The following is a 57,671-nucleotide window of genomic DNA, read 5'->3' as shown; positions in this document are numbered from 1 at the left end:
AAACTATTTTGCAAATTTCGTTAGATTCTGTTGGTTGGACGCTATATCATTACTCGTAAAAATAGCCGACAGTTCCTCATTATGATAAATCTTAACAACACGCTTTTGCTCGGTCATCGCGGTGCACGCGGTGAAGCAGTCGAAAACACCTTGGCAGGTTTTGAGCATGCACAGCATTTACAAGCACGGGGTTTAGCGGGGGTTGAGTTTGATGTTCAGCTAAGTGCTGATGGACAACTGGTTGTGTTCCATGACGATAACTTAGAACGCATGTGTGGTCAGCAATCGCATATCGACCAGTTAACGCTCGCTGAGATTAAACGCTATCGGCAGTATGGATATCCAGTCATGACTTTAGCGTGCGCTTATGATGTACTGACCAATTTTCGCTATATAGAGCTTGAGATAAAAACCCATGAGCGTACCAATTATAGGCAGTTGTTTAACGCACTAGCACGCAACCTCATTGACACGCCACTTGCCAGCTTACCTATTGTCCTTACTAGCTTTGATGTCGAGCTGCATACTCGCTTGCAACGTCATCCGCTATTGATGCATACCCCACGCGGCTTGCTTATTCGCACACCTGACGCCTTGGCAACGGCGCCCAATACCGCATTGCAACTGGGCTGTAGTCGACTGGGTATCCACTACCCGCTCCTAACCCAGTCCGTCATTAAAAACAGCCATCGTTATGGTTTACCTGTTAGTGCGTGGACGGTCAACGACATCGATACCATTAAATCACTAATAATGTGGCAGGTTGATGTGATTATTACGGATTTTCCGACCCACCTATTGGTACACTAACGGTCCGACACCCCTCTTGAAAAAACCTCACACCCCCTACATATCTGTCGTGCTACTTACACTTTTACGCTATGCCTGATAAGTCACCGGTTATTTACAGCAATGAATACCATAATCGATACAAGTTATTGTTATTTAGCAATATTTTTATAGTGTATAAGTGTTCACTTTACTTGGTTTTTAAGGTACTATGGTGTCTTAAATTAATACCGTTAGGGATATTATATGATTGCAAAAAAAGCACTTGGCTTACCGCTTAAAGGCTTACGTTTCGCTATCAAATCTGGCGACACGCTTGTAAAAACTGCCAGCACTCAAGTAACGCGTTTTAAAACTCGTTTTGACGAAAAAAAGGCGCAAGCTGCTTTTGATGAGCAACCTGTAGCAAAACGCAACTATGCGACAGATTCTGCACAAACTGACGTTTCTACAGAAGAGCAAAGCATTGATATGCGTGAGTTTGAGTTCACAAAAGCGCCGATCAACTGGATTCCAGCGACTATCTTGGTAGCTACACCAATTGCTGCCGCCATTATTACGCCATGGTATTTATTTACGCATGACCTGAGCGCGCCTGTTTGGGGCGTATTTGGTGCCTTTATGGTATGGACGGGCATGAGCATCACAACCGGTTACCATCGTCTATTGGCGCATCGTGCTTATAAAGCGCATCCAATTGTCAAAAACTTCTTGTTGCTTGGCTCAACCCTAGCGGTGCAAGGCTCTGCGTTTGACTGGGTGTCTGGCCATCGTACTCACCATCGCCATGTAGACGATCGTTTGGATGATCCATATTCAGCAAAACGCGGTTTTTGGTTCAGCCATATTGGTTGGATGCTACGCAACTACCCTAGCGGCAAGTTTGACTATAAAAACATTCCTGACTTGACCAAAGACAGAACGTTACAGATTCAGCATAAATACTACGGTCTATGGGTCGTTGCCTTGAACGTTGGTATGGTCGCTGCTATTGGTTGGTTATTGGGTGATGTCTGGGGTACGCTGGTTATAGCTGGTTTGCTACGCTTAGTATTGACGCATCACTTTACGTTCTTTATCAACTCGTTATGCCACATGTTTGGTAGCCGTCCTTATACGGATACTAATACAGCCCGTGATAACTTCTTCTTGGCCATATTTACATGGGGTGAGGGTTATCATAACTATCATCACTTCTTCCAATACGATTATCGTAATGGCGTGAAATGGTGGCAGTATGATCCAACCAAATGGTTGATTGTAGGTTTATCGAAGCTGGGTCTGACAACAGATCTACGTACAGTAGATGACACGACCATCAAGCATGCTGAAGTGCAAATGCAGTTTAAGGCAGCACAACAAAAAATTGATACAGCAACCGTTGGCGGCATTGATCTACCTCATGCAATGAAGAGCTTCCAAGATCGTATTAAGTTTGAATTTGATGCGTTCACCCAGACAGTAGAAGAATGGCAGGCACTAAAAGCCAAGACTATTGAGATGAAAAAGACAGAGTTTGCAGATCGCTTGCATGAAGCTGAAGATATACTGAAAAATGACTATGCCAAGATTGAACAAAAAATCCTTGAGCATAATAGCAATTTAAAGACGGCATTTCGCTCTATTGGTCATAACGCCAAAGCGGCTTAAACGTTAACAGTAATCTGACTTTTCTATTTTGACTTTTTTCCTTCCCTTTATCTGTAATAGATAGAGGGATTTTTTTATCTAACGTTTATTCATAGCACTTATTTATGAGGTTTATAAAATCCAACAGGATTCATTAGACAGTCTTGAGAGGCGCAGATTACAAGAGATGGACAGAGTGAAACGCTGCAATGGTAAGGCTATGCTATAGTAAGCAAGTCACTCAAATAAGTCACTTAATTTATAATTCGATTATATCATTCGATGGGAAAGCCTTGCATGCGCTATCAAAACACCTACGTCAATCTAGACACACGTCTTTATCATAAACAGCCTCCTACGCCACTAGACAATCCACGGATTGGTCACTTCAATATGCAGGTGGCACAGCAATTGGGCTGGGCAGACGATGAAGACTTAATGGCACGCTGGGTTGAGATACTCGGTGGTCAATACCTGCCAGCAGATTTTGAACCGTTAGCCATGGCTTATGCGGGTCATCAGTTCGGGCAATGGGCTGGTCAATTGGGTGATGGGCGCGGCTTACTCATGGCACAAGTGCTCGGTAATAACGACCAACCACAAGACTTACATCTTAAAGGTGCTGGCCTGACGCCCTACTCGCGGATGGGTGATGGACGCGCTGTACTACGCAGTACTATTCGTGAATATTTATGCGGTCATGCGCTTACGCAATTGGGTATTCCCTCCTCTAACGCTTTAGGATTTGTGGTCTCTGATACCAGAGTACGCCGTGAGCGCATAGAAGCTGGTGCGGCATTGATGCGCGTGGCTGACAGTCACATTCGCTTGGGTCATGTCGAGTGGATTGCCAGCTTCGCCCCTGATTTACTCAGTGAGTTTACTGACTATATGATTGACACTTACTATCCAAAGTGTCGCCAAAGCGAGACTCCAGTATTGGCGTTTTTGACCGCAGTGGTTGAGCGTACCGCGCGGATGATTGCCGACTGGCAGCTGATTGGCTTCGCCCATGGCGTGATGAATACAGATAACTTATCTATCACGGGCAGTACCTTGGACTTTGGGCCGTTTGGCTTTATGGAGCGCTTCAATCCTGCATGGATTAACAATCACTCAGACCATACTGGGCGTTACGCTTATCAGAATCAGCCCGCTATCGGACATTGGAATCTAAATACTTGGCTACCACATTTCATGCGCTTAGAGGGAGTAACACGTGAAACGCTGGCTGACTGTTTGGCATCTTACGAGGCGACCTTTATGCAGCACTATCAGCAGGGGCTATGCCGTAAACTTGGATTGCCGCATGCAAAAGAAAGCTTAATGTTGGCCTTTGAATGGCTCATTTTTCTCGAAGACAATTTACTCGACTATACCAATAGCTTCCGGGCATTATTGGCTCTCGTAGCGCCAAACGATTATCCTTATGAGCAGCAGCTACTGTCTACCATGGCGGCAGAGCTCAACGACGAAGCAAATAAAGTTTGGCAAGACTGGTCAGCACGTTATCTGGCGCAATTACAGCCCTTGTCTATGGAACAAGCGTTCAATGACATGCAAGCGAACAATCCTGCTTATGTATTGCGTAACAGCATGGCTCAGCGTGCCATTACCGCCGCTGAACAAGGTCAATTCGAGGAAGTTAATCGTGTATTCGAGCTACTTGCCAATCCTTATGATGTCCAAGCTATCGCTACCGATTTAGATAGTGCGCCGCCTGCACCTCACGCACCGCAAATGCCCATTAGCTGCTCGTCTTAATACATCTACTGTTCGATAGTATTTTAAAACATTGTAAAATTAAGGTTGATATTTGGCTCTGTTCTTTGGCATTATCAACCAGCTAAATAATGAATATCATTTTATTATATTGTTCGGACAATTCACGGCTATTGACTAGGCGCGAATTGTCAATAGTGCTAGAATAACTATTTTGCAAAATTGCTTTTTTCGCTGCAATCTAAGCGCCAATCATTACCTTTTTATCGATCATTACCTTTTTTAGTGTAACTGTGCCCTCTTCTTATCATATCTCATGGTTTTTTGAGGGTTCGGCGTTAGTTTTTTATCACCATTTAATCTATTCCAATTTATTCCAACCATGGCAATTATTATGAATGACGATATCACTTTGAATACGGATAACCCTAATACGGAAAAAGAGCAGTTTGAACAAGCTGCCCTCCATTACCATGAGTTTCCAAGACCAGGTAAAATCTCAGTTACCCCTACCAAGCAATTGGCCAACCAACGCGATCTAGCACTTGCCTACTCTCCAGGTGTTGCTGTACCGTGTCTTGAAATTCAAAGAGATCCAGCGTTAGCAGCCAAATATACAGCGCGTAGCAACTTGGTCGGTGTCATCACCAATGGTACTGCCGTACTAGGTTTAGGTAATATCGGCCCGTTGGCATCAAAACCAGTGATGGAAGGTAAAGGGGTTCTGTTCAAAAAGTTTGCGGGTATTGATGTTTTTGATATTGAAATTGCCCAAAACGATCCAGACAAATTCATTGAAGCCGTCGCTTCTCTTGAGCCAACATTTGGCGGTATCAATCTAGAAGATATCAAAGCACCAGAATGTTTCAAAATCGAACGTGAATTGCGTAAGCGCATGAACATTCCCGTATTCCATGACGATCAACATGGCACCTCAATCATTGTTGCCGCTGCCATGCTAAACGCTCTGTTGATTACTGGCAAAAAAATTGAAGAGATTAAAATTGTTTGTTCAGGCGCGGGCGCAGCAGCCATTTCTTGCTTAGATATCATTTGCGCCCTTGGTGTTAATAAGAACAACATTATTGTTTCAGATTCACGCGGTATTATCAGTACTAGCCGTGAAAACCTTGACGAAACCAAACAGCGCTATGCTCGTGATATCACGGCCACTGCTATTGAAGAAGTCATGGATAATGTTGATATGTTCCTAGGCCTATCAATGCCAGGTACACTATCAGAAGATATGGTACGCCGTATGGCAAAAGACCCTATTGTCTTTGCACTTGCCAACCCAACACCTGAAATCATGCCAGAATTGGCTCATGCGGTACGTCCAGACGTCATCATGGCAACTGGTCGTTCAGACTATCCAAACCAAGTAAACAATGCGCTATGCTTCCCGTATATCTTCCGCGGTGCATTGGATGTTGGCGCAACGACCGTCAATGAAGAGATGAAAGTCGCCTGCGTAAAAGCAATCGCTGCAATGGCACATGTTGAAGCTACTCCAACTACCAGCGCTAGAAACATCGAAAAGATGCAGAGTTTTGGTCGTGACTACTTAATCCCAGGCCCTCTAGAGCCAAATCTAATCATTGAGATTGCCTCTGCTGTCGCCAAAGCAGCAATGGATTCAGGCGTTGCCACACTACCTATCGATGACATGCAAGCATATCGTCAGCGTCTGTCTGAGTTTGTTTATAACTCAGCGTTTGTGATGAAGCCAATCTTTGCTCGTGCCAAAGCTGATCCAAAACGTATTGTGTATTGTGAAGGTGAAGACAACAATATCTTGCTCGCTGTGCAAGTCGTCGTGGATGAGAAGCTAGCACAACCTATCTTGGTTGGTCGCCCTTCAGTTATTGAAACCAATATCAAAAAACTGGGCCTACGTCTAAAAGATGGCGAGAATATTACCATCGTCAACGTTGATGACGATCCTCGCTACAAAGACTACTGGCAGGGCTACTACGAGAAGAACAAACGCCGCGGTGTAAGCATTGAGCTTGCTCGTCGTGATGTTCGCCGTAAGACGACTCTGATTGGTTCTTTGCTAGTCGAAAATTGTGCGGCAGATGGCATGGTATGTGGTACATTTGGCCATTATCAATTGCATCTAAAATACGTTGAAAGCGTCATTGGTAAAAAAGAAGGTATGAACGACTTTTATGCGATGAATGCCGTATTGATGCAAGATCGTAATATCTTTATCGCTGATACCTATATCCACGAAGATCCAACGGCTGAACAGTTGGCTGAAATGACGGTCTTGGCAACTGATCAGTTACGTCGTTTTGGTATCACGCCACGTGTCGCGCTAGTTTCTCATGCTAACTTTGGTGCTTCAAATCGTGCCAGCGCTGTCAAAATGCGTAAGGTTCATGAGCTACTAACCAATATGAATGTCGACTTTGAATTCGAAGGCGAAATGCAAGGTGACGCCGCGCTGAATGAGCATATCCGTCTAAACGACATGCCATCAAGCCCGTTAAAAGGTGCAGCGAACTTGCTCATCTTACCAACACTTGATGCATCAAACATCGCTTTCAACCTGCTTAAAACCGCAACTGGCAGTGCTTCTATCGGCCCTATCCTATTAGGTACCAATAAGCCGGTGCATATTTTGACGCCATCAGCGACAGCACGTGGTATCGTCAACATGACTGCACTGACTGTTACTGAAGCTCAGGATTTAGAAAACGAAGCTCAGCGATAGTATGAGTGTGTTATTAACACCATCACTGTAATTTATTTATGGAGATGGTCTGCTATACTAAAACCAGTCAGTGCTTTATTAAAAGCGCTGACTGGTTTTTTTTGTCAATCACCCTTTCACTAGTGTCAATTAAGTCAATAAATAGGAACTATTATGCAAGTTTATCTCGTCGGCGGCGCAGTACGTGATCGATTGCTAGATCGTCCTATTAAAGACAAAGACTTCGTTGTCGTTGGCGCTACTGTAGCAGAGATGATTGCTGCTGGATTTCAACAAGTCGGCGCAGATTTCCCTGTGTTTTTGCATCCTACCAGTCATGAAGAGTATGCGCTAGCACGTACCGAACGCAAGCAAGGACGAGGCTATCAGGGCTTTAGTGTCCATGCCAGCCCTGAAGTGACGCTGTTGGAAGATTTGCAACGACGCGACTTAACCGTCAATGCCATGGCAATCGAAGTCACGAGCCTCACTGACGACACTCCTATCAGTGGCGAAGTAGTCGATTATTATGGTGGACTGAGTGACATAAAAAGCAAAACCCTACGCCATGTCTCCAGCGCTTTTAACGAAGACCCATTACGAGTGCTTAGAACGGCGCGCTTTTATGGGCGTTATTATGACTTAGGCTTTACGATTGCTGATGAGACCTTGGCATTAATGCGCCAGTTGGTCAGCTCGGGCGAACTGTCACATTTGAGTAGTGAGCGCATTTGGCAAGAATCGAGCCGCGCAATGATGCAGGTCTCTCCTCAGGTATACTGGCAGCAGCTGTTCGAAATAGATGCTTTAACAGAATACTTTGCGCCCTTACATCAAACGTGGAGCGCTAATGGTCACATACGAGAGACGGTACAGACCGCGCTGTATTTCGCGGGTCAAATGCAATTGAACTTATCACAACGCTGGGCGTTATTACTGTCCAGTCTTAATCCAGCGTTATTTGGTTTAACACCCAGTGAAACGATGCCTGCCACAAAAGCTATTACTGAAATAGGCAACGCCGCTAAAGTACCAAAAGCTCAAACTCAGTTTGCGACTTTATTCGTGCAGCAAGGCGAAAAATTAAAACGTATAAATGAGCTTAGCGCGAGTGAAAAAATAGACCTTATCCAATCCTGTAGCGCCCATAAAGAGCCTGATAAGCTCTCGCAACTGCTAGTGACCAGCCACGTGTTACAGCTCGCCTCTCAGCACCGTGAGATGATGCTATCCTTAGGCAGCTTCCATGCTATCGGTGTCAAAGATATCGAGTCAGACCTTAAAGGTCCAGCGATTGGTGCCGCATTGCGACAAGCCAGAATTGAACACTTACAAGCGCACGATATGTCTTTAATACCCTCTGAAAAGATGGCTTAAAAATCACTCTCAAATGTCTACTAAAACTTAACTATGAATCAAAAAATTAACACCTCTCTAGCAGAAAATACCGTTGCACCAGTGATGCTGGTGACTGGCAGCGCCAGGCGTATTGGTGCCGCTATTATTCGTGCCGCACACTATCAAGGCTACCGTGTCATTATCCATTGTCATCATAGTGAGCAAGAAGCCAATGCCCTAGCCGATGAGCTCAATGAAAATCGAGCCGATAGTGCCGTGGTAATCGTCGCTGATTTGGCAATCGTTAATGACAGCTCGGCTCTTAGCCAGTTTATTGAAAATATCATAGGAAGTTTTGGTCAGCTCGATGTGCTAGTACATAATGCTTCACGGTTTTATCCGAGTGCGCTTGGTAGTATCGAAAAAGCACAATGGGACGAATTGTTTTTGACCAATGCAAAAGCGCCCTTACTATTAAGCCAAGCATTATATCCGTATCTGAAAGTACGGCAAGGTTGCATCATTAGCCTACTCGATATCCATGCGCATAATAAGCCATTCAGCACTTATACCGTCTACAATATGGCAAAGGCTGCACATCGGATGATGGTACAATCTCTCGCACTCGATATGGCACCTGATGTGCGCGTCAATGGTGTTGCCCCTGGGGTAAATATTTTACCTGAGACTGATAGCGACCAAGCGCTTGATAATGAGCAACAACACAGCATTATCGACTCTATTCCTATGCAAAGAATAGGCAAACCAGCTGACATTGCCCATTGCGTGCTCTATTTGGCTGGCGCAAGTTATGTGACTGGCGAGATTATCGCGGTTGATGGCGGGCGTAGTTTGACGTTGGATGGTGGCAGTTATTAACAAGTCATCAAATACTCTGCACTACTTGTTAACTTTTACTTGAAAAATTCAAAAAATAAGGTATCATTGTCCGTCTAGCGTTAGGGCCCATAGCTCAGTTGGTTAGAGCAGAGGACTCATAATCCTTTGGTCGTAGGTTCAAGTCCTACTGGGCCCACCAAATCTATAGTGCAAAAAGAAATCAGGCTTGTTCGCAGCGATGCGGCAAGCCTTTTTTTATGGGTTTTGAACGATATAATATGTTCATGACACCATATAATAGAAAAGCCAAATGCTACCTCTAAGGGTAACATTTGGCTTTTTGTGTGGACTTTATAAAATTAGAAAGAGGTACGGCGATAGTTACGGTATGTCGGTAACCAAAAATTGGCTTTTAGTTGACGCTCTAAATTCTCTGCAGTGACAGGTAGTGCCAATTTATCTTCAATCGCTTGTTGTGCGACTGCATAGGCTATTTTTTCACTGATCTCTCTGATAACTCTAATTGGCGGTAATATAGCGCCTGGTGCCTTTTCGTGTTCCATAGATATATCTGCAAGTGCTTGGCTTGCAGCCATCAACATATTATCGCTGATGCCCGTTGCACGTGCGGCTAAAACACCCAAACCAATACCGGGGAAAATATAGCTGTTATTACACTGCGACACTTCAAAAGTTTGACCCTCATAAGTGGTATGAGGAAAAGGACTGCCGGTTGCAATAATTGCCTTACCCTTACTCCAATTAGTCACTTCTTGCGGCGTTGCTTCAACACGAGACGTTGGGTTTGAAAGTGGTAATACAATCGGATGTTCCGTATTAGCACATAGCGTTTCGATCACCTCTTGGGTGAACAAACCTTTTTGTCCACTGACGCCGAATAATACGGTTATTTTTGCTTGCTTCACCACTTGCGCTAAACCGAGTTTCTTACTTCTATCCCAGCTTGCAATAGCCGATTCTTTTTGTACTAACGGCTCTTGGAATTTTTGTAGCTCTGTCATGCCATCAGTAAGCAAGCCATAACGGTCAACCATAAATACTTGGCTGCGAGCCTGCTCTTCAGTCAATCCTTCACGCTGCATTTGGCGAATAATATGCTCAGCAATACCGCAACCAGCAGATCCTGCGCCTAAAAACGCAATATTCTGTTGGCTAAGCTTTTGACCTTTATTCAAGCACGCTGCAATCAAGGTACCGACTGAAACAGCAGCAGTGCCCTGAATGTCATCATTAAAGCAGCATAATTGGTCACGATATTTATTCAATAATGGTGTCGCATTCTCTTGGGCAAAATCTTCAAATTGTAACAATGCCTCAGGCCAACGACGTTTAACGGCTTGAATAAATAAATCTACAAACTCATTATATTCATCACCCGAGATGCGTGGATTTCTCCAACCCATGTACATAGGGTCGTCAAGCAACTGCTGATTATTGGTGCCCACATCTAATAAGATCGGTAGGCAATAAGCGGGGCTAATACCACCACAAGCCGTATATAACGACAATTTACCAATAGGAATACCCATACCGCCAATGCCTTGATCGCCTAGGCCTAATATACGTTCACCATCAGTGACAACGATTACCTTCACGTTTTGTTTGGTGGCATTTTGCAGCATGTCATCGATTTTATGACGCTCAGGATAAGAGACAAACAAACCACGTTTGCGGCGATAAATCTGAGAGAATTTTTCACATGCTTGGCCAACGGTTGGGGTATATATGAGCGGCATGACTTCTTCAATATGCTGCTCAATCAAATGATGAAATAAAGTTTCATTAGTATCTTGAATATTACGCAGATAAATATGCTTATCCATATCATTAGTGAATGAACGCAGTTGATGATAAGCGCGTAATGATTGCTCTTCAATCGTCTCAATGTTATGAGGCAGTAGGCCTGTTAAATTAAAGCTATCGCGCTCTTCTGATGAAAAAGCGCTACCCTTATTTAGTAAAGGGGTTTCTAATAATGCAGGGCCTGCAAAGGGAATATATAACGGACGTTTGGTTTGCATAATAAAATCTTCTTGTTAGAGGCGTATGAGTGAAAAAATTAATGGGTTAAATATTTTACTTATTCATTAAATTCACAGTCATTATTTACATTTATTGAGCGATGCTGAAAAAATCATGGCAGTAAACTTGGTCAACCAACCACTCGACGATAAGTGTATCATGACCAAGAAAATACAGAGCGATAATACGGAATTCAAAGTAGAATCGGTCAAAAGATAGCAGATAATAATGCTAATTCGATTGCAACTGCTCAGCAATTAGGAAAAGCGATGCAAAAGCTACCCAATTGGCAGAACAAAACCAATCAAGGCAAGCTTGTCGCCACAGAATCCTATTATACTGGAGTTGTGGCAGCTCTTGAAGGAATCAAGCAACTCAAACGCCAATTAAAAATAGCTGAAGAAGAACGAGAGATATTAAATAAAGAAGGATGAAGCGAGGCACCGCTTTGTCTCTACATAAGATGAAAGCTGTGCTCGCATTGGAATTCAGAAGGGTTTGGGCTTTAAAGCACCAAGGCAGATGTGGTTTGCTTGTTATCTCTCAATATATACAGTCAAAATACCCCAAAAACGCTACAATACTGCTGATATCAATTTTTTGTAGCCTCTGTCTGCACAGGCACAGCAAACAAGTAATATTGATATCATCAGTGCGTGATGTATCAATATTACTTTTCACTGACTATAATTTAGAAGTTATATTTGGCCATTATTTCAACTTGCTGACCTTTTTTTACCTGTGAAAGCGTTTTGTCGCTACGATCTCTCCACTCAATACCAATATCTAGATCTGGTAGATACTCATAGACAAGGTTGATACTTTTTACATTTACAGAAGTATCCGCCTCATCATCCACCATAATTTTACCATAGCGTATGTTGCTCATCAGTTTCTCTGTGAACTTGTGCCTGTAACCGACCGTGTAGCCCGTTTGCGAGACAAGCTTACCGTCTTCCGCATCGCAATCTAAATCGCCCGTCGTGCCAAGGGCTCTTCCCACACAGACGGTAGAATAGACACCCATTCCTTTACCGTTATACACGCTCGCATGTAGCGAGTCATTGCCCAGTTTTAGTTTACCTGCCAAAGAGACACCGACGCCTACATCCGAATCGTCTCCATTTTTGGTCTCACGCGCAGTGACCGCCACGTTATAGCTAAGATCAGATATATTATTTTTGTAGCTAACAACCATATCAGGCAGATTGGCTTCATCATAAACAGGGTCTTGAGCGGTAAAACGAAATTCTTTATGAGTATAGTGCACCGTCAAATCTGGACGAATATCAGCGCCACCACCAGAGATGGTGCCCAATCCCGTGCCCCGAAAGTCAAGCTGATCAGTCAAAAGTGGATAGACCGCTAAGAACTGACCATTCCACGTCTTACCGACGGTCAAATCATCGACCTGAACATAAGCATGGCGGAGCCGCAAGTCTGAACCACCATTTGCGGCATTACCATAAAAGTCGCCTTCAATAAAACCCGTTAGCTTTTTGTCCTCTACGTTCTTCGTGGTTTTAACATTAATCCGAGATTGTCGTCCACTTCCTTTGAACTCAGACTCCCCTTCATCGGGAGAATAAAATATGCCTTCCGCTTTAACATAACCACCGATGCTTAAAGTGGTATCTCCATTGGTGACAAGGTCTATCGCTTGTGCCTGTACGCATGCTCCAAGAACAGCCAAACCAAAAGACAACTTTTTGATATAAAGCATAACCTACACATTCCTTGTGTTGTTTTAAAATCCAGTTAAATTAATTGAAATCCCTTTAAATCTCTACTGCTACCGTGCTTTTAATACCATAACTATCAGCGCCACCTTTTTGTGTAAAACCCATGCAGCCTAATTTAGGGCGTGTCATCAATTAGCACATGGATACATTTAGTGGTCTTAAAATGATGACACGCCCTAGTTAAAACTTTCAAAAGCAGTAATCGCGGCTTTTTTGGTGTCATCGATGTTTTTCTTTTTTCCACTGGTTTTATCAAGATATACCAGCACGGACTCACCCTTAGCAACGATGGTATTTAACACCGTACTATAATAGGTATATTCATGAATCAAGCTGGCATTGCCAATTTTCTTAACTCGAACTCCAATCCATAAGGTATCGGGGTGAGTCACGGGTTTGAAGTATTGACAGGATGATGCTGCCATGACGGAAAAAGTATTTTCATTAAATAGATTCAATTGACTGTTATAGTAAATTCGAGCGTTTTGGGCATAAGTGTAATAGACCACATTATTGACGTGACCAAAAGCATCCATATCGCCCCACGCTACTTGTTGAGAGTAGATAACCGCGAAGCCATGCATGGGATGGTTTTTGTCTTTATCCAGCACCTCTTGGATTTCTGGTAATATAGCTAAAGCTTTCATAGTTTTCTCGTCTCGTCATGCCAGCGAACGTACATGTTATTGACACATACGTTAAAATTATCAGTCAGCTCAAATGATTTTTCTGCAATTATTTTTTGCAGTCATCGATAGAATTTTTTGGATTAAATGAGTTTTTCTGCGCACATCATCCGCATTCTTTTCTTATCGAGCTTACCCACACTGGTTCTTGGCATTTCTGCTAAAAACTTGATTTCGCTTGGCACGCCATACTTTGGTAAATGGCCTTTTTCCACCGCTTGATGACCTAAGGCTAAAATATCATCCGCTTTGGTATCGATATATTCAGGTTTTAAAACCACTAACGCTAAAGGACATTCGCCCCATCTTTCATGTGGCACGCCAATGACGGCAACATCAGCGACGCTGGGATGGAAGGATAAAATAGTTTCGACCTCAAGCGAAGATACCCACTCACCACCAGACTTAATCACATCCTTAAGCCGATCCGTAATGCTTAGCGTGCCGTCAGAGGTAATACAAGCAATATCTTGGGTATGCATCCAGCCACCACGCCATAACTCATTGCCAGCATCTGGGTTTTTAAAATAACTCTGGGTCAGCCAAGGCGCTCGAATCACAAGCTCCCCTGTCGATTCACCATCCATTGGTAGAGCTTTGCCGTTTTCATCCCAAATTTCCATTGAGACGAGCATAATTGGTGAGCCAGACAAACAACGATAATTGAGCTGATCCTTCATTTCCATCGAGTCCGTTTTATCATCGAACACCGCTCTCGATAACACGGGACAAGACTCTGACATCCCAAATCCCGACATAAACTCGATGCCACTTTCAATGGCTGCTTTGGCCAACCCTTCATTCAACTTTGAACCACCGAGTAACAACTTCAGACCCTCAAACTTACGTCCTCGTGCTGCCATCTCTTTTAATAGCATCTGCAAAATTGCTGGAACGCCATGTGAAAGCGTGACTTTGTGCTGCTCGATTAAGTCCACTAACGTGGGAGCTAGATAGCGCCCCGGATACACTTGCTTAAGCCCTATCATGGTTGCCCCATACGGCCAGCACCAAGCATGCACATGGAATAACGGTGTCATTGGCATGTAGACATCATTGTAGCGCGCGCCTTGACCTTCGGCATTTAGCGCGGATGCTAACGTACTTGCCAACGTCTGCAATACAATCTGTCGATGGGTAAAGAAAACCCCCTTTGGATCGCCCGTCGTGCCACTGGTATAAAATGTGGTGGCGATGGTGTTTTCATCGAAATCTAGAAAATCAAACACATCACTAGCCGCAGCTAGCATAGCTTCATACTCACCTTCGACATAATCTGGCATGCTAGCTTGCTCTGTTTTTGTATCGTTCTTTGTATCGTCTTCGCCATACTCAGCATCATCAAAGCCAGTATCATCGAGCCAAACAATTTTCTCGATAGAAGGGGCTTCATGACGATAATTTTTTGCCATTGGCTCAAATTCGGCATTTAGTAACAAGGCTTTTGGTTTGGCGTGGTTGATGGTATACAGGACTTTATCTTCAGCTAGGCGTACATTGACCGTTTGCAAAATCATGCCAGACATCGGCACGGCAAAATACGCTTCAAGGTAACGATGACTGTCCCAATCCATAACGGCCACCACATCACCTGCTTGCAAACCCATGTTTTTCAGTACGTTTGCCAAGCGATTAACGCGCTTAAAAAATTCAGCATACGTATAAGTGACCTTATCGGCATAACTAATGGTTTGATCCGTAGAAGCAATTTTTGCACGGTTTAGCAGCTGCTTGATAATCAAAGGAAAACCATACGCTTCTTGAGCTTGTTGGTAGTCCTCATGTTGGTTAAGTATAGAAGTCATTATTGTCGTCCTTGATAATAAAATAGTATGGCGAGGGCATAGAGTTGATTCAATTTAAAAGAAGGGCAAGGCAAGCGAAGTTAACGCTGTCACTCTTTTATAGTGGATTGACGAAAGAATTAAACTCGTTCTATTACCATGGCAAGCCCCTGCCCAATGCCAATGCACAAGCTGACCACTGCGTATTTTTCGCCCGTGCGCTGTAGCTCTCGTGCCGTACTTAATGCAAGTCTTGCACCTGATGCACCAAGCGGGTGTCCGACGGCAATCGCACCGCCATTGGGGTTAACGCGCTTGTCATCAAAGTCAATTTCTAGACCTTTTAGACAGCCTAGTACTTGTGAGGCAAATGCTTCATTAATCTCAATGATGGACATATCATCAAGGGTCAAATCAGCACGTTTCAATGCCAGTTTGATGGCCTCAACAGGTCCTACGCCCATAATATTTGGCTCTACGCCCATGGCGCCAGATGAGAGAATTTTGGCAATAGGCTTAAAGCCCAACTTTTCTTCTGCCTGCTTTGAGCCAATAATCAACGCAGCTGCGCCATCATTAATACCTGACGCATTACCTGCTGTGACCACACCTTCACTATTTAAAGGTTTAAGTTTTTGCAGTGCTTCCACAGTAGATGTGGCGCGAGGATGCTCATCTTCTGTTATCGCCTTTTCTGGTAATTTTCTACCTTGCGACACCATAATTGGCGTTATTTCATCGCCAAAGAACCCCGCTTGTTTGGCGGTTTGATATTTAGCTTGCGAGGCTGCTGCAAATTTATCCGCCTCTTCACGAGTAATTCCATATTTGCGAGCGACGTTATCGCCTGTTTGCGGCATGCTGTCGCTGCCAAATTCTTTAGTCAAAAGAGGATTCGGGAAACGGCTGCCAATGGTCGTATCAAATACTTTAAATTCACGACTAAAAGGCGTTTCGGTCTTAGCAAAAACAAAGGGCGCGCGGGTCATTGACTCAACGCCACCTGCTAAAAATATATCCCCCTCATGACAAGTGATACTACGAGCGGCATCAATGACAGTAGATAACCCTGAGGCACATAAACGGTTAACGGTTTGACCGGGAGTTGTGACATCTAATCCTGCTAGCAATGCGGCATTACGAGCGATGTTGCGTGAGTCCTCACCGGCCTGATTGGTGTTACCGATCAGTACTTCATCAAAAATATCGTTAGGCAGTTGGTGCTTTTCAATCAAAGCTTTCATTACTGTCGCAATCATGTCATCAGGACGTACGGTGGCTAGTGCGCCTCCATGGCGACCAAAAGGGCTTCTTAATCCGTCATAAATATAAGCGTCTAACATAACTGTTCCTTGTCGTGTTTTGAGAATTTGTCTGATTAAAATGTAGGGTTTATAGTGAATTCTAAATAAAAGAGTTACGATTGTTTAATCGTACTACTGGTATAAATTTTTCTTGCTTGCTGTGTCTACGCAGACAGAGGCTGCAAAAAATTCATCCCAGTAGCACTTTATACATAAAGTAAGCTGACCATAGAAAGATTGCCATGCTATTAGCATGAGAAATTACTCTGCTGAGTAAATAATGAGATACCTAGGGTGGCGCGGCGTTGTAACCATGGGCTTGGGCGATAACGTGGATCACCTGTTAACGCGTAAATACGATCCAAGATAAGTAAGATACGCTGGGTACCAAGCTCATCTCCCCATGAGATAGGACCATACGGATAACCCAATCCAAGCTTGACGGCATTGTCGATATCTTTTGGTGTGGCAATACCTTGCATCGCAATATCGCAACCTAAATTAATGACCATAGCAACGACTCGCTGCGCCACAAAACCAGTGCTTTCAGTAATCAGCGTGGCATCGACAGCCATATTTGAGCCCTCATCCGAGCTTTTACCGAGCTTATTATTTCTCCCAAATAGGGCATAAGCTTGCGCCACAAAATTATCCTCTGTAACGATACTTGGCATGAGAGTACGATGCTTGGATAAGTCAGTCAGCATATCAATGGCGACCGCTTGTTTAGGATTCACCTGATAGCGAATAGCCGCATTGGTGGTATCTTCGCCATAAATTGCCAGTAATATTAAACTGTCAGAATTTGGCTGATCATTATCGTCGATAGTAATATTGCCAGCGTTTAGATGATCAATCAGCTGTTGTTTATCTTCTGCTAAATCTGCGCCAATCCAAACTGAGAGGTTTGAGGTATCAGCATCAGCCCCTTTTTGAGAAAATTTAGCTTTAGAACTTGATGCTTCAAACAATGACGGTTCAGACGTATCTGCTGTCACTTTTTGACCGTTTGTGTACTGGTAAAATCCTTCGCCAACTTTTCGACCAAGCTTGTTACCCGTTAGCATTTGACGGGTCAAGGGATGCGGCCGATAGCGCGGCTCGAAGTAATATTGATTATAAATCGACTCCATCACTGGATGAGAGACATCGATACCAGTGAGATCAAGCAGCTCGAATGGCCCCATGCGAAAGCCAGCGCCTTCACGTAAAATACGGTCGATGTCCTCGAAACTTGCAACGCCCTCACCTAATATTTTCAACGCTTCTGTACCAAAAGCTCTGCCGCCATGATTGACGATAAACCCTGGGGTATCTTTTGCCACTACCCCTAAATGTCCCATACGTTTGGCTAGAGTTGTAAGCGTTTCTACTACTGAAGGTTTGGTAGAGATACCCGGAATCACTTCAACAACTTTCATTAAGGGTACTGGATTAAAAAAGTGAAATCCTGCCACGCGCTCTGGATGCTCGCAATCGGAGGCTATCGCCGTCACCGCTAGCGATGAAGTGTTGGTGGCCAAAATCGTCTCGGCAGGGACAATGCTTTCTAACTGTTTAAAAAGCTGTTTTTTTATGTCTAAATTTTCAATGATTGCTTCAATAACGACATCAACATCGGCAATTTTGGCTATATCTTCAATCACGGTTAGATTCGATAAAGTAGACTGTAGCTGCTCATCAGTAAACTTACCTTTAGCCGCTAGCTTCTGTAACATAGCTTGAAGCGATTGACGTCCCTGCTCAGCAGCGCCTGCTTTGGCATCAAATAACAGCACTTGAATGCCTGCTTGGGCGGCGATTTGGGCAATACCCATACCCATAATACCGGTGCCAATAATGGCCAATGATTTAACAGTCATAATAATCCTTTATATGGTCTTGTTAATTTATATGCTCTTATTGAATAGTCTCGTTTTCAAAGTATATGTGCTGTTTTTTTCTATGCTTTGAGAAATTTACGCTTTGAGAAGTCTATGTTTCGAAAAGTCTATGCTTTGACAAGCTACTGACCTTTATAGTTCGCGTCACGCTTTTCTAAAAAAGCTTTCGCGCCTTCTTTTTGATCTTCGGTATCAAATAAAATCTGAAAGGCTTTACGCTCCAAAGCTAAGGCAGCTTGTAGCGGCATATCCACCCCAAGATTGGCGACTTCTTTAATTTGGGTTAAAGCAATAGGCGAATAACCTGCGAGTTGTTCAGCAATCTCGATGGCGCGATTAATAGTCGCCTCATCTTCGACCACTTCAGAGACCAACCCCATTTGATCCGCTGCCTCAGCACTTATCATGTCGCCTGTTAGTATCAGCTTCATGGCTTTATGTTTGCCAATCACGCGAAACAAACGCTGTGTGCCCCCTGCGCCGGGCATCAGTCCGATTTTTATTTCTGGTTGTCCAAACTTAGCAGACTTGCCAGCGACGATGATGTCGGCATGCATAGCAAGCTCACAGCCACCGCCAAGCGCATAGCCATTTACCGCTGCGATAATCGGCTTACGACAATTGGTGATGGCATCCCAATAACGCTCGCTGTGGCGTAAATACACATCGACTGTTTTGGTAGTTAGGAAATCATTGATGTCAGCACCGGCCGCAAACACCTTATCACCACCCGTCAGCACGATAGCTTTGGTCTTTGGGTCATCGTTTAATTTGATGAAAATTTCTGCCATTTTTTCGCGTAATTCAGTGTTTAAAGCATTGCGAACCTTGGGACGATTGAGTGTTATCAGGCTCACGCCATTGTCTAACGTTTCACAAATGATGATTTGCTCTTCCATGATGCTGTCCTTTAAGTAATGTCTTTAGGTAAACCGCCACCCTTAAAACAGACTAATAATTATGATTATTAATACCGCATAGCGATATTCAGTACCAATATATACTGTTTATTTTCTTTTGTGAAGAGTAAAAGCCAGTTAAATTGATAAATAGATAGATCATTAATACCTTACTTCTTTTATAAATACCGCATTGCGGTTTTTTAAACCAAAAGTATTGTAATCCAATAAATTATCGATTATGCTGTTTATTCAAATTAATTATGAAGCCCTCATCAATCAATATTAGACGTCATCTAAACAAGGAAGAATCACATGATTAGAGATAAGGAAGTACTCGACCATATCGTCCAAACCATTCGTCAATTTGTGAATAACCAACTGATCCCAAAAGAAGACTGGGTGGCAGAAAATGACCGTCTGCCAGAAGATATCATCAGTCAAATGCGTGAGTTGGGTCTATTTGGACTGACCATTCCCGAGGAGTACGGCGGGCTTGGCGTTACGATGGAAGAAGAGGTCACATTGGCATTTGAATTAGGGCGCACCTCACCTGCTTTTCGCTCATTAATAGGCACTAATAACGGTATTGGTTCCTCTGGCCTTGTCATCGATGGTACTGAAGCGCAAAAACAAAAATATCTACCAAGGCTCGCCAGTGGTGAAATCATCGGCTCATTTTGTTTGACCGAACCTGAGTCAGGCTCCGATGCGGCATCGCTGCGAACCACTGCAATCAAAGACGGCGATACTTACGTACTCAACGGCACCAAGCGTTATATCACCAATGCCCCTCAAGCCGGTATCTTTACTGTGATGGCACGCACTGACCCTGAAAACAAAAGGTCTGGTGGTATTTCAGCATTCATCGTTGAAAGCGATACTCCTGGTATTACGCTTGGTAAAATCGACAAAAAAATGGGCCAAAAAGGCGCGCATACCTGTGATGTAATTTTTGACAATTGCGTCGTGCCTGCTGATGCGTTGATCGGCGGTGTAGAAGGCGTAGGTTTTAAAACCGCCATGAAAGTATTGGATAAAGGACGCTTACATATCGCTGCAGCGAGTACAGGCGCAGCCACTCGCATGTTAGATGACGCGCTACGCTATGCCGTCGAGCGTAAACAGTTTGGTCAACCCATTGCCAATTTTCAGCTGATTCAAGCGATGCTTGCTGATTCAAAGGCAGAGATTTATGCGGCAAAATCCATGGTATTAGATGCTTCACGCCTGCGCGATGACGGCAAAGATGTCGTTACCGAGTCGTCATGTGCCAAGATGTTTGCCACCGAAATGTGTGGCCGTGTTGCTGATAGAGCTGTACAAATTCATGGTGGCGCTGGTTATATTGCCGATTATGGCATTGAACGTTTTTATCGTGATGTGCGCTTATATCGTTTGTATGAAGGCACGACCCAAATCCAGCAGATCATCATTGCCCGCAATATGATTAAAGAAGTTAGTGAGTAGTTGTCATTTATTTGAGTGCTATTTGTTTGAATAGTAAAAGATATTTACATTATTAAAACGTATCGAGGTATTTGCTAGGACGCAGATACCTGACTTATGTCGCTATTACTACAAAATTTCTTTCTCACAACAATAAGGATATAAATTGTGAAGAGTGCCGCTATAACGTCAAATTCAAGCTCAGATTCTACCCAAAAGCAACCTTGGAAATTGGCCTTCTTTTTTTGTTTTCTAGTACTGTTATGTGATGGGGCTGATATTGGGATTCTCGCCTTTACGCTGTCAAGTCTCAAGCTAGAGTTTGGATTGACCAACATACAAGCTGGCGCTTTGGGCAGTTGGTCATTATTTGGCATGGCCATCGGTGGATTTTTCGGTGGTTGGGCTTGTGATCGTTTTGGCCGAGTACGTGTTATCGTGATTGCAACAGCGCTCTTCTCCGTGCTATCTGGTTTTAGTGGCTTTGTGCAGAGCTATGAGCAGTTTATAGCATTACGGTTCACCGCGTGTTTGGGTCTGGGCAGTTTATATATTGCGACTAACACTCTGATGTCTGAAATGGTACCTACCAAACATCGAACGACGGTACTCGCAGCATTGATGACAGGTTTTACCTTAGGGTCTTTAGTGATCACGAGCATTTCAGCTTGGATTATTCCCGTCTATGGCTGGCGCACCTTATATCTCTTAACGTTCCTACCTATTATTCTCTCGATATCGATGTATTTTCTTATCCCTGAACCACAGTCTTGGAAAGAGGCTCGTGCCCTCAAACTTAGCGGCGCGAAAAACTCACTCACAAAACCTGAAAACCCTTATAAAGCCATATTTGAAAACCCCAAACATCGCATTATGTTCATTTTATGGTCGATGAGTTCAGGGCTATTACTATTTGGCTATTTTGGCGTAAGCAACTGGCTACCGTCTTATCTAGAAACTGAACTGGGTATCAAGTTTAAGGAGATGGCACTATATATGGCAGGTACTTACTTGACGATGATGTTTGCTAAAGTCGTGGCAGGTTTAGTGGCTGATAGAATTGGTCGCAAAATAGTATTTGCCTTCGGTACTATGGGCACAGCGCTATTCATTCCAGTGTTGGTCTATATGCATACCCCAGAAAACATCGGTTGGTTGATGATAACCTTTGGTTTCTTATATGGCATCCCTTATGCTATTAATGCCACCTACTTGACGGAAAGCTTTCCTACCGCTATTCGAGGTACGGCTATTGGCGGTGCATTCAATATCGGACGACTAGGCTCAGTTATTGCGCCGGTTGCCATTGGTTATATGGCCATGCAAAACTCTATCGGCGCAGGTTTGTTGCTTATGGCAGGCGCGTATTTCTTATGTGGCCTTATTCCAACGTTGTTCATCAAAGAACAGCAATATGATCCACAAAAGGCGTGATACTATTAAATACCTATATACCGCATAGCGAAATCCTTTATATTTATAATAGCTATGTTAATAGTTTCAATGTACATTAATAGAGTGTTATTAAAAGCAACAAACTACTATCAGCGTACAACTATTGGCTTGCAAGGTACTAAAAGTAGTGAATTTTATGCTATTTAAATTAACGTAATTGAGAGCAATAAATCTTATATGACAACTAATATCCTTGATGATGAAGACTCTAATAAATCAACACACATTGAGCTGTTAGAGCCGATTAGTGACATGAGAGATAAAAACGATAGGCAGTTTATTACCGCTTTGGCACGCGGCTTAGAGCTGCTACGTTGTTTTACCCCGCAGCGTCCCTATTTGGGTAATCAAGACTTGAGTCAATTGACTGGGCTGCCTAAAGGGACGATCACGCGACTGACTTATACTTTAGTCAAGTTAGGATATCTAAAGCAATCGACCAACAGTAGTAAATATCAGCTTTCTGCCGGTGTGTTAGGGTTTGGCTATACGATGATGGCGAATATCTCTATCAACAATTTAGTCACCCCGTATATGGAAGAACTGGCAGATTATGCCAATAGTGCGGTCGCTATGGCAACCCGTGACCGCCTGAGGATGGTATATCTAAACGTCGTGCAAGGGTCTGGTACTACGACCATGCGACGTAATGTCGGCTCATACCTCCCCATTCATTTGAGCTCGATGGGACGCGCATGCTTAGCCAGTATGCCCGCTGCTGAGCAAGAATTTATCCTTGATGCCATTCGCAGTAAGTATAAAGATGATTGGCTAAAGATTAGACGCGGACTGGATAAAGCCTTTAGAGATTATGACGACTATGGGTATTGCTTCTCGATTAGTGAATGGCAAAAAGACGTCAACGCTGTCGCTACCGCCATCATGCATCCGACTGAGGGCTTACTGACTTTTAATTGCGGCGCACCCAGTTTTGTTCTTAGCCGTACTAAACTAGAAGAAGACATTGCCCCTCGGTTGCTTCATATGAAGAATAATATCGAAAGTAATATTTACATCAGCTAAAGTGGATGACCCATTAACGTGGCAAAAATTGAAAACTCAATCGTACTATTGTCGTTCATTATCTAAAGTTAATCGTTTTTGAAACCCCTTTAAATTTTAAAATTTAAAGGGGTTTTTATTTGATAGTTGAGAAAATCGAAATTTAGACATATTTAGTCAGATAACAATACATGCTTGCTCTTTTGGTAAGCGGACAGACCGCCCCCACCTAACTCACGGCCGATGCCGCTTTGCTTAAAGCCGCCCCACCCTGACTCAGGCAGCACGATTTGTTGTTCGTTGATCCAAATATGACCCGCTTCAATCTGTAATGCCATCGCCAATGCGACCTTTTCATCAGTACTGACAATGGTTGCCGCCAACGCATATTTGCTGTCGTTGGCCAAACTAATGGCTTCTGCATCGTCTTTGAAGGTTTTGCTAACCAATACTGGTCCGAACACTTCTTCGAGCCACAATTGGCTGGTTACAGGGACATCGATATAAACAGTGGGCGCGGCAAAATATCCTTGCCTAGCTAATATTTCTCCACCAGTCAGGCAAGTAAGGTTTTCGGCAGTCGCAATATCACAGTATTTTTTTACTTGCTTAAGCTGCTGCTCGCTGACCATTGGACCCATCTGAGTGCCTGTATCAAAACCATCACCAACTTGCAGGCTTGCGGTTTTCACTTTCAACGCTTCAAATAAAGTCGGTGCGATATCTTGATGAACAAGCAATCTAGAGGTCGCTGAACATATTTGACCAGCATTGGTAAATACACCGCCAATGATAAGGTCACAAGCGTAGTCGATATCGGCATCCGCGCGCACCACAATGGCAGACTTGCCACCAAGCTCAAGACTGATGTCTTTGATGCTCTTTGCCGCTTGGGTCATTACCTTTTCACCCACCACATTACTACCCGTAAAAGAGACTTTATCAATCAGCGGATGACTGGTCATGGCAGCACCAACTTCGGCAGCACCGGGCAAAATATTAACCACGCCTTTTGGCAGATCGATACTAGACAATATATTGCCCAGCATCAATTCTGGCAATAAGGTTACCTCAGAAGGCTTTAATACCACTGTACAGCCTGCTGCTAGCGCTGGCGCCAACTTCCAAGAGGTCGTCACCATTGGAAAGTTCCAAGGTACAATCAATGCACACACGCCAACGGGCGCAAAAGTCTTTAGCAGACGAATGCCTGATTCATTCGTGGGTACTTCCGACCACGTTTCTTGATCTGTTATCAGATTGGCATAATAGCGATAACAAGCGATGGCGTCACCGACGTCTATTTTTGCTTCCTCAACGGGCTTACCATTGTTTAAAACAGACAATCCCACTAACTTATCAAATTGCTGCTCCATAGCGTCAGCAATCGCATGCAAATAATGCGCACGCACGCTTACTGGGGTTTGCGACCAATTTTCATAGGCAGCAGAGGCAGCATTGACCGCTGTTTCTACATGGGCACTGGTACATAAGCGCGTCGTTGCTAACACCTCACCAGTGTTTGGGTCATATAGATTCTGCGTATCAGTGTCTTCGCTATCAACCGATGATGCTTCGATGGCAGTCCATTTACCATTGATATAGGCCGCATTTAATACCACTTCATTTTGCATTGTCTCTTTTGCAATTTGTCTGGTTATATCAGTAGCATTTGTCGTTTCCATGATGGTATGTCCTCTCTCATTGTTTATTCATATCGTATTTACTGATAATGATTACGGGTGATTGACACTACTGCCTATCTGCGCAGTCACTGGCATCAATCACCCGCCAAAAATCACTGTCGCTTACCCTATCCTACCTTTGTCACGGGGTCTTCTGATTAATACAGGAGATGCGCGACTGAGGTAATAATCACTAGGCTAATCAAAGTACGAAGGATGAAAATCATGAATAGCTCTAGAACATTAAGCTTAATGTTTGATTTCAAAATCAGCGCACCCACTTCAGACATATAAATAATCTGCGTAATAGAGCATGCCCCAACGATGAATCGTGTCATTTCGCTCTCAATACTCTTACCGACCAACGCTGGTAAGTACATATCAGCAAAGCCCATAATCATGGCAGGCGCCGCTTCTGCCGCTTCTGGAATTTGTAGCAATTCAAGCAAAGGCACGAGGGGCGCAGATATCCAGTTAAATACTGGCGTGTACTCTGCCAGCCCTAGACCAATGGTGCCGATAGCAAAAATAACAGGAATCAGACCAAAGTAAATATCAAATAGATTCTTTAGGCTGTGTTTGAACACACTTGCCAGACTTGGCATAGAATACGCACGCGTCACAGCACGATTTAGCGCCCACTGCGGCATACTATACTGAGTAGGAATCTCTTCATCTAGCATACATTTACCAGAATGATAGGTGTCCGCCTTCAGTGATAATGGCGGGATGCGTGGCATGATAATGGCTGCTATAAAACCAGTCAACGCGATGGTCAGATAAAAGAAGACAAAGTTATTGTCTACGCCAATTGTTTTCGCTACGACATAAGTAAAAGCGATTGAAGTTACCGAAAAAGTTGTGGCAATAACCGCCGCTTCACGCTGGCTATAATAGCTTTTGTCATACTCTTGCATGGTCACTAGCAAGCCGATAGAGGCCGCTCCAAACCAAGAAGACATCGCATCTACCGCTGAGCGTCCGGGTAGTTTAAATAGTTTGATAAAGACTTTACTGGCTAACGTTCCCAAAAACTCCATCAAACCAAAATCTGTTAAGAACGGCAAGGATAAGATAGCGAAGAAAAACAAAGGAATCAAAATCGGAATCAAATCTTCAAAAATAACGCCGCCGGTATTACGGTTAATAATAAACTCGGGGCCTACTTGTAAAAATATCATCCAGATAAATACTGCGCCCAAAAAACGGGCACCAAACCACAGCCACTCAACATCGAAGAGCTTCTTTATCATAGAGTCTTCGTGCAAGGTAGGTCGTAACAGCTTGACTGCAAGTGCGCCAACAAAAGAGATGGTAACGATCGCCAGTGCCACGTAAGCCACATAACCGCCTATCCAGCCTTGTAGTGCATCGGTCAATACGCCCAATAAAATAGTAACCTTGCCATCCCATTGAAAGGGAATGATAAATAGCGCGATACCAAGGGCTGAAAATAAAAGAAATTTCCACAATGACGCTCGCCATTGCTCGCCCTGTGGTGTTTTTGGATCGACAGCATTATTACCTAAGACTGGCTGCTGTGACTTACTGATATGACTCGTCATTTAATTCCTCCATGATAGGCGACGACCGCCAATTTTTCCATTTTGCTGTCTGACCAATGCCTGGGTTTAGCGAATTGGTCGGATCTAGTTTTTTATAAAAATTATGTAGTGCAGGTTTTGCGGTATAGACATGTCCCACGTTGTGCTCAGCAGGGTACTCTATACGACGTCGATCATAAAACGCCAATAGGTCATCCTTGAATTTTTTTGCATCCACTTCAGGGTATAACAGATAGTCTTGATGCATGACATGACAGAAAAAATGCCCCAAATAAAAGGTTTTACTTACCTGCTTTTGCAAGTCAGTAGGTAGCACCTCATCCCAATCTACGGCATTTCTTGGTAAGGCAATATCAGTCGCTAATAGCTCGCCAAACTTTGTGTGGTTAAGATTATGATAACGAAACATAGCAGCGGTTGCCGCACTGCGAAACACCAATAATGCCTGGGATTCTTCGACTGTACAAAGATGTACGACGCCTTGATGCTGCTGCATATGGGACTGTAGAAATGCTTGAGCGGCGGCAATATGCTGATTACTAGCCTTAGCACTGTGATTATCATCGTCACTGTCATTATCATCGTCACTATCACTGTCACTGTCATTCGCGACTTTGATGATTAAATGATAACGATAGGAGCGTGCCTGCTCAGCCAAAGAGTCTGGCAATGATGGCGGCATAAAGGTCGATGCCATTTGTAGCACCCGATCTGGTAAAGTCTGAGGCAGTCGCCACTTATCCAAATAATAGCCAATCTTGGCTTGTAACCGATACAACGCGCCTATCTTACTGGCTGGCAGTTTGCCCATACTTAAACAAGTATCGCGGCCATAGCGCATGGTTATATCGTTATAATCTTGATGCATATATTCTGCCAAAATAGGCAGGTTCAGCTCGCTTTTTAACCACTGCTGCCTGAGTGTGGTCAAGGTATCAGCGTCATTGGTCGAGATATAGAACGTTTGCTCTTGCGCCGGTTTGGCAAATGTTGCGACTCGAACCGCAAAGACGATAACTTTGCCTGCTGAACCAGAGGCTTCATATAACCCGTTAGGGTCATTGTTAAATCTGGCAGGTGTGTCTGCCTCGCAATCACGCACTTTGTGTTGATAATGGTGGTTTGTACAGGACTTACTGTTGGCACTATCTGGATTTTTATTGAACGTGCCAGCTTGTAGGTTTCCAAGCATCTCTTCTGGATCGACACCTAAATCAATGCCTAAGTGATTGATTAATTCAAACTCACCCATAGCATTACGTTTGGCAAATAGTGACATCTCGGTATACGCCGGACCACGCTGCACCAACATACCGCCAGAGCTGTTGCAAATACCGCCAATCACCGAAGCACCAACACAACTAGAGCCCAGCACTGAATGCGGCTCACGCCCCAAAGGTGCAAGCTTGTATTCTAATTGCTGAAGGGTCGCCGCTGGCAAGGCAACAAGCTCTGCTGCGTCATTGAGCAGATGAACACCGCCCAGTAGTTGCGTAGAAATAACGATGACTGGTCGATCATACTTCCCATACGGCGTGGAGCCTCCGGTCAACCCTGTGTTAGCAGCCTGAGCGATAATGATCACATCAGATGCGGCACAGAGGTTAATGACGCGCCATAGTGCCACAAGAGAATGAGGGGTCACCACTGCCAAGATAGCATCTGTGATGGCAGCAATCGCCCCTTGTATATACGACTGCTGCTGACTCGGCTTGGTCAATACATTGGGCGCGCCAGCAACGGCTGCTAAGTCTGTTAACAAACTTGCCTGCGACGCATTCCAACTATTAGACGGGTGGTTAGAATTTAGCATTGCAGACATTTTTCCTTGAGTCACCAGCCTTTAGTACCGTTAAGTCACAGTTAAGTCATTATCATCAGCTAAAACAGATAAAGTCCTTGCCTATCTCAGTCAGAAAATCATCGGCTTCATCAACTTCATAAATGAAAGGCTGCTTGCCGTTGATATCCTTTTGCAAGGCGTCTAGCAGTTGCTGCTTTTCGGTAATTCGGCGATAACCTGCACCAAATCCTGCGGCTAAGGGCTCAAAATGTGGCGTCTTAATATTGACCCCAATAAGTGGCAAACCACCCTCTTCCATATAACGACGAATCTCACCATAGCCTTGGTTGTTCCAAAGCAGCACAATTAATGGTAGCTCAAGCTCGGCAGCGCAGATGAGTTCTGCAATCGTAAACTGAATACCACCATCGCCAATAAGACTAATAACTGGCGATTTTGAGCCAATCATGGCACCTATCGCGGCAGGCAAACCGTAACCTAGCGTGCCAAACCCAGTCGACGAGTTAAACCATTTTCGGGTTGCCAGTGCTTCAAAACCAAGATTGCCACTATAGACAGGCTGCGTTGAATCTCCAACAAATATGACGTCTTTTACTTCATCTCGAATCAGCTGAAGTAGCGCATTTTGACCAGCAAAGTCTGGGGTCATTTCTGCTAACAATGCCTGTTTTGCCTCGGCGACTCGTGACACCGCTTTATGATTTAACGCTTGGTTTTCTAAACGTGTGCAAAGGCCACTTATAGCCATTTGCGCATCGGATAATACGGCGATATCCGCTCTAAAAGGACGCTGCAATTGCTGAGCATCGCAGTCGATACGAATCAGCTTACCGTTGATTTTAAACTCGCCATTAAAAAACACATCATAATCAGTCTCACCTAGCTCAGTACCAATCGCCAATACCAAATCGGCTTCAGTAATAACGGCTCGACCTGCTGCTAATGATTGATTGCTGCCTAAGCTCAACGGATGAGCGGGTGGTAGCAGACCTTTGGCATTGATGGTCAAAAATGTCGGCGCATCGATCAGCTCTGCCAGTTTTTGTGCATCTTGATTGACATCGACGCAGCCACCACCATAGAGCAATACTGGGTTTTTTGCGGTTTTGAGAGACTCGATAATCAAATCAAGCTGTGCAGGATTGGGCAGCGGTCTCATTACTCGAGGCAGCGTTGAACTATTCGCATCAGTTTGGCTGGTTGCCGGACTATTCAAGTAAGGCGTTAAATCAGGCGGCTTGGCGACATGGCTGGCATCGGCGGTGATCACATCGATTGGCAGCTGGATATGCACTGGCCCCGGACGTGCACCATTGAATAAGGCAAAAGCTTCTGCGATGACTTTGGGTAACGACTCAGGCTTCCAGATGGTTTTGCTCGTAAGCGCAACCTTACTGACCATACCTTGCTGATCATGCAATTCATGCAAGTGCCCTTCACCGCTGCCCGTATCTGCCACTTTATTGACACTAGAGATCACCAGCATCGGTATAGAATCCGCCAATGCTTGTGCCATGGCAGTCATAATATTGGTCATGCCAGGGCCGGTGATGATAAAGCAAACGCCAATCTTGCCCGAAGCGCGGTAATAGCCGTCAGCCATAAACCCAGCGCCTTGTTCATGACGCGGCGTCACATGGCGGATATTGGTGTTTGGCAGACCACGATATAGCTCGACCGTGTGCACACCGGGTATGCCAAATACGGTCTCTACGCCATAGTATTCTAACCACTGTACCAACAGCTCACCGCATGTCAGAGATGGGGTTGCAGGTAATGAAGAAGACGCTTGCGTCAATTGGGTCATGAGTCAGTTATCCTAAAAAAGTTCAATCGCGTTTAAATAAGTTGTTTAGCAGTATACTCAAATCACCCTTTCCCTAAAGGGTAAATCACTATTCGTATCATGAGTGATTATTAGGGCGTGTCCTCAATTCAATCGATGAATATCTAAATGGGCTAAAAATGGCTAAATTTTGCCAAACTTCGTCAAACAGCTGGGTAATATCACGATATTAACTGCACTATTTTCCTTGTTTGACTGCAATTTATCTCATTTCTATCACCATTTTTAAAATGAGGACACGCCCTAGTAAACAGCCTTTACTTTATCGTCATAGCGCACACCCGGTAGGATACATAGCATCTCAAACAATAAGTTCGCTGCCAGTACAGATGTATTACCGAATGGGTCATACGGCGGTGACACTTCTACCAAATCGCCACCGACTACTTCCAGTCCGCGCATACCGCGAATGATTTCTATGGCTTGAGTTGAGGTCAGACCACCGATTTCAGCAGTACCCGTACCAGGCGCAAACGCTGGGTCAATACCATCGATATCGAAACTTAAATAGACAGGTCCATCGCCTAGCTTTTCGCGCACTTCTGCCATGAGCGGTGTTAGCGACTTGTACCAGCATTCCTCAGCAGGTACAACGCGAAAGCCTTGCTGGGTTGACCAATCAAACTCTTCGGCACTATAACCAGTACCACGCAGACCGATTTGTACTACACGGTTACCATCGATTAAATTTTCTTCGACAGCACGGCGAAATGGGGTGCCATGAGCGATTTTTTCACCAAACATATCATCGTTGATATCTGCATGCGCATCGATATGCACCATACCGACAGGGCCATGTTTTTTGGCAAGCGCACGCAAAATAGGCAAGGCAATGGTGTGATCGCCGCCTAGTGTTAGAGGAATAGCGCCATGTTTGACGACTTTTTCTGTATAGAATTTTTCGATGATATCAACGCTTTTTAGCAGGTTGAAAGTATTGATAGGTACGTCGCCAATATCAGCGACTTGTAAGGATTCAAAAGGCGCAGCACGAGTGGCGACATTATAAGGACGAATCATGCGTGATTCATCGCGTATCTGTCTTGGTCCCAATCTAGCACCACTACGGTTTGATGCACCGATGTCCAAAGGTACACCAACGAAAGCCACATCTAATCCTTCTGCATCAGCCTGAGTCGGCAGGCGCATCATAGAAGCAAAGCCGCCAAATCTTGGCATGTCGTTGCCGCTTAATGGTTGATTGAATTTCATAAATCACATCCTTGTTTTAGTGTGTCGGTATAGCCAATTTGTTATATGTCACTTTTTATATGACTCTGACAATACCTAAATAATTGAAGTCAGACCATGGTAAAATTTAGAAGTAAACTTCTGATTTTCCGTAGTAAGTTAGATTTAACCGTTATTATCAGAAGTTTGATATAGATTTTATGCTAAAAAATTGATGAATAGAAAATTCATGTTGATAAACATCACAAGTGCTGAGGGATAATTACTGATGCTAGATGAATTGATAAAAATAGACATCAAAACCTTGCGTAGTTTTATGGCGATTGTAGAGTGTCAGGGCGTGACAGCCGCCCAGTCGCGCTTGAATGTGACGACCTCTGTCATTAGTGGTCATTTGACCCATTTAGAAGACCGCTTGGGTATGACGCTTTGTCATCGTGGACGCGCGGGTTTTAAGCTCACAGAAGATGGCGCAGCAGTATATGAAGCTTGCTTGAGTTTTACCGAAGCGGTTGCCAGCTTTCAACATCAACTGCACTATATTCGTCAATTAGACTCCGTGCATGGTGGTCACATTCGATTGTGTCTCATTGATCAAATGCCGACATTTTTTTATGATGCCTTGCGCCAATGCTTGGCTGCTAGCTATCGTGACAATCCCCTTATCCACTTTTCTATCGATGTGCAAAGCCCTGAAAGCATGTTAGAGAAGCTGCTAAGCAACGAGAGTGATATTGGTGTGGGATATTTTGGCAGTTTTCCACCGCTACTAACGTTCCAGCCAGCATTTATTGAGAAGCAGGTAGTTTGCTGTGGACGCGAGCATCGATTATTTTATGAATCAGAAGGGTTAACTTTTGAGGATTTGGAACAAAACTATCCATGGATAAAACGAGGCTATATTACTGATTTGAGTATCAATCATGTGCGCCCAAAAACTTTGAGTGCCACCACTTATCATATGGAGGCGACCGCGCAGCTGATTTTGGCAGGTCATCATGTTGGTTATCTGCCCAATGACTTAGCCAAGCGTTATGAAGAGATGGGACTGATGAAAATACTACTGCCCACCGAGGCCAGTTATGAAGTCAAGCATCATTGGGCTTACCGAGAAAACTTGCACAAACAGGTCGCTGATTTTTTAAGTCAAATGATGCGTCTATTATCAAAAAGCTCGCCAAAGCTATAAATGACTAGGGCGTTTCCTAGTATGAGCCAGCTAATATAAGCCAGCTTAAATCATGGCTCATCACAACGATAAATGGCTATATCGCTATAGTCGGTTCAATTTAAAAGTGGTACAAGGCACCAAGTGTAGATGTATATTGAATACCTCAAGCGAGGTTAACGCTGTAACGCTTTTATAGTGGATTGACTAGATTGGTTGCTCCTGACGCTTTAAACCAATGGTTCTTAGCTTGCCTTTACCATCCATTTCTTTGATGACCAATGACCACTCATCATTAATGGCGACGGTATCTCCTGAGACCAGTGCTGTACCTAGATTTCCTGTCACATATTCAGCGACCGTTTGTTCCCACATGCTTTTTGGGCTGTCCTTAGGATCAGACTGTAGGCTGTCTACCAGTGATTCAGATTGCATCATAGCCGTAAAGAAGGGTAAATCTCCAAGCTTGACGCTAGGTGATAGTAGCCAGTCGCCATAAAAATCATCGATGGCTTTACGATCCAATGTCGTATCATTAAAAATTTTAGCGATTTTTCTGGCATGATCGCCGCGCATAGCGTACCAGACACTGTCACCAAATTTCAGCTTCGTGTCTTCGTCAACGACCACGATTCTCTGCCTACGTACCAGCGCAAACACACTAATCTCATCAGAGCTAATGCGTTTAGAGATATCCATCGGATGACGACCAATCGCAAATGCCCCTGATTGAACTTCGAATTCATACAAAGTAATACTTGCCTTATCCGACACCCAAACCTCATGTTCCTCTTTTGGATCATCATTGGTCGGAATCCGCACCTTAAACAAATTGGCCATGATAGGAATGGTTGTACCTTGCAAGATCAAGGACAAAACCACGACCCCAAAGGCAATATCAAACAGCATAAAGGCGTTATCTATCCCTGCCATAACAGGCAATATCGCAAGGGTAATAGGTACTGCCCCGCGCAAGCCAACCCAAGAGATAAAGCCTATCTCTCTGTCTTTGAATTTAAAAGGCTTAACACTGGTATAGACGGCGATAGGACGGGCAACGAAGATCATAAAGGCGGCAATCGCGACTGAATAATGCCAGACATTGATGACGTTTGATGGGGTGACCAATAGTCCTAACACTACGAAAAGCACCGCTTGTGATAACCAAGCAAAGCTGTCCATTACTCGCATCACATGCTCGGTGGAGCGTACCTTGTAATTGCCAATCATCACACCCGTGAGATAAACCGCTAAAAATCCACTACCGCCAATTAGATTGGTCGCGGCAAAGACGGACAAGCCAGCAGATAGTATCAAAATAGCATACATGCCTTCTGCTAAATGTATCTTGGGCAATAATCGGGATAGCAAATAACCGAATAGCAAGCCCATCCCTAGCCCAAAGCTCAACTGCTGGAACAGTAATATCAAAAAGCCAAATACTGTCTGTCCTGCTGGGTCAACATTTAGAGCGATAAGACCCGTAACCAATAAAATAGCCAAGGGATCGTTGGCACCAGACTCTAATTCGAGCGTGGCTTGGACGCGATCATTGAGCTTGACACCGCCATTACGCAATAGTGAAAATACCGCTGCCGCATCGGTTGAGCCAACGATAGCTGCCATCAATAGCCCAAAGCGCCAATCGACATCGAGTAGCCAAGTCACGAATACGCCCAGTATCATGACAGTAGCGAGGACACCCCAAGTAGCGAGTGTAACGGCAGGCTTAAGACCAACCCGAAACGATTTAAAAGAGGTGCGCAAACCACCATCTAACAAGATACAAGCCAAAGCTGCCTGCCCAACGAAATTGGCAATACCATATTGAGAAAACTCAATACCTAAAATACCCTGCTCACCTGCCAACATCCCTACCATCAAAAACAACAGCAATAATGGAACGCCCAAACGCGCGGATAACGTACTGGCCATGATACTGGCAAAAATCAACAATGCCCCTACGAGGTATAGGATATTTAAGGTATCCATCTTTTTTTAAGCCCTATTTTTATGAATGACGACAAATACAATTATCGTAATAATGTTGCTCTGATTTCGTTACGGTAAAAGTCGCTCCTAAGCATAACATCCACATCCGAATTCATAGAAAATATTTATAAGAACATGCATCCAATTCCAGTTACTCAGTTACTCAGTTACTCAGTTACTCAGTTACTCAGTTACTCAGTTACTCAGTTACTCAGTTACTATCGTGTATTTTTGCATGATTTAAGTGGTCTTGCTTAGTAACACCTAAGCCTGAATGTATTGCCAAGTAAGTACTAAAATTGCCGCCGCTATTGTCCAAGCGACAACGCCCAGCAGCAGTGCCTTATATAAGCTGACATAGCTGATGCTAAAAAACACTACAAAGGTATAAATAAGATGCGGGATGACGCCGAGCATACTAAATATTAGTGCAACCTTTAAATCAGCAGGGCTACGCTCTGTCCCTACAATAAAGTGACTAATCAACGTAAAAGTGGGGAAAAGTGGGGCAAGTGCAGCCAAATAGAAAAATCTGGTTTGCGCGAATAATTGAATCGCCAGTACCATTAGAGCGCCAATAAGCATTTTTAACCAAATCACGACGGGATCATCTCCTGTTGAATGCTAAGGGCTGAACATAGCCCAATCCACCATGATACTAAAGTCTGCAAAGCGATATAAGAGGAACAACAGCTTAATTGACTTACATCATAAAAAGGCTCAAAAAAACCCCATCTAGCAATGCTGCTAAATGGGGCTATGACTGATAATTGTTGATGCTATTTGCGAACTAATTAATCATTTTTTGGCTTAAGCGCGGCACTGATATCGGCTAATAATGGCGGGATATCATGCTTGCCAGCGATAACCTCCAACATAACCAGCTTGTCTTTTGCAGCCGCCGCTTGCTTGAGAGCATCTTTTAACTCGCCTGCTGTCTCTGCTTTTAGTAGCAGACTATTATCATCATTGGCACCAAACGCTCTTGGCATCAACTGCCAGTCACATTTAGGAATGTCATTATAGTATTGGTTTTCACCATGAATCGCGCGCTCAACGGTATAGCCATCATTGTTAATCAGTACAATCACCGGGTTGATACGTTCTTGAATCATTACCGCAATTTCTTGAATGGTTAATAAAGCAGAACCATCACCAATGAGTAAAATACTACGCTTATGTGGTGAAGCAATGGCACCACCTAAACTCGCAGGCAAAGTATAACCAATAGAACCCCACATCGGCTGACCATAAGACGTCACGCCTTCTGGCAGACGCACATCACTGATACCAAAATAGGCAGTACCTTGTTCTGAAAACACCAAGTTTTTATCATCGAGCGCATCGGCAATGATATGCCATAAATCATCTTGACGGATAGCCTCATCATCCTTGCCATGTTGCTCATGCGGCTTTACCTCTTCACAGAACTGCTTCGGTACAATATTAATATCTGAAGTCATTACCTCATGCAGTGTTTTTAGAGCATCTTTTAGGGCAATGGGCGCAAAGTTTTTGCCTGCGATACTCGCACGCTCATAATGCAGGTCAACCACCACGTTTTCATCAATATCTTGGCTAAAACCTGCAGTAGTAGTATCAGTATATTGCACACCAATTTTTATCAAACACTCACAGTTTTCGACCATATCCTTAACCACAGGACGCGATGCCACGCCTGCATAGGTGCCTGCCCAACGCTCACTATTTTCATCAAGCAAAGTTTTGCCCCACGATAACGTTGTATAAGGAATGTCAGTATCGGCAATCAAAGCCTTAAGCTGATTTTGCAGACCCAAACGATGCACCATCAAATCTGCCATGAGCGTCGTGGTTTTATTGGGTAAAAATTCTATCAGCGCTTGTTTAAAGTCTGCTAACGCCGCTTGGCTAGTAATATCTTCCTCACTATCGATAAGTTTAGTCGTCGGTGGATAAATTGGCGTTTTTGCCACATCTGGTGATAGCAATAAATAGCCTGGGCGATGCTTTTTGAGAATCAAGCGAATCACGCGGTCAATCTCTGAGGCAGCATTTTCAGGCGTAATTTGCGCCCGTGCTACCGTAACCGGCTCTACCATTTTAATAAAATGATTGAACACGCCATCACCAAGTGAGTGATGGATGCGACGCTTTGAATCTTGTAATGCTGTACTTGGCGCGCCTACGATATGAAGCACTGGCGCATACTCAGCAAACGAGCCTGCGGTGGCATTGATAGCGGACAGCTCACCCACTCCAAAGGTCGTCACCATCGCCGCAAACCCACGCTCACGTGCATAGCCATCTGCTGCGTAACCAGCATTTAACTCATTGGTATTACCTACCCAGCGTAATTTATCTGAGGCAAGTACATTATCTAAAAACGTGAGATTAAAATCACCAGGTACGCCAAATACCTCTGACGCACCTGCTTCTGCGACACGATCAAACAAATAATCAGCGATGGTATATTGTTGACTCATACTACTTATCCTTAAGTGTTATGTTTATTAATCATAAATATGATAAAAGTAATTATAAAACTGCATTCCAGCCTATTTATAGAAAGCAAAGCTTTTGGAATATAGATTATAACAATCTGTTATAACATAGATAGACGATGCGATAATATGCCAATCTACTATCTTTTGCTTTTTTTCATACTAGCTGTTGACACACCAAAAAAACTGCGTATAATACGCCATCATCAACTGACGATAGTTAATTGATAATTAGCGGGAATAGCTCAGTGGTAGAGCATAACCTTGCCAAGGTTGGGGTCGAGAGTTCGAATCTCTTTTCCCGCTCCAAATATGGCTTGAAAAAGCACTAAAAGCCTCACTCCTTAATATAGGTAGTGAGGCTTTTTTTTGTCTAATTTTTGGGCTTTATAGGAGATTTGATGACACGCCCTAATATTAAAAAATAATTAGACCTTACAGGCCACACTAGCAGCTTTTGCTTTTTCATAGACACTTTCAGCATCGAGTCCTAATGCGCTTACATCGTCTAAGTATTTTTGTGTTCCTTTTAGCAGAGGTCCTTTCCAATCTGGATCATTAAGTGGATCTGGAATATCAATGATCTCATCACCTCTATCTTTAGCAGCTTGCAAACCTAATAAATCAGTTCTATCCCACATCTCACCAACTTTCTTAGTAAGAGCCATGCCTGAGTTATCATCAATGACCTTTTTTAAATCATCAGGCAAACTTTCATATTTATCTTTATTCATAGTCATCATCAGAGCAGAACTATAAAATGGGATATTGGTATGATATTTGGTTAACTCATCAAGCTTGAAAGTTGTGATCGCCTCCCATGGAAAGCTCAATCCATCAACCACACCGCGCTGTAGAGACGTATATATATCATTGGCAGGTAAACCCACAGGAGAGGCACCCATACTTTCGATAATATCACCTGCTACAGCAGATGGCCTGCGGATACGCATCCCTTTCATATCTTCTGGAGTTCGAATAAGCTTATCAGCACTATGTAATGTACCAGGGCCGGTAGCGAACATAAAAAGGAGATGTGAATCTTCATATTCGCTAGATATAGTGCCATTTTCATAAAGGGTTTGCAGCATACAACCTGTCTGTGTTGATGAATTAGACAAACCGGGAAGCTCTGCAATCTGGGTCAGTGGAAAGCGGCCACTAGTATAACCCTGTACTTGAGAACCGATGTCAATCGTTCCCTTTACTGTGGATTCATAAGCGGTATCTGCTTTACTGAGTGTTGCCGATGGATATACCTCAACCTTAAGACGACCATTAGAATCTTCTCCAATTTTTTTGGCCCATGGCTCAAAGATTTCTTTATTAACATCAGCAGTGGCGGGATAAAAATGGGAGAAACGTAGAACGGTAACTTCTTGATTTGAGGCAACTTCGCTACTGTTATCAGATTGGCCAAAACAACCAAAAAGGCTAATAGCTGCTAGTGCACCTATCGAAAAAAAAGGTGCTAATTTCATTATCAATTCCTTTTGATAGCGATTATTTTTTTGACATTTGATTGATATTAAGACTTAATTAATCTGCCTTAAAAGACATAAGCACTTTAAATTAAAACTGCTTAACATTCAAAACGCTACTTAAAATTAACAGCTAAAATGATAACAGTCAAATCATTTAACGACGATTCTCTAGAAGTGATGATATAGCTGATACTACGTAAAATGGGTACACGACATTATGATGCGTGACTGGTAAAAAAATATTCATGAATTCAAAGAAGAAACTTAGCTCACGATCGACCAAAGAGCAGATAGGAATGAAGCGTGATTTAATATCATGATTAAAAGGCTTTAAGTCGATAAACCTTACTATAATAAGTTTGCCAAGTTTACTGATAGACTTTTTTAATATAGAACGACATAGGTTGCGCAATATTTATATCGTTAGTATCATTTCAGTTTTGAGATGACTCAATTACAATTAGGAAAAATTTTATGGCAAAATTAGAATCAAACATCGAATTAGAAGCAGCGGCATTTCGTCGCTTACTAGCTCATTTAGACGAGCGTAAAGATGTACAAAATATTGAGCTAATGAACCTTGCCGACTTTTGTCGTAACTGCTTATCCAAATGGTATAAAGCGGCTGGTGAGGAGCGTGGTATTGAAATCGAATACGAGGATGCGCGCGAGCTTGTTTATGGTATGCCTTATGCTGAGTGGAAAGAAAAGTATCAACAAAAAGCAACACCAGAGCAATTAGCGCGCTTTAACGAGATTGAAGCTGCTAAGAAAAAATCGGATTAAAACTAACAGTGATGGCTCAAATAAAATAAACCACCACTAGATAGTTATATCAAAATAGTTATATCAAAAAAGCCAGTATTGCCGCTAGATTAGCGGCTTTCTATAGATTTGAGTATGCTACTAAACCCTATGGTTCCTTGTTTCTGCATTTGACGGTCAAATAGGCGACCGATTAATGGCAATGGTACCGTCAATCGACCCTCAGATATCCAAGTCACGTGTGTAGTGCCATCACCCAAGTCTTTTAAATCAATGACGCCTTTATCATGTTGCATTTTTATAGGTTTAGCTTTTTCGATTTGGTATTCCATATGAGTAGGACGCTCAAACGCCGTAATTCGCTCCCAAAACTTAACAGGTCCCGTTTGAATGCTACGTAAAGCCCCAACGCCATTGCGCTCCTCGTCACCTTCAGCTACTAACTTAGCTACACCTACTGCTTTAAATGAGCCATAACTGGCATGGTCACTCAGTGCTTCAAACACCTCATCAATCGGTTTTTTGACAATGCGTTCTACTTTTATTTTAAACATAATATTATCCCGTTAAGATCAAAGTTGAAATTATTTAGCTTACTGACATTTAAAACATGAATAAAGCAGTCGCACGTCAAAAACTTATGATCGCGAAACTACTACCGCTTAGACCCTCGGCCTTTTGAAGGACGCCTGCCATTTGTCGCAGGTTTACCATTGCCTCCAGACTTACCATTACCCCCTGACGGCTTACCACGACCAGCAGGACGCCCATCTCTACCTTTAGAACCCGCTGGTTTTCTAGCATCATCCTTAGCGTATTTGTTACGCCCCTTTGCTGCACCCGCTGGTTTTGAAGATGACTTTGCTTTTGACGAGTCATCAGTACGAGGGTTTTTTCGTGGTGCATTACGAGATTTCTTAGCCGGTTTACTGTCTTGCGAAGAAGAATCTTCTATAGAGTTAAGTAAAACAGACAACTCTTTTGGCGTCAAATCTCGCCAGTCTCCAACGGGCGTACCCTTGAGACTTACATTCATAATCCGTGTACGCTCAAGCTTGACGACTTCATAGCCAAAATGCTCACACATACGGCGAATTTGACGGTTCAGACCTTGCACTAGCGTGATGTTAAATACGTTGGGCGCTACTTTAGTCACTGGGCATTTTTTCGTCATTTTGCCAAGCATCGGCACACCGCCCGCCAAACCCTCAATAACACTATCGGTTAACGGCTTATTGACCGTGACCAGATACTCTTTTTCATGGTTATTACCAGCACGTAGCACCTTATTGACCAGATCGCCATTGTTGGTCAAAAAGATTAAACCTTGGGAATCTTTGTCTAGACGTCCAATCGGGAAAATACGTAAGCTATGTCTCACAAAATCGACAATGTTATTTTTCTCAGAGCTTTCTGTTGTGCTCACAATGCCCACTGGCTTATTTAAGACAATAAACACAAAATCATCTGCCTCTCGTGGCTCGATGAGCTGCCCGTTAACTTTCACCGCATCTCCAGCAACCACTTGCGCGCCTACTTGAGCACGCTTGCCATTGACGTACACATTACCTTGCTCAATAAAGCGGTCAGCGTCGCGCCTAGAGCAAATGCCGCTTTCGCTGATGTATTTATTTAAACGAGTCGAGGAAGCGTTAAACATAAAGCACCGTTTTACCTGATAAGAAGCCTTTTTGCTAAGAAAAAAGCCTAAATTGAATGGATCGTCAACAACGAAATAGCTCACATTATATAGGAAATTCAATGTCCCTTTGAGGAGAGATGGGTAAGAACCTATAAACATATCCAGAATCGTATAAATCGAAGCGGTTGACTCAATAAAGCCAACGTTAGCACACCGTTACTCAATAATCATTAAGCCATGATATTATTGGCGTATGATATACACGATAAATTTGAGCATCTTATCTATACTATATTTAACCATTACTATTGAGCCTCGTTATGCCCCAATCTCGTACCAATCTAAACCCTGAACCAAAAACCAACTCGCCTTATTTAGTCGGTGTGCTGTTACGTTACAGCACTTTTACCGCTGCTGTCTTGCTGTTTTTAGCAGGGCTATTATTGATGAATTGGTGGCTGATTATTCTTGGCGGGTTTGGGGTATGTTTGGGGATTTATGACGTTATACAGTCAAAGCATGCCATCTTGAGAAACTATCCAGTGGCTGGGCATATCCGCTACGTACTTGAAGACTTCCGTCCTGAGATTCGTCAGTATTTGTTAGAAAACGATAAAGAGCAAGTACCGTTTTCACGCCAGCAGCGTGCCTTGGTTTATCAACGTGCCAAGAACGTTAGTGATACCAATGCTTTTGGCACACTAGACAATCTCTACACCCATGGTAAAGAATGGTTTTTACAATCCGCCATCAGCCAGCCTTTAGAAAACCAAGACTTTCGCATTATGGTGGGCGGTGAGCGTTGTCAGCAGCCGCATGATATGTCGGTATTTAATATCTCGGCGATGAGTTTCGGTAGTCTGTCAGCAAACGCTATCATGGCGCTTAATCAAGGCGCAAAAATAGGCGGTTTTACTCATGACACCGGTGAAGGTGCCATCAGTCCTTATCATCGCAAGTTCGGTGGTGATTTGATTTGGGAGCTAGGTACGGGTTACTTTGGTTGCCGCGATGAAAACGGTGATTTTAGTCCGCAATCCTTTGCCGAAAAAGCCGTCGATCCACAAGTGAAAATGATTGAGATCAAGCTATCTCAAGGCGCAAAGCCTGGTAAAGGTGGCGTCTTACCATCCAGCAAAATCACTCAAGAAATCGCTGATACCCGTCAAGTGCCGATGGGGCAAGACTGCGTTTCACCCTCTTCGCATACGGCATTTAGCACACCGCGTGAGCTAGTCGCCTTTTGGCAGCAGCTACGCGAGTTATCTGGTGGCAAGCCGGTTGGCTTTAAGCTATGTATTGGTCAACCTTGGCAGTTTATGGCCATCGTCAAAGCCATGATAGAGACGGACAATTATCCTGATTTTATCGTTATCGATGGCGCAGAAGGTGGTACGGGTGCCGCCCCTGTCGAGTTTATGGACAATGTTGGTATGCCAATGGTCGAAGGGTTTTTATTGGTACACAATACCTTGGTCGGTGCAGGCATCCGCGATAAAATCAAACTTGGCGTGAGCGGTAAAATCGTCTCTGGCTTCGATATTGCCCGTATGATTGCGTTGGGCGCAGACTGGTGTAATTCAGCACGCGGTTTTATGTTTGCCGTGGGCTGTATTCAATCACGCTCGTGTCATACCAACACTTGCCCGACTGGCGTTGCCACCCAAGACCCGTATCGTCAAAAGGCGTTGGATGTGCCGAGCAAAGCTGAGCGTGTTGCAAGTTTCCATAAAAACACCCTAAAATCGCTTGCCAGTATCGTGGGTGCAGTTGGCTTGCAACACCCAAGCCAATTGCAACCTTATCATATCGCTCGACGCCTCGATGACGGGCAGATAAAGCTATTATCGAAATTCTTTTATTTCACTGATAGAGGTGCTCTGCTTAATAGTAGCGCCCGCGCGGACGTGTTCAATCAGATGTGGGTAATGGCGAACCCTGATAGCTTTTTAGCCAATGATGATGCCCTCATTGCTTATAATAAAGACTCACGAGATAAAGGTAGAGAAACCACCACATCAGCGGAACAGAGTCTTGGGAACTTTGCGAGTATCAGTGGCGGTGGGCAGTTAATCGGCAACGTCAACAATACTTTTCGTGAATTTCCACCTAGCAATGACTGAAAATAGTATTGAAAAATAGTGATGAGTATTTCACCATTCATGAGCGTTTATATTTTACTCTTTATCAAAAAGACAGATGATTGATGCCAAGTTCCGTTTTCACCTTACCGCACACTCTACTGACAGCAGCGCTTATTACGTTAAGCGTCAGTGCTTGCCAGCCCATTACCAAACAAGATTCTGATAGTAATACAGGAATTTGGTCATGCCAGACCCAAAACTCACCGTTTACTTACAGCGTTTGTCGTGTTGATGCTGATGCGTTAAGTAGCGAACGTTCTTCTCTACAGCTGTTTTGGCAGCCCTCCGATAGCAGTCAGCCGCTACTGACCTTTGACAATTTATTAGCGACTTTACCAGCCAACCAAACACTTACCTTTGCCATGAATGCGGGCATGTATAACGACAATTATGCACCGATTGGCTATACTGTCATCGACGGTAAAGAGATTCGCGCGTTAAATACCAAAGAAGGTGGCGGCAATTTTCATTTACTGCCCAATGGTGTGCTGTGGTGGGATAAAACGGGTAAAGTACAAATCACAGAAAGCAATGCTTTAAATGAGCAGCTTAAAAATGATGAGGCAGAGCCTAGGTATGCCACTCAATCAGGTCCTATGCTGGTTATCAATAACGAGATACACCCGCAATTTAATCCTGATAGCACCTCACTCAAGATTCGTAATGGCGCAGGTGTTTGTGACGACGGTAGCATACAGTTTGTTAATAGCGATGAACCAGTCACGTTTTATCAATTTGCATCGTTGTTCAAGGATGACTTAAGCTGTCCAAACGCGCTCTTTTTAGATGGCGGGATTGCGTCAGCGTTATATGCGCCCAGCATTGATAAGCACGATAAAAAAGAGATGGGTGTGATGATAGCGTTGGTTGAAAGTAAAGATTAATTTGCCTTTATATTTCAAAGTTAATATCTAATCAACTGCCTGCCCTCATATAGTTATGTCAATATAAAAGAGATACAGCATGGTGTCCTGTATGCATTTTATTTAGTATCGACTATAGTATGTCGCATAAAAAGCACTTGAGACGACTTTGTCATCCAAGTGCTTTTTTTATGACTAGCAACAGTCAATAGCTAAAAACTAGCCGCCCAGACTCATCTTGGGACCAAACGGTTCATAATGGACGCTATCGACACCGTGATCTAACGTCACTAGCCCATCGATCATACTTTCCATAAATGGCATCGAGCCACAGACATAAATATCAGCAGGCTCAGGCAAAGTAGCAAGCCATGCCTCATCTAATAATTGTCCCGACTCAAAATAGAAGACATGCTTTTCTACAGTCTCAGCCTTTTCTAGTAGCTTATTTACTTCGGTATTAAAAGCATGATGCGCTTCATTTTGGCAAGCATAAACCCAGATAATAGGACGTTTTGGATTGGCTAATACTTGTGCCTCTAACATAGATAGCACAGGGGTCACGCCAACACCAGCACTCATCAATACCAGCGGAATCTCATTTTGCTGTACCAAATCTTGATTGAGTGCAAAGTCGCCCGCTGGTGCCGATAATAGAACCGTGTCACCCACTTCTAATTGGTCGTGCATATAGTTAGAGACCAAACCATGATGCTCGTTACGGTTGTCACGTCTGACTGCAAACTGAATGCCTGCATCGCTACTAGCGGAGTACAAAGAGTAATGACGCAGGGCAACATGGTCACTGTCTTTTGGGTCTGTTTTCACTGTGATGTACTGACCCGCGGTTAAAGTCAATTTGCTCAAGTCAATATCTTGATGACTTTCTGCACTATCATTGACGGGCACAACCGTAAAGGCGGCAATATCCGTAGCAGCTGCTACCTTTTTAGTCACTACAAAAGGCGCAAAACCCTGCCACATCGCCTCTTTATACATGCCATGTTCAATCTGAATAAATACTGAGGCAATCTCATCATAAGCTTCCGTCCAAGCATCGATGATATCGTCATTGGCAGCCTCGCCCAGCACTTCCTTAATTGCACCAATTAAATGCTTACCCACGATAGGATAATGCTCGGGCAAAATTTGTAAAGCACGATGCTTGTGGCTGATTTGCGTGACTTGTGGCAATAACGCTGCCAATTTATCCAAGTGCTTAGCAGCGGCTAATACGGTCGTCGCCAGAGCCGTCTGTTGACGGCCCAATTTTTGATTGGTTTCGTTAAATATGTCCAACAGCTCGGGATGCTCTTCAAACATGTTTTTATAAAACACCGTGGTGATTGCCGTTCCATGCTCTTCAAGGACGGGAACAGTTGCGGTGACGATTTCTAACGTTTTTGGTGAGGCCATGTTGTTTCTCTTAATAAATGATGGTATTGATCAGTTTGAAAATGAAAGATAGAGATTTTAAAATAAAGAACTTAAATAAGTGGCGCCAACAAAATTTAAAATTCTGCCGTCAAGCTTTGTGAAAGCCATCAACCTATCTATAACATTCATTTTAAATGAATCTTATCATATTTTACTGAGCATACCAATGCCGCATTGCTATAAAGCTGATTTTTAGCCAAAAAAGCAGCCGTTATGCTGTCATAACGGCTGCTATTATCAAAAAATATGGAAATTAACAGGTTTTACAAGTTGGTGAAAACGCCAAAATTACCGCGCTAAATAATTGGTCATCTCTTCTACGCCATGTAACGTCATCGGATACATCTTATGATCCACTAATTTTTTGATCTCAACGATGGTTTGGGTATATTGCCAGTAAGAAGGTGCTTCAGGATTGAGCCACGCCACTTTATCAAAATGATCAAGTACCCGCTTCAACCAAACAATACCCGCCTCATTATTCATATACTCAACGCTACCGCCTACTGTCATCAGCTCATATGGCGACATTGAGGCATCACCGACGAAGATAACACGATACTCGCGACCGTATTTGTTGAGCAGCTCATACGTTGGCATCGGCGCACTGTGGCGACGGTTATTGTCCTTCCAGACATAGTCATAAAGACAGTTATGAAAGTAAAAAAACTCTAAGGTTTTAAACTCATTTCTGGCCGCCGAAAACAGCTTTTCCAGAGCTTCGACATGAATATCCATACTGCCGCCAACATCAAACAGCATCAATACTTTGACGCGATTGCGACGCTCCGCTTGCATATGGATATCGAGCACGCCTTTTTTAGCGGTGCGTTTGATAGTCTCATGAATGTCTAGCTCATCTGCGCTACCAGTACGAGCAAACTGGCGCAAGTTTCGTAACGCCATCTGAATCTGACGGGTACCAAGCTGGCTGTCGTCATCGAGATTACGGTATTTACGCTGCTCCCAGACTTTCGCTGCGCTACGTTTACGTGACTCACCGCCGACGCGCACCCCTTCTGGATGGTCGCCATAGGCACCAAATGGTGACGTACCGCCTGTACCAACCCATTTACTGCCACCCTGATGACGCTCTTTTTGCTCTTTGAGACGCTCTTCCAAGGCTTTCATCAGCTCCTCTAACGAGCCATATTTTTTCAGCAATCGGCGCTGCTCTTCGGTCAAATTTTTTGGATCGAGCTTTAAATCGAGCCACTCTTTGGGCACGTCTGTGAGCTTAGACAATAGCTCATCCATATCTAGACTGTCGACACCTTCGAAATAATCTGCCATTGCTCGATCAAACTTATCAAAATGGCGCTCGTCTTTGACCATGCACAATCGAATCAACCGATACATATCTTCGCGACTGGCAAAGGTAGTCAATGCCGAATCTTCAGGATGCGGGTGCATCATCAGCCCTTTATCTAGCGCAGCATTTAGATCAAGCAGCTCGCGCGTACTGACTGGCACACCGTAAGTACGTAAGGTATAGAACAATTTGATAAACATAAGAGTCGCATCGCTTATTGGCTGATATGGTGACGAATGAAGCCGTCTTATTAACTTCAATCATGAGCTTTAATCATGACAAATGGTCTGTTGCTTAACGACGCATCATATTAGCAAAGCGTTGCAACAAGCTCACATCGGCTTCATTTTTGAGCAGCGCACCATATAACGGCGGAATAGATTTTTCACCGCGTAAGTTTTCTTCCAGCTCTGCTTGTGCCATATCATCAGCCAGTAGCAAAGTTAACCAATCGACAAGCTCAGACGTTGATGGCGGCTTTTTAAGCCCTTGAACATTACGCAGCTTATAAAAAATATCGAGCGCATCATTGACCAGCTTTTCTTGAATCTCAGGAAAATGCACGTCGATGATTTGACGCATGGTCTCTTCTTCTGGGAAGTCAATATAATGGAAGAAACAACGACGCAAAAAGGCATCGGGCAGCTCTTTTTCATTGTTCGAGGTGATGATAACCACTGGACGTTGTGCCGCGGTAATGGTCTCGCCTGTCTCATAGACATAAAAAGACATTTTGTCCAGCTCATGTAGCAAGTCATTTGGGAACTCGATATCGGCTTTATCAATTTCATCAATCAGTAGCACACTACGCTCTTTACTGGTAAAGGCGTCCCATAGCTTGCCGGGCTTGATATAGTTGCCAATCTCATACACCTTGTCATCACCCAGTTGCGAGTCACGTAAGCGTGATACGGCATCGTACTCGTACAGACCTTGCTCAGCCTTGGTGGTTGATTTGATATGCCACGTAATCAGCGGCATACCCAAACTCTCAGCCACTTCTTCTGCCAGTAACGTCTTACCAGTACCCGGCTCACCTTTAATCAGGAGCGGCTTTTGTAACGTCATCGCTGCGTTAACCGCCAGCTGCAAATCATCAGTGGCTATATAGTTTTGCGTACCGGTAAAGCTTTTCTTCGTTTTATCAGTCGTGGTCATAATCAAGTCTCAGTTATTGTTATATAGTCATTCCACTATAAAAGTATTACAGCGTTAACCTCGATTGAAGTATCACATATACATCTACACTCGGTTGCCTTGTACTACTTTTAAATTAAATCGACTATAGATTAAGGCTATCAAGAGCCATAAAGGGCATAAAAGCAATCGATGGCAAATAAATAATCATTTAGATTAGCACAGCATGATTGATTGCCAAAATACTCATGCGTTCGCAATTGCTAATAAACAATATATATAGGAAGCGCCTTTTAACTATTTATCATCGTAGTCATAAAACGTTTTTTCATAAAAAAAGACACGCATGGTGTCTTTTTTTTATTCATAATACTTTTTATCCATTCATAATATCTTTTATCTATTAACAGTGTCTTTTATTCATAGCGGCTTTGATTGTACTTACCATAAGCCTAAAGCAAAGACCCAGTCGCCTCTAGCAAAATTTTGATATCACTTTTCTGGTATAACTTTACCGCTTATCAAGCTTTTCAATATCGGGTTGCTTAGCTAAGCTGCTGTCTTTTTTTAAGCTAATATCTGCTTTAGGATTAGCCGCTAAAGGCGTTTTATTAGACTGCTCAGCGACAGTAGGCGGATCCATCAAAGTCGCGTTTTCTGTCAAATAACTGCCCGTCGTCAGCTGCATGGTCGCTTGCGTATCTTCTGCGGTACGACTGCGCGCTTTGTCTAGACTTGACTCAAACGCACCGCGAATAAGCTGCCAAACAAAGCCAATAAACAAGCCTGCTACCAAGACAACCAATATCGGTAACATGTTGGTAATCGCGCCAGCTGTGTCTTTCATCATAATCGCATAGACCACAGAGATACTGGCCGGTGCAATCACACTTGGGTCGCTAAGGGCAGTGCCAGGTGCCAACAACACGGCAAACAACATCATCCAACTCATACCACCCAACGGTCGCGGCAGCATACGAGCGACCAACAACCACAATACCAACACAATAACGACACCACCAAGATACGCATACATTGGTAAGTCTGCGGGTGGCACGTCTTTTACCAGCTGTCCCCACCAAATAGCAATCTCACCGAGAATATCGCTAATGGCTTCCAGCGGTAAGCTGTTTATAATACCTTTTAACCAGTCCATGCGTGTGTAGTTACCTGCGTTTATAAATTGTGCGTCGCGTTGTTGCGCTTAATGATAAATATAGTCAAGGAACTTTAGAATCGCTACAAAGCGACCGACCGCAGATAGTACACTGAGTACATCTAGGATAGGTAACACCGTAGCGGTTTAAAAATGCTCTGACTATAATATGTGCTGTTTTATTCACGAGAGTATCGTATACGTTATCGACAGAAGCCTTGGAGACAAGACTACTCAACTTGCCGCTCATCATTCATCACTCATATAGCCTGCTAGTTTATCACGACTTTCTATCAAAATGCATGAGCGCAAATGTGTCGTAAACTTTTTCTTAGTGGCTTTCATTTAACATATCAAAGAGATAGCTATCAAGAAAACTTTTCAAAAAAACGTATCAATCGTAAATGTTGTCTTGTGCCTCGCGCGCACGTAATTCCGCTTGACGGCGCATAACGTCTTGCGGTGGCATTTGTACAAAATACCCTTGCGACTGTAATTTTGCGAGCACCTCTTCTTTATCAACACGTGCAAGCGTTGGCGTGGTTGCCAAATCTAGATGCATCACAAATTTACTGCGACCTAAGCTTGCGCGGAAGTCTTTTGGTAGCACACCCAGCCAGTCCTTAATCTCGTCAGTGTCATCAGGATAATCAGGGCGGGCAATATAGACATACATGCCGTCATGTTTAGAAAATTTATAAATATCACAATGCATAAAAACCACCTGTCAGAAACTATAGGCGTAGGTTAGCATAATTTAGCCAAATTTCAGTAGTTGCTTTACGTTTTGATATAAGCAACCGCTCTAAGACTGAGACGATAAAATAGCAATAAAGGTACTCGGTTTATCGCGGATGTGCCTGATTATCCTCACAAACAGGCACTTTTGCCGAAATTATTGATTTTAATGGCGTTGATGACTTGTAAAAGCGCCCTGAACCTTTCATAATAAAAGCGTTTTTCAGGAGAGAGTTTGTGAGCATAGTTATACTATAATATATGGTTATAACATAAAAAATATCGTATCAAACCGCATTGGTCATACGACGTATATAATTGCTACACGACCACCGAAGGCGCATCCACCCTGCCAATCGCTCAGGTAAAAGGACTGAAAAACGCATGTCACGACTGTTTCGCTGTCTACCGTCAATCGCGTAGCACATCCAAACATAGGGCATAACAAATCTGGAGAGCGGTAAGGACGGACGACGTCTTACCCACCGAAGGGGAGAAAATGCGACATCATTTGATTTGATTTTTTGAAGCTTATGCTTTAGAAACTAACAGTGATGGTTCGTGTTGAAAATCTCAGGTTACAGGACAGATAGGGCTTTTGCTTAAACTGACGTTCAGCGTCTGTTTGGCTGGCGGCTTTATCTTTTTTTTCTGTGCTACCCTTGGCTGCAATGCTTGCACCCTGCAACGTTGCTTCTCGCTACTATGATACTGCGCATCGCTCATTACTCTACCGAGTATGACTAATGTACACATAAGGATTTGTTATGACCGACTCTCAAAACACCAATACCTCAGCCCCTAAACGCACGCCCCTTTACCAGTCTCACGTTGATAGTGAAGGCAAGTTAGTGGATTTTTCTGGTTGGGAATTGCCGATTCATTATGGTTCACAAATCGAAGAGCACGAAGCGGTACGTACTGACGCCGGTATGTTTGATGTCTCACATATGGTTGTCGCAGATATTAAAGGCGCTGACACTAAGGCATGGCTACAAAAACTGCTCGCTAATGATGTCAATAAACTCAAGACTGCTGGCAAAGCGCTGTATTCTGGCATGCTAAACGAGCAAGGCAGCGTTATCGATGATTTGATTGTCTATCTAATGAATGCGGATGAAACCGAATATCGTATCGTCTCAAACGCCGCCACTCGCGATAAAGATATGGCGCAGTTCAATAAAGTCGCAGAAGGCTTTGACATCACCATCACTGAGCGTCCAGAGCTTGCTATGTTGGCAGTTCAAGGACCTAATGCGATTGAAAAACTGGCACAAGCCAAACCAAGCTGGGCAGAAACGTTAGCTGAACTTAAACCTTTCGTCGGTGCTGACTTGACTGATATAGAAGGCGCTGATTGGTTCGTCGCTCGTACTGGCTACACTGGTGAAGACGGTGTCGAAGTGATCATGCACGGCGATGATGCACCAGCGTTCTTTGAGCTATTAAAAGCCAATGGTGTAAAACCAGCGGGTCTTGGCGCTCGTGATACCTTGCGTATGGAAGCGGGCATGAACCTCTATGGTCACGATATGGACGAAACCATTAGCCCTTACGAATGTAATATGGGCTGGACGCTCGCGCTAAAAGATGAGCGCGACTTCGTTGGTCGTGCAGCGTTGGTTAGCAAACGCCAGCAGTCAAAAGACGACAATACAGCCATGAAGCAAGTGGGTCTCCTATTGACGACGCGCGGTGTGTTGCGTGAAGGCATGACGGTCACCATCAATCAAGGCTCAGACAATGAGCAGACCGGCATTATTACCAGTGGTACATTCTCCCCTAGTCTAAAAAACTCCATTGCGATTGCCCGTGTTCCTGCCAGCGTATCAGAGGATGATAATGTCCAAGTTGACCTACGCGGCAAAGGCAAGTTCGTTGATGTACGCGTTCTCAAGTTACCGTTTGTCCGTAATGGCAAGCAGCAGTTTGACTCATAGGCATTATAAACTCTATTATTAGCTTTCACTTTTTTTGTTAACCATCCTCTATCACTTAGGAGAGAGACCATGAGTAATATCCCAGCAGAACTAAAATACATTGCCAGCCACGAATGGCTACGTCTAGAAGACGACGGTACAATCACTGTCGGTATCACAGACCATGCTCAAGACTTGCTTGGTGACGTGGTGTTTGTTGAACTGCCTGACGTGGGTGACATCATCGCTGTTGATGACGAAATCTCAGTCGTTGAGTCAGTAAAAGCCGCCTCTGACGTTTATGCCCCGATCTCAGGTGAAGTGGTTGAGATTAACGAAGCGCTAGAAGAAGATCCAGAAATCATCAACTCTGACCCATATGGCGAAGGTTGGTTCTTTAGAATGAAGCCTGACAACATCGCTGACTACGAAGCACTAATGACGGCTGATGAGTACGAAAACGATCTATAGTCCAAGCTTTCTTTTGTAATCAATATTTAGCTTATATTCGCTAGTCATTTATATTCGATAATCACTTATATTCGATAGTCATATGACGTGAAAACATGACAGATACTGGTGTTAACTGGTATCTGTACGCTTTATTTTAGACGCACTTATCATTTCAAAATATTCAGCAACTGTGCTAAATACGCATACTGCCATGAAAGATCGTTACTCAATGTTATTACCCCATACGCTCGTTAATGTATTTGCCTTATCTATTTGACTTGGTCTATAAAAATCTGCCATCGGTAATAAGCAAATTAATCACTTAATCCCCAGCATGGATCCTAATATGACTTCCAACTCTGATAACAACGACAACATTGCTACACCCGAACACACACCGCAGTTGCAAGCGTTTCGTGAGGTGGTCGAGTCACGTCGTTCAGTCCGTCGTTTTACTGACACGCCGATACCTGACGATGTGTTAGCAGATTGTCTGCGTTTGGCCATGCTAGCGCCGAACTCAAGCAATCTACAGCCGTGGGAATTTTATGTGATTGACAATGCTGATAAACGCAAACGTACCGTCAAAAACTGCATGAATCAAAACGCAGCAAAAACAGCAGCGCGCTTGATCGCAGTCGTCGCCCGTACTGACATTTGGCACGACCACGCTCAGCAGATCTTACGTGAATACCCTGAGATGCCAGTACCAAAGAAAGTTAAAGACTACTATACCAAAGTCGTTGCCATGGACTTTTTACGTGGACCTGCCAACGTGGTATCAGCGGCTAAATGGAGCGCAACTCAAGTCGTCAGACGGGTAAAAGGGCCTATTAAATCACCTTACTATACTTTTGAAGACACCAAAAACTGGGCGACCAACAATACCGCACTTGCTGCCGAAAACCTCATGTTGGCACTACGCGCGCACGGCTTTGATAGCTGTCCGATGGGTGGCTTCGACGAGCCTGCCATGAAGCGCTTGTTAGGCTTAAGCAATGATCAGCACATTATCATGATGATTGGTGCTGGCGAACGCGCCGACAATGGCATTTACAACAGCCAGTTCCGCTTTGATCAAAATCAATTTGTACATTACGTTTAATGCATCGCCATATTACTCTATTTAAATAAACCCTTTTATTACTCCCTTAACCAAGGATTGTCATGACTATTTCTCAAAACCCGACGTTTGATACCTTTCAAGGTTTATTCAACGAAGCTGAATTTGTCTATCGTCATTTAGGCTCAAATGAGACCAAACAAGCTGATTTACTCAGCAAAATTGGTTATAAAGACATGGCGAGTTTTATCAATGATACGGTGCCTGAGCCCGTACGCTTGCACAAAGACTTAGACTTGCCATTAGCAATGAGTGAGCATGCAGCGTTGGCTAAATTGCGCGCCATGGCAGATAATATCACCGTTAATAAAAGCTACATCGGCCAAGGCTATTCGCCTGTGCGTATGCCTGCGGTCATTCAGCGTAATGTCCTTGAAAATCCAGGTTGGTATACGGCTTATACGCCTTATCAAGCTGAAATCGCCCAAGGTCGTCTAGAAGCTTTGCTTAACTTCCAGCAAGTTTGTATCGATTTAACGGGTCTAGAAATGGCTGGCGCATCGTTACTTGACGAAGCAACGGCAGCCGCAGAAGCCATGGCGATGTCTAAGCGTGTGAGCAAAAGTAAATCAACGCAGTTTTTCGTTGATGATCGTGTTTATCCACAAACATTAGACGTTATCAATACTCGCGCTAAGTACTTTGGTTGGGAAATCGTCGTTGGTGATTTTGAAACTGCCAAATCTGGTGATTATTTCGGTGCGCTATTTCAATACGTCGGTGTCGAAGGTGATGTCAAAGACTTAACTGACGTCATCGCTGCGGTTAAGAAGAACAAAACTTACGTGAGCGTCGTCAGCGACATCATGAGCTTGGTATTATTAAAATCACCAGCGGATATGGGCGCAGACGTCGCTTTGGGTAGCACTCAGCGCTTTGGTATTCCAATGGGCTTTGGTGGTCCTCATGCCGCCTACTTTGCATTCTCTGATAAAGCCAAGCGCTCAGCACCTGGTCGTATCATTGGTGTCTCAAAAGATTCGCAAGGTAATACCGCCCTACGTATGGCATTACAAACCCGCGAGCAGCATATCCGCCGCGAAAAAGCCAACTCAAACATCTGTACCTCACAAGTATTGCTGGCTAACCTCGCTGGTATGTATGCGGTTTATCATGGTCCAGGTGGCGTAAAGCGTATTGCCACTCGTATCCATGCTTTTGCCACAGCGTTTGCTAATGTCATTACAGAAGCCAACGATAGCAGTCTAAGCGTAGTACATGATCAGTTCTTTGATACCGTCGTTGTCGATTGCGGTTCAGAAAAACTGGCGACGCAAATTTTTGCAAATGCCGATAATGTTGGTTATAACTTATGGCGTCTAGATGATAACAAACTGGGTGTCGCTTTTAGTGAAATCAGCGACCAGCATGACTTTACGGTGTTAACCCAGCTATTCGTCAGTAAATCACATGACTTGCCTGAGACTGCCAGCCTGTCACTTGATAGCGCACATTTGCGTACCGATGACATCTTAACCCATCCAGTATTTAACTCGCATCATACCGAGCATGAGATGCTGCGCTATTTAAAGTCGCTTGAAGACAAAGATTTGGCGATGAACCGCAGTATGATTTCATTGGGTAGCTGTACCATGAAATTGAACGCAACCAGTGAAATGATACCGATTACGTGGCCCGAGTTTGCCAATGTGCATCCTTTTGCACCGCGCGATCAAGTCACTGGCTACATTGCGATGATTGACAGTCTGCAAGATCAACTTAAAGCCATCACTGGTTTTGACGATGTATCGATGCAGCCAAACTCTGGTGCTTCAGGTGAATATGCTGGTCTACTAGCGATTCGCCGCTATCATGAATCATTGGGCGAGACCGACCGTGATGTTTGCCTCATCCCAATGTCAGCGCATGGTACCAACCCTGCGACTGCCATGATGATGGGTATGAAAGTCGTCGTGGTTAAAACCGATGAAAACGGTAACGTCGACATCGAAGATTTGACCGCTAAATGTGAAGAGCATAGCGAGCACCTAGGTGCCTTGATGATCACCTACCCGTCGACGCATGGTGTGTTCGAAGAAGGCATCCGTCATATTTGTGATTTGATTCATAAGCATGGCGGCCAAGTCTATATGGATGGCGCGAATATGAATGCGCAGGTCGGCATGATGCAGCCTGCGGATGTTGGTGCAGATGTATTACACATGAACTTGCACAAAACCTTCTGTATCCCACACGGTGGCGGCGGTCCTGGAATGGGTCCTATCGGTATGAAGGCACATTTAGCACCATTTATGGCCAACCATACCTTAAGCCCTGTTCATAATGCGCAAAAAGACTGTTCAGCTGTATCGGCAGCGCCTTATGGCTCAGCCAGCATCTTGCCAATCTCGTGGATGTATATTGCCATGATGGGCCGTGATGGTTTGCTTAAAGCCACTGAACTGGCGCTGTTAAATGCCAACTACGTAGCAGCCGAGCTAAAAGGTCATTATCCTGTCTTATACGCTGGTAAAAATGGCCGCGTCGCGCACGAATGTATCATCGATATTCGTCCATTAAAGGATGAAACTGGTATCAGCGAAAGCGATATTGCCAAGCGCTTAATGGATTATGGTTTCCATTCACCAACCATGAGCTTCCCAGTTTCAGGTACGTTGATGATTGAGCCAACTGAGTCTGAATCTAAAGAAGAGTTAGATCGTTTTATCAGTGCGTTAAAATCTATCAAGGCCGAAGCGATGAAAGCTAAAGCAGGCGAAGACAATTGGACGCTAGAAGACAATCCACTGGTCAATGCACCGCACACCGCTTCTATGATCACCAACAGCGAGTGGACGCATCCATACAGTCGTGATGTTGCCGCATTCCCATTGCCTTATGTACGCGCTCATAAATTCTGGCCAAGCGTTGCTCGTATCGATGATGCTTATGGTGATAAGAATCTGATGTGTTCTTGCCCAAGTATCGAAAACTATCTGTAATCGAAGTCTCCGATAAATCATAAGTAGCTTTTTATAGAAAAACAAACCTCCAAGTCAGTAGCTGATTTGGAGGTTTTTATTTTGCTTACTTTTTATCTATCAAATTAACAGGTAATATTATTAATGGATAAGCGATAAATAAAGGCTTATGCCGATAACAAAATATTTATTTTAAGTCTTTGAAGCCTTAAAGTTTTGAAGCAATTACTTGGATCTTACTATGCAACAAAAAAACCGCGTTATTCTGATTCATGGTCTGCATCAAACCGCTTGGATTATGCGCCCACTAGCCAAGCGCCTGCAAGCAGCAGGCTTCGATACTCATCAATATAGCTACCGCAGTATGCGTGATGGCATCAAAACCAATAGCGCAGGCCTTAATACTTGGCTAGAAAAGCATCATCAGCCTGATCAGCCGATAGATTTGGTCGGTCATAGTTTGGGTGGTTTGATTATTCGTGATTTTGTCACTCAGTATCCCAAGTGGCAGATTGGACGCTGCGTGACGCTTGGGACACCGCATGTAGGGAGTGTTTGTGCAGATTATATCTGGCGCTTAAGCCCCGCTGTAGTAGGACGCTCATATGTCGATGCTTTAGATGGAACAGTCCTACCATTACCAGCACATATTACCTTGGGCGTGATTGCAGGAAATCGTCCGTATGGATTGGGGCAGCTGTTTTTACAGTATCATAACCGTAAACTGCGTAAAGCAGACAATATGCCATCGGCAGAACATCTGCTACACGATGGCACAGTATATATAGAAGAAACCAAAATAGAGGCAGCCACTGATCATATTGTTTTACCAGTTTCGCATACTGGGATGCTGGTCGATAAAGGTGTCACCACACAAGTGATATGTTTTTTACAACATGGACAGTTTGAGCATAAAAAACTTAAACATTGATACCCATACCCTGTTGCAACTCGGTTTTATGCTTGTTAATCACTGGTATCAAAGTCTGCGTCACCCACTCATTGCGCCAGCCTTTTAAGCCTTCTGGTAGCTCGCTTAGGTTTTTATCAAACGCAATCACTTCATACAGCTGCCCTAGCCATTTTTTGCGCATCAATACATTAGCAGGTACACCAATAGCTTCTGCTTGCTCATCAATCGCTTGTTGCACGGCTTTTGACAATACTTTGTTTTTTGAGCGATACGGCGGCAATAGACAGTCTGGATATTCAGCAGGATGCAGGTTTTTTGCCTCTTTTATTACCTTAAGCAACTCTTCACCATACAGTCGCAACATGCTACGGTGCATCGTGGTTTTGTGCGCAAGCTCTCGCATATTGCTTGGCTTTTCAGTGATAATCTCGCGTACGGCTTGTTTTTTAATCACAAAAGTACGCGGCTGATTGGTCGAACGCGCTAGCTCTTCTCGCCACGTAGCCACTCCTTTGAGTATCGCCATTTGCTGCGAGTTATAGCGATAATCAGCCATCGTTAGGTACATCGCTTCGTCTTCAACATGCTGAGCGTCGTACAAATCGCTGGCATAAAGCTGGCAATCCGCCCATACATATTCAAACAGTCCTTGCTTTTTTAGCTCGTA

42 protein-coding genes, 2 tRNA genes, 1 pseudogene and 2 riboswitches (1 of these 47 only partly in view) are annotated in these 57,671 nt (G+C 43.8%); of the genes and pseudogenes, 21 read left to right on the top strand and 24 right to left on the bottom strand.

All coding sequences use genetic code 11. From position 1 onward, the window contains the following. Positions 1-81 precede the first annotated feature (81 nt). From RH96_RS08365 to RH96_RS08335, 7 genes are all read left to right on the top strand, one after another. Positions 82-810: a glycerophosphodiester phosphodiesterase gene (locus RH96_RS08365; protein WP_010199753.1), complete on the top strand. Its 729-nt coding sequence runs from the start codon at positions 82-84 to the stop codon at positions 808-810. Positions 811-1,260: 450 nt separating this feature from the next. Further along, complete coding sequence (locus RH96_RS08360; RefSeq protein ID WP_026037238.1) at positions 1,261-2,439, top strand: acyl-CoA desaturase; 1,179 nt, start codon at positions 1,261-1,263, stop codon at positions 2,437-2,439. A gap of 276 nt (positions 2,440-2,715) precedes the next feature. After that, complete coding sequence (locus tag RH96_RS08355; RefSeq protein WP_010199749.1) at positions 2,716-4,182, top strand: protein adenylyltransferase SelO; 1,467 nt, start codon at positions 2,716-2,718, stop codon at positions 4,180-4,182. Positions 4,183-4,534: 352 nt separating this feature from the next. After that, entirely contained in the window at positions 4,535-6,859 is a 2,325-nt protein-coding gene (locus tag RH96_RS08350; RefSeq protein WP_010199748.1) for an NADP-dependent malic enzyme, read from the top strand. Positions 6,860-7,012: 153 nt separating this feature from the next. Beyond that, positions 7,013-8,215, top strand: a complete 1,203-nt coding sequence (locus RH96_RS08345) for a tRNA nucleotidyltransferase (RefSeq protein ID WP_010199747.1) — start codon at positions 7,013-7,015, stop codon at positions 8,213-8,215. Between the two features lie 33 nt (positions 8,216-8,248). Further along, positions 8,249-9,055, top strand: coding sequence for a pteridine reductase (locus RH96_RS08340; RefSeq protein WP_010199746.1), 807 nt, complete (start codon positions 8,249-8,251; stop codon positions 9,053-9,055). An 83-nt stretch (positions 9,056-9,138) separates the two neighbouring features. Further along, positions 9,139-9,215 (top strand) — tRNA-Ile (locus RH96_RS08335). 160 nt (positions 9,216-9,375) lie between these two features. Here RH96_RS08335 and RH96_RS08330 read toward each other — a convergent pair. Further along, positions 9,376-11,058 carry an NAD-dependent malic enzyme gene (locus tag RH96_RS08330; RefSeq protein ID WP_010199744.1) on the bottom strand — a complete coding sequence of 561 codons (1,683 nt, stop codon included), beginning with the start codon at positions 11,056-11,058 and terminating at the stop codon, positions 9,376-9,378. A 160-nt stretch (positions 11,059-11,218) separates the two neighbouring features. On the opposite strand from RH96_RS08330, the pseudogene RH96_RS15210 reads away from it, so the two are divergent. Continuing rightward, positions 11,219-11,484 (top strand): annotated as a pseudogene (locus tag RH96_RS15210) (IS3 family transposase); the annotation flags it as partial. 266 nt (positions 11,485-11,750) lie between these two features. Here RH96_RS15210 and RH96_RS08320 read toward each other — a convergent pair. From RH96_RS08320 to RH96_RS08295, 6 genes are all read right to left on the bottom strand, one after another. Further along, positions 11,751-12,782: a hypothetical protein gene (locus tag RH96_RS08320; protein WP_010199740.1), complete on the bottom strand. Its 1,032-nt coding sequence runs from the start codon at positions 12,780-12,782 to the stop codon at positions 11,751-11,753. 195 nt (positions 12,783-12,977) lie between these two features. Beyond that, positions 12,978-13,448 (bottom strand): acyl-CoA thioesterase, encoded by a 471-nt coding sequence (locus tag RH96_RS08315; RefSeq protein ID WP_010199738.1) that lies wholly within the window; start codon positions 13,446-13,448, stop codon positions 12,978-12,980. Positions 13,449-13,570: 122 nt separating this feature from the next. Further along, the gene (locus tag RH96_RS08310) at positions 13,571-15,292 is read right to left on the bottom strand and encodes a long-chain-fatty-acid--CoA ligase (protein WP_010199736.1); all 1,722 of its coding nucleotides are present in this window, start codon (positions 15,290-15,292) and stop codon (positions 13,571-13,573) included. Positions 15,293-15,411: 119 nt separating this feature from the next. Then, on the bottom strand, positions 15,412-16,614 hold the full coding sequence (locus RH96_RS08305; protein ID WP_010199728.1) for a 3-oxoadipyl-CoA thiolase: 1,203 nt from the start codon (positions 16,612-16,614) through the stop codon (positions 15,412-15,414). Between the two features lie 209 nt (positions 16,615-16,823). Beyond that, positions 16,824-18,437: a 3-hydroxyacyl-CoA dehydrogenase gene (locus RH96_RS08300; RefSeq protein WP_010199725.1), complete on the bottom strand. Its 1,614-nt coding sequence runs from the start codon at positions 18,435-18,437 to the stop codon at positions 16,824-16,826. 143 nt (positions 18,438-18,580) lie between these two features. After that, positions 18,581-19,357 (bottom strand): enoyl-CoA hydratase, encoded by a 777-nt coding sequence (locus RH96_RS08295; RefSeq protein ID WP_010199723.1) that lies wholly within the window; start codon positions 19,355-19,357, stop codon positions 18,581-18,583. A 315-nt stretch (positions 19,358-19,672) separates the two neighbouring features. Between RH96_RS08295 and RH96_RS08290 the strand changes: the two genes are divergently transcribed. The 3 genes from RH96_RS08290 to RH96_RS08280 all read left to right on the top strand — a co-directional run bounded on the left by RH96_RS08290 (position 19,673) and on the right by RH96_RS08280 (position 23,284). Continuing rightward, on the top strand, positions 19,673-20,827 hold the full coding sequence (locus RH96_RS08290; RefSeq protein ID WP_010199721.1) for an acyl-CoA dehydrogenase family protein: 1,155 nt from the start codon (positions 19,673-19,675) through the stop codon (positions 20,825-20,827). A 147-nt stretch (positions 20,828-20,974) separates the two neighbouring features. Further along, positions 20,975-22,240, top strand: coding sequence for an MFS transporter (locus RH96_RS08285; protein WP_010199719.1), 1,266 nt, complete (start codon positions 20,975-20,977; stop codon positions 22,238-22,240). Positions 22,241-22,438: 198 nt separating this feature from the next. Beyond that, the gene (locus RH96_RS08280) at positions 22,439-23,284 is read left to right on the top strand and encodes an IclR family transcriptional regulator (protein ID WP_010199717.1); all 846 of its coding nucleotides are present in this window, start codon (positions 22,439-22,441) and stop codon (positions 23,282-23,284) included. A 152-nt stretch (positions 23,285-23,436) separates the two neighbouring features. Here the strand turns inward: RH96_RS08280 and RH96_RS08275 are convergent, their stop codons facing one another. From RH96_RS08275 to speB, 5 genes are all read right to left on the bottom strand, one after another. Beyond that, positions 23,437-24,948: an aldehyde dehydrogenase family protein gene (locus tag RH96_RS08275; protein WP_010199715.1), complete on the bottom strand. Its 1,512-nt coding sequence runs from the start codon at positions 24,946-24,948 to the stop codon at positions 23,437-23,439. Between the two features lie 158 nt (positions 24,949-25,106). Beyond that, a complete protein-coding gene (locus tag RH96_RS08270; protein WP_010199713.1) occupies positions 25,107-26,513 on the bottom strand; it encodes a YjiH family protein in 1,407 nt (468 codons plus the stop codon). Then, complete coding sequence (gene dld, locus RH96_RS08265) at positions 26,494-28,326, bottom strand: D-lactate dehydrogenase (protein ID WP_010199712.1); 1,833 nt, start codon at positions 28,324-28,326, stop codon at positions 26,494-26,496. Before dld ends, RH96_RS08270 begins: the two co-directional genes overlap by 20 nt. Positions 28,327-28,390: 64 nt before the next feature. Further along, positions 28,391-30,124, bottom strand: coding sequence for a 5-guanidino-2-oxopentanoate decarboxylase (locus RH96_RS08260; protein ID WP_010199710.1), 1,734 nt, complete (start codon positions 30,122-30,124; stop codon positions 28,391-28,393). A 282-nt stretch (positions 30,125-30,406) separates the two neighbouring features. Further along, positions 30,407-31,375, bottom strand: a complete 969-nt coding sequence (speB, locus tag RH96_RS08255; RefSeq protein WP_010199708.1) for an agmatinase — start codon at positions 31,373-31,375, stop codon at positions 30,407-30,409. Between the two features lie 247 nt (positions 31,376-31,622). Between speB and RH96_RS08250 the strand changes: the two genes are divergently transcribed. After that, positions 31,623-32,543 carry a LysR family transcriptional regulator gene (locus tag RH96_RS08250; RefSeq protein WP_010199705.1) on the top strand — a complete coding sequence of 307 codons (921 nt, stop codon included), beginning with the start codon at positions 31,623-31,625 and terminating at the stop codon, positions 32,541-32,543. 186 nt (positions 32,544-32,729) lie between these two features. Here the strand turns inward: RH96_RS08250 and RH96_RS08245 are convergent, their stop codons facing one another. The 3 genes from RH96_RS08245 to RH96_RS08235 all read right to left on the bottom strand — a co-directional run bounded on the left by RH96_RS08245 (position 32,730) and on the right by RH96_RS08235 (position 36,979). Then, positions 32,730-34,514, bottom strand: a complete 1,785-nt coding sequence (locus RH96_RS08245; protein WP_010199704.1) for a potassium/proton antiporter — start codon at positions 34,512-34,514, stop codon at positions 32,730-32,732. A 264-nt stretch (positions 34,515-34,778) separates the two neighbouring features. After that, a complete protein-coding gene (locus tag RH96_RS08240; RefSeq protein WP_010199701.1) occupies positions 34,779-35,114 on the bottom strand; it encodes a GlpM family protein in 336 nt (111 codons plus the stop codon). Positions 35,115-35,308: 194 nt separating this feature from the next. Next, positions 35,309-36,979, bottom strand: a complete 1,671-nt coding sequence (locus RH96_RS08235; protein ID WP_010199698.1) for an alpha-keto acid decarboxylase family protein — start codon at positions 36,977-36,979, stop codon at positions 35,309-35,311. Between the two features lie 252 nt (positions 36,980-37,231). Between RH96_RS08235 and RH96_RS08230 the strand changes: the two genes are divergently transcribed. Continuing rightward, positions 37,232-37,306: transfer RNA gene (locus RH96_RS08230), tRNA-Gly, on the top strand. A gap of 119 nt (positions 37,307-37,425) precedes the next feature. On the opposite strand, the gene RH96_RS08225 is transcribed toward RH96_RS08230, so the two are convergent. Further along, positions 37,426-38,478, bottom strand: a complete 1,053-nt coding sequence (locus RH96_RS08225) for a TRAP transporter substrate-binding protein (RefSeq protein ID WP_010199697.1) — start codon at positions 38,476-38,478, stop codon at positions 37,426-37,428. Between the two features lie 477 nt (positions 38,479-38,955). Here RH96_RS08225 and RH96_RS08220 point away from each other — a divergent pair, with 477 nt between their 5' ends. Then, positions 38,956-39,267, top strand: coding sequence for a DUF1244 domain-containing protein (locus RH96_RS08220; protein ID WP_010199695.1), 312 nt, complete (start codon positions 38,956-38,958; stop codon positions 39,265-39,267). Between the two features lie 89 nt (positions 39,268-39,356). On the opposite strand, the gene RH96_RS08215 is transcribed toward RH96_RS08220, so the two are convergent. Together RH96_RS08215 and rluF are read right to left on the bottom strand one after the other, a co-directional pair. Beyond that, positions 39,357-39,800 carry an SRPBCC family protein gene (locus RH96_RS08215; RefSeq protein ID WP_010199693.1) on the bottom strand — a complete coding sequence of 148 codons (444 nt, stop codon included), beginning with the start codon at positions 39,798-39,800 and terminating at the stop codon, positions 39,357-39,359. 101 nt (positions 39,801-39,901) lie between these two features. Continuing rightward, positions 39,902-40,906 carry a 23S rRNA pseudouridine(2604) synthase RluF gene (rluF, locus tag RH96_RS08210; protein WP_010199691.1) on the bottom strand — a complete coding sequence of 335 codons (1,005 nt, stop codon included), beginning with the start codon at positions 40,904-40,906 and terminating at the stop codon, positions 39,902-39,904. Positions 40,907-41,208: 302 nt separating this feature from the next. On the opposite strand from rluF, the gene RH96_RS08205 reads away from it, so the two are divergent. Then, complete coding sequence (locus tag RH96_RS08205) at positions 41,209-43,011, top strand: FMN-binding glutamate synthase family protein (protein WP_010199690.1); 1,803 nt, start codon at positions 41,209-41,211, stop codon at positions 43,009-43,011. Between the two features lie 83 nt (positions 43,012-43,094). Beyond that, positions 43,095-43,916 (top strand): phosphodiester glycosidase family protein, encoded by an 822-nt coding sequence (locus RH96_RS08200; protein WP_010199689.1) that lies wholly within the window; start codon positions 43,095-43,097, stop codon positions 43,914-43,916. 198 nt (positions 43,917-44,114) lie between these two features. On the opposite strand, the gene RH96_RS08195 is transcribed toward RH96_RS08200, so the two are convergent. The 5 genes from RH96_RS08195 to RH96_RS08175 form a co-directional block, all read right to left on the bottom strand. Then, entirely contained in the window at positions 44,115-45,311 is a 1,197-nt protein-coding gene (locus RH96_RS08195) for a globin domain-containing protein (protein ID WP_010199688.1), read from the bottom strand. Positions 45,312-45,620: 309 nt separating this feature from the next. Next, the gene (locus RH96_RS08190) at positions 45,621-46,844 is read right to left on the bottom strand and encodes a vWA domain-containing protein (protein ID WP_010199677.1); all 1,224 of its coding nucleotides are present in this window, start codon (positions 46,842-46,844) and stop codon (positions 45,621-45,623) included. Positions 46,845-46,938: 94 nt separating this feature from the next. Further along, positions 46,939-47,802: an AAA family ATPase gene (locus RH96_RS08185; RefSeq protein WP_010199670.1), complete on the bottom strand. Its 864-nt coding sequence runs from the start codon at positions 47,800-47,802 to the stop codon at positions 46,939-46,941. A gap of 490 nt (positions 47,803-48,292) precedes the next feature. Continuing rightward, positions 48,293-48,937, bottom strand: a complete 645-nt coding sequence (locus RH96_RS08180) for a hypothetical protein (protein WP_010199668.1) — start codon at positions 48,935-48,937, stop codon at positions 48,293-48,295. Between the two features lie 394 nt (positions 48,938-49,331). Then, on the bottom strand, positions 49,332-49,652 hold the full coding sequence (locus RH96_RS08175; RefSeq protein WP_010199666.1) for a YcgL domain-containing protein: 321 nt from the start codon (positions 49,650-49,652) through the stop codon (positions 49,332-49,334). A 237-nt stretch (positions 49,653-49,889) separates the two neighbouring features. After that, a riboswitch (glycine riboswitch) is annotated at positions 49,890-50,061 on the top strand. A 54-nt stretch (positions 50,062-50,115) separates the two neighbouring features. Beyond that, a riboswitch (glycine riboswitch) is annotated at positions 50,116-50,274 on the top strand. Positions 50,275-50,442: 168 nt separating this feature from the next. Between RH96_RS08175 and gcvT the strand changes: the two genes are divergently transcribed. From gcvT to RH96_RS08150, 5 genes are all read left to right on the top strand, one after another. Then, entirely contained in the window at positions 50,443-51,615 is a 1,173-nt protein-coding gene (gcvT, locus tag RH96_RS08170; protein WP_010199664.1) for a glycine cleavage system aminomethyltransferase GcvT, read from the top strand. Between the two features lie 69 nt (positions 51,616-51,684). Beyond that, a complete protein-coding gene (gene gcvH, locus RH96_RS08165) occupies positions 51,685-52,065 on the top strand; it encodes a glycine cleavage system protein GcvH (RefSeq protein WP_010199661.1) in 381 nt (126 codons plus the stop codon). 328 nt (positions 52,066-52,393) lie between these two features. Continuing rightward, positions 52,394-53,152 (top strand): nitroreductase family protein, encoded by a 759-nt coding sequence (locus RH96_RS08160; RefSeq protein ID WP_010199659.1) that lies wholly within the window; start codon positions 52,394-52,396, stop codon positions 53,150-53,152. Between the two features lie 62 nt (positions 53,153-53,214). Beyond that, on the top strand, positions 53,215-56,112 hold the full coding sequence (gene gcvP, locus RH96_RS08155) for an aminomethyl-transferring glycine dehydrogenase (RefSeq protein ID WP_010199657.1): 2,898 nt from the start codon (positions 53,215-53,217) through the stop codon (positions 56,110-56,112). A gap of 220 nt (positions 56,113-56,332) precedes the next feature. Next, the gene (locus RH96_RS08150; RefSeq protein ID WP_010199656.1) at positions 56,333-57,022 is read left to right on the top strand and encodes an esterase/lipase family protein; all 690 of its coding nucleotides are present in this window, start codon (positions 56,333-56,335) and stop codon (positions 57,020-57,022) included. On the opposite strand, the gene RH96_RS08145 is transcribed toward RH96_RS08150, so the two are convergent. Beyond that, positions 57,012-57,671: the end of a ribonuclease D gene (locus RH96_RS08145; RefSeq protein WP_010199655.1), read on the bottom strand. 666 nt of this gene lie beyond the right edge of the window; the window shows 660 of its 1,326 coding nt (coding positions 667-1,326); its start codon lies off the right edge, out of view; its stop codon occupies positions 57,012-57,014. The two genes, RH96_RS08150 and RH96_RS08145, sit on opposite strands and share 11 nt — an antisense overlap.

The sequence above is a fragment of the Psychrobacter sp. PAMC 21119 genome (assembly GCF_000247495.1).
Taxonomy (GTDB): domain Bacteria; phylum Pseudomonadota; class Gammaproteobacteria; order Pseudomonadales; family Moraxellaceae; genus Psychrobacter; species Psychrobacter glaciei.
Note: the sequence above shows the minus strand (reverse complement) of the source record. Positions and strands in the feature narration are given on the sequence as shown.

Coding starts and splice junctions, on each gene's coding strand:
- RH96_RS08250 (WP_010199705.1), top strand. CDS start 31,623: ATGCTAGATGAATTGATAAAAATAGACATCAAAACCTTGCGTAGTTTT.
- RH96_RS08175 (WP_010199666.1), bottom strand. CDS start 49,652: ATGCATTGTGATATTTATAAATTTTCTAAACATGACGGCATGTATGTC.
- dld (WP_010199712.1), bottom strand. CDS start 28,326: ATGCTAAATTCTAACCACCCGTCTAATAGTTGGAATGCGTCGCAGGCA.
- RH96_RS08225 (WP_010199697.1), bottom strand. CDS start 38,478: ATGAAATTAGCACCTTTTTTTTCGATAGGTGCACTAGCAGCTATTAGC.
- RH96_RS08160 (WP_010199659.1), top strand. CDS start 52,394: ATGACTTCCAACTCTGATAACAACGACAACATTGCTACACCCGAACAC.
- RH96_RS08275 (WP_010199715.1), bottom strand. CDS start 24,948: ATGGAAACGACAAATGCTACTGATATAACCAGACAAATTGCAAAAGAG.
- gcvT (WP_010199664.1), top strand. CDS start 50,443: ATGACCGACTCTCAAAACACCAATACCTCAGCCCCTAAACGCACGCCC.
- RH96_RS08355 (WP_010199749.1), top strand. CDS start 2,716: ATGCGCTATCAAAACACCTACGTCAATCTAGACACACGTCTTTATCAT.
- RH96_RS08180 (WP_010199668.1), bottom strand. CDS start 48,937: ATGGACTGGTTAAAAGGTATTATAAACAGCTTACCGCTGGAAGCCATT.
- RH96_RS08185 (WP_010199670.1), bottom strand. CDS start 47,802: ATGACCACGACTGATAAAACGAAGAAAAGCTTTACCGGTACGCAAAAC.
- RH96_RS08200 (WP_010199689.1), top strand. CDS start 43,095: ATGCCAAGTTCCGTTTTCACCTTACCGCACACTCTACTGACAGCAGCG.
- RH96_RS08220 (WP_010199695.1), top strand. CDS start 38,956: ATGGCAAAATTAGAATCAAACATCGAATTAGAAGCAGCGGCATTTCGT.
- RH96_RS08195 (WP_010199688.1), bottom strand. CDS start 45,311: ATGGCCTCACCAAAAACGTTAGAAATCGTCACCGCAACTGTTCCCGTC.
- RH96_RS08305 (WP_010199728.1), bottom strand. CDS start 16,614: ATGTTAGACGCTTATATTTATGACGGATTAAGAAGCCCTTTTGGTCGC.
- RH96_RS08330 (WP_010199744.1), bottom strand. CDS start 11,058: ATGCAAACCAAACGTCCGTTATATATTCCCTTTGCAGGCCCTGCATTA.
- RH96_RS08235 (WP_010199698.1), bottom strand. CDS start 36,979: ATGAGTCAACAATATACCATCGCTGATTATTTGTTTGATCGTGTCGCA.
- RH96_RS08290 (WP_010199721.1), top strand. CDS start 19,673: ATGATTAGAGATAAGGAAGTACTCGACCATATCGTCCAAACCATTCGT.
- RH96_RS08245 (WP_010199704.1), bottom strand. CDS start 34,514: ATGGATACCTTAAATATCCTATACCTCGTAGGGGCATTGTTGATTTTT.
- RH96_RS08150 (WP_010199656.1), top strand. CDS start 56,333: ATGCAACAAAAAAACCGCGTTATTCTGATTCATGGTCTGCATCAAACC.
- RH96_RS08360 (WP_026037238.1), top strand. CDS start 1,261: ATGCGTGAGTTTGAGTTCACAAAAGCGCCGATCAACTGGATTCCAGCG.
- gcvH (WP_010199661.1), top strand. CDS start 51,685: ATGAGTAATATCCCAGCAGAACTAAAATACATTGCCAGCCACGAATGG.
- gcvP (WP_010199657.1), top strand. CDS start 53,215: ATGACTATTTCTCAAAACCCGACGTTTGATACCTTTCAAGGTTTATTC.
- rluF (WP_010199691.1), bottom strand. CDS start 40,906: ATGTTTAACGCTTCCTCGACTCGTTTAAATAAATACATCAGCGAAAGC.
- RH96_RS08260 (WP_010199710.1), bottom strand. CDS start 30,124: ATGACCCAATTGACGCAAGCGTCTTCTTCATTACCTGCAACCCCATCT.
- RH96_RS08295 (WP_010199723.1), bottom strand. CDS start 19,357: ATGGAAGAGCAAATCATCATTTGTGAAACGTTAGACAATGGCGTGAGC.
- RH96_RS08320 (WP_010199740.1), bottom strand. CDS start 12,782: ATGCTTTATATCAAAAAGTTGTCTTTTGGTTTGGCTGTTCTTGGAGCA.
- RH96_RS08190 (WP_010199677.1), bottom strand. CDS start 46,844: ATGTTTATCAAATTGTTCTATACCTTACGTACTTACGGTGTGCCAGTC.
- RH96_RS08365 (WP_010199753.1), top strand. CDS start 82: ATGATAAATCTTAACAACACGCTTTTGCTCGGTCATCGCGGTGCACGC.
- RH96_RS08315 (WP_010199738.1), bottom strand. CDS start 13,448: ATGAAAGCTTTAGCTATATTACCAGAAATCCAAGAGGTGCTGGATAAA.
- RH96_RS08280 (WP_010199717.1), top strand. CDS start 22,439: ATGACAACTAATATCCTTGATGATGAAGACTCTAATAAATCAACACAC.
- RH96_RS08300 (WP_010199725.1), bottom strand. CDS start 18,437: ATGACTGTTAAATCATTGGCCATTATTGGCACCGGTATTATGGGTATG.
- RH96_RS08205 (WP_010199690.1), top strand. CDS start 41,209: ATGCCCCAATCTCGTACCAATCTAAACCCTGAACCAAAAACCAACTCG.
- RH96_RS08340 (WP_010199746.1), top strand. CDS start 8,249: ATGAATCAAAAAATTAACACCTCTCTAGCAGAAAATACCGTTGCACCA.
- RH96_RS08350 (WP_010199748.1), top strand. CDS start 4,535: ATGAATGACGATATCACTTTGAATACGGATAACCCTAATACGGAAAAA.
- RH96_RS08270 (WP_010199713.1), bottom strand. CDS start 26,513: ATGACGAGTCATATCAGTAAGTCACAGCAGCCAGTCTTAGGTAATAAT.
- RH96_RS08215 (WP_010199693.1), bottom strand. CDS start 39,800: ATGTTTAAAATAAAAGTAGAACGCATTGTCAAAAAACCGATTGATGAG.
- RH96_RS08345 (WP_010199747.1), top strand. CDS start 7,013: ATGCAAGTTTATCTCGTCGGCGGCGCAGTACGTGATCGATTGCTAGAT.
- speB (WP_010199708.1), bottom strand. CDS start 31,375: ATGAAATTCAATCAACCATTAAGCGGCAACGACATGCCAAGATTTGGC.
- RH96_RS08310 (WP_010199736.1), bottom strand. CDS start 15,292: ATGACTTCTATACTTAACCAACATGAGGACTACCAACAAGCTCAAGAA.